Annotated in this window: 56 protein-coding genes (2 of these 56 running past the window's edge); 28 read left to right on the top strand and 28 right to left on the bottom strand. The window is 62.0% G+C overall.

The annotated features are described in order from the left end of the window. Positions 1–611 carry the start of a beta-L-arabinofuranosidase domain-containing protein gene (locus tag GSQ73_RS15105; protein WP_158885435.1) on the bottom strand. Its footprint begins 1,213 nt before the window's first position, so only the first 611 of its 1,824 coding nucleotides appear in the window; its start codon is at positions 609–611; its stop codon lies off the left edge, out of view. A gap of 15 nt (positions 612–626) precedes the next feature. Beyond that, the gene (locus tag GSQ73_RS15100; protein ID WP_158885433.1) at positions 627–1,373 is read right to left on the bottom strand and encodes an SGNH/GDSL hydrolase family protein; all 747 of its coding nucleotides are present in this window, start codon (positions 1,371–1,373) and stop codon (positions 627–629) included. 228 nt (positions 1,374–1,601) lie between these two features. Here GSQ73_RS15100 and GSQ73_RS15095 point away from each other — a divergent pair, with 228 nt between their 5' ends. Then, the gene (locus tag GSQ73_RS15095) at positions 1,602–2,240 is read left to right on the top strand and encodes a DUF5671 domain-containing protein (protein WP_158885431.1); all 639 of its coding nucleotides are present in this window, start codon (positions 1,602–1,604) and stop codon (positions 2,238–2,240) included. Further along, a complete protein-coding gene (locus GSQ73_RS15090; RefSeq protein WP_158885429.1) occupies positions 2,237–2,707 on the top strand; it encodes a hypothetical protein in 471 nt (156 codons plus the stop codon). Before GSQ73_RS15095 ends, GSQ73_RS15090 begins: the two co-directional genes overlap by 4 nt. Here GSQ73_RS15090 and GSQ73_RS15085 read toward each other — a convergent pair. The 3 genes from GSQ73_RS15085 to rlmJ form a co-directional block, all read right to left on the bottom strand. Continuing rightward, positions 2,697–3,605, bottom strand: a complete 909-nt coding sequence (locus GSQ73_RS15085; RefSeq protein WP_158885427.1) for a cation diffusion facilitator family transporter — start codon at positions 3,603–3,605, stop codon at positions 2,697–2,699. The genes GSQ73_RS15090 and GSQ73_RS15085 overlap by 11 nt on opposite strands. 121 nt (positions 3,606–3,726) lie before the next feature. Next, a complete protein-coding gene (locus GSQ73_RS15080; protein WP_158885425.1) occupies positions 3,727–4,239 on the bottom strand; it encodes a Slp family lipoprotein in 513 nt (170 codons plus the stop codon). A gap of 94 nt (positions 4,240–4,333) precedes the next feature. Next, positions 4,334–5,299, bottom strand: a complete 966-nt coding sequence (gene rlmJ, locus GSQ73_RS15075) for a 23S rRNA (adenine(2030)-N(6))-methyltransferase RlmJ (protein WP_158885423.1) — start codon at positions 5,297–5,299, stop codon at positions 4,334–4,336. 536 nt (positions 5,300–5,835) lie between these two features. Between rlmJ and GSQ73_RS15070 the strand changes: the two genes are divergently transcribed. The 4 genes from GSQ73_RS15070 to GSQ73_RS15055 all read left to right on the top strand — a co-directional run bounded on the left by GSQ73_RS15070 (position 5,836) and on the right by GSQ73_RS15055 (position 12,138). After that, on the top strand, positions 5,836–7,560 hold the full coding sequence (locus tag GSQ73_RS15070; RefSeq protein ID WP_158885421.1) for a copper resistance system multicopper oxidase: 1,725 nt from the start codon (positions 5,836–5,838) through the stop codon (positions 7,558–7,560). Continuing rightward, complete coding sequence (locus GSQ73_RS15065) at positions 7,557–8,486, top strand: copper resistance protein B (protein WP_216844788.1); 930 nt, start codon at positions 7,557–7,559, stop codon at positions 8,484–8,486. The genes GSQ73_RS15070 and GSQ73_RS15065 overlap by 4 nt, the downstream gene beginning before the upstream one ends. A gap of 38 nt (positions 8,487–8,524) precedes the next feature. Beyond that, entirely contained in the window at positions 8,525–9,100 is a 576-nt protein-coding gene (locus tag GSQ73_RS15060; RefSeq protein WP_158885417.1) for a cytochrome c, read from the top strand. Between the two features lie 134 nt (positions 9,101–9,234). Then, positions 9,235–12,138: a ligand-binding sensor domain-containing diguanylate cyclase gene (locus tag GSQ73_RS15055; RefSeq protein ID WP_158885415.1), complete on the top strand. Its 2,904-nt coding sequence runs from the start codon at positions 9,235–9,237 to the stop codon at positions 12,136–12,138. Here the strand turns inward: GSQ73_RS15055 and GSQ73_RS15050 are convergent, their stop codons facing one another. The 4 genes from GSQ73_RS15050 to GSQ73_RS15035 all read right to left on the bottom strand — a co-directional run bounded on the left by GSQ73_RS15050 (position 12,139) and on the right by GSQ73_RS15035 (position 16,450). Continuing rightward, the gene (locus GSQ73_RS15050) at positions 12,139–13,068 is read right to left on the bottom strand and encodes a DMT family transporter (protein ID WP_158885413.1); all 930 of its coding nucleotides are present in this window, start codon (positions 13,066–13,068) and stop codon (positions 12,139–12,141) included. It lies immediately after the preceding gene. Between the two features lie 98 nt (positions 13,069–13,166). Then, positions 13,167–15,341 (bottom strand): AsmA family protein, encoded by a 2,175-nt coding sequence (locus GSQ73_RS15045; protein WP_158885411.1) that lies wholly within the window; start codon positions 15,339–15,341, stop codon positions 13,167–13,169. A gap of 166 nt (positions 15,342–15,507) precedes the next feature. After that, on the bottom strand, positions 15,508–16,020 hold the full coding sequence (locus tag GSQ73_RS15040) for a transcriptional repressor (protein ID WP_216844787.1): 513 nt from the start codon (positions 16,018–16,020) through the stop codon (positions 15,508–15,510). Then, positions 15,989–16,450 (bottom strand): PadR family transcriptional regulator, encoded by a 462-nt coding sequence (locus GSQ73_RS15035; RefSeq protein ID WP_254063460.1) that lies wholly within the window; start codon positions 16,448–16,450, stop codon positions 15,989–15,991. Before GSQ73_RS15035 ends, GSQ73_RS15040 begins: the two co-directional genes overlap by 32 nt. Between GSQ73_RS15035 and GSQ73_RS18070 the strand changes: the two genes are divergently transcribed. The 3 genes from GSQ73_RS18070 (at position 16,343) to GSQ73_RS15025 (ending at position 19,560) form a co-directional block, all read left to right on the top strand. Then, positions 16,343–16,663, top strand: coding sequence for a hypothetical protein (locus tag GSQ73_RS18070; RefSeq protein ID WP_254063467.1), 321 nt, complete (start codon positions 16,343–16,345; stop codon positions 16,661–16,663). The genes GSQ73_RS15035 and GSQ73_RS18070 overlap by 108 nt on opposite strands. Positions 16,664–16,781: 118 nt before the next feature. Next, positions 16,782–17,579 carry a DUF4349 domain-containing protein gene (locus GSQ73_RS15030; protein WP_158885405.1) on the top strand — a complete coding sequence of 266 codons (798 nt, stop codon included), beginning with the start codon at positions 16,782–16,784 and terminating at the stop codon, positions 17,577–17,579. Positions 17,580–17,667: 88 nt separating this feature from the next. After that, the gene (locus tag GSQ73_RS15025) at positions 17,668–19,560 is read left to right on the top strand and encodes an ABC transporter ATP-binding protein (RefSeq protein ID WP_254063421.1); all 1,893 of its coding nucleotides are present in this window, start codon (positions 17,668–17,670) and stop codon (positions 19,558–19,560) included. A 93-nt stretch (positions 19,561–19,653) separates the two neighbouring features. Here GSQ73_RS15025 and GSQ73_RS15020 read toward each other — a convergent pair whose 3' ends face one another. The 3 genes from GSQ73_RS15020 to GSQ73_RS15010 form a co-directional block, all read right to left on the bottom strand. Beyond that, positions 19,654–20,247, bottom strand: coding sequence for a phospholipid methyltransferase (locus GSQ73_RS15020; protein WP_158885403.1), 594 nt, complete (start codon positions 20,245–20,247; stop codon positions 19,654–19,656). 76 nt (positions 20,248–20,323) lie between these two features. Beyond that, on the bottom strand, positions 20,324–21,274 hold the full coding sequence (locus tag GSQ73_RS15015; protein WP_158885401.1) for a peptidylprolyl isomerase: 951 nt from the start codon (positions 21,272–21,274) through the stop codon (positions 20,324–20,326). Between the two features lie 131 nt (positions 21,275–21,405). Beyond that, entirely contained in the window at positions 21,406–22,068 is a 663-nt protein-coding gene (locus GSQ73_RS15010; protein WP_158885399.1) for a lipocalin-like domain-containing protein, read from the bottom strand. Positions 22,069–22,098: 30 nt separating this feature from the next. Here GSQ73_RS15010 and GSQ73_RS15005 point away from each other — a divergent pair, with 30 nt between their 5' ends. The 3 genes from GSQ73_RS15005 (at position 22,099) to GSQ73_RS14995 (ending at position 24,586) form a co-directional block, all read left to right on the top strand. Further along, positions 22,099–23,022: a LysR family transcriptional regulator gene (locus tag GSQ73_RS15005; protein WP_158885397.1), complete on the top strand. Its 924-nt coding sequence runs from the start codon at positions 22,099–22,101 to the stop codon at positions 23,020–23,022. A gap of 284 nt (positions 23,023–23,306) precedes the next feature. Further along, positions 23,307–23,672, top strand: coding sequence for a PadR family transcriptional regulator (locus GSQ73_RS15000; protein ID WP_158885395.1), 366 nt, complete (start codon positions 23,307–23,309; stop codon positions 23,670–23,672). After that, on the top strand, positions 23,669–24,586 hold the full coding sequence (locus tag GSQ73_RS14995; RefSeq protein ID WP_158885393.1) for a sensor domain-containing protein: 918 nt from the start codon (positions 23,669–23,671) through the stop codon (positions 24,584–24,586). The genes GSQ73_RS15000 and GSQ73_RS14995 overlap by 4 nt, the downstream gene beginning before the upstream one ends. Before the next feature lie 27 nt (positions 24,587–24,613). Here the strand turns inward: GSQ73_RS14995 and GSQ73_RS14990 are convergent, their stop codons facing one another. The 3 genes from GSQ73_RS14990 to GSQ73_RS14980 form a co-directional block, all read right to left on the bottom strand. After that, positions 24,614–25,813 carry a DUF1501 domain-containing protein gene (locus GSQ73_RS14990; RefSeq protein ID WP_158885391.1) on the bottom strand — a complete coding sequence of 400 codons (1,200 nt, stop codon included), beginning with the start codon at positions 25,811–25,813 and terminating at the stop codon, positions 24,614–24,616. 41 nt (positions 25,814–25,854) lie between these two features. Beyond that, positions 25,855–27,411 carry a DUF1800 domain-containing protein gene (locus GSQ73_RS14985; protein WP_254063420.1) on the bottom strand — a complete coding sequence of 519 codons (1,557 nt, stop codon included), beginning with the start codon at positions 27,409–27,411 and terminating at the stop codon, positions 25,855–25,857. Between the two features lie 104 nt (positions 27,412–27,515). Then, positions 27,516–27,803 (bottom strand): hypothetical protein, encoded by a 288-nt coding sequence (locus GSQ73_RS14980; protein ID WP_158885389.1) that lies wholly within the window; start codon positions 27,801–27,803, stop codon positions 27,516–27,518. 129 nt (positions 27,804–27,932) lie between these two features. Between GSQ73_RS14980 and GSQ73_RS14975 the strand changes: the two genes are divergently transcribed. Beyond that, complete coding sequence (locus GSQ73_RS14975; protein WP_158885387.1) at positions 27,933–28,541, top strand: class I SAM-dependent methyltransferase; 609 nt, start codon at positions 27,933–27,935, stop codon at positions 28,539–28,541. Between the two features lie 6 nt (positions 28,542–28,547). Here GSQ73_RS14975 and GSQ73_RS14970 read toward each other — a convergent pair whose 3' ends face one another. The 3 genes from GSQ73_RS14970 to GSQ73_RS14960 all read right to left on the bottom strand — a co-directional run bounded on the left by GSQ73_RS14970 (position 28,548) and on the right by GSQ73_RS14960 (position 31,388). After that, complete coding sequence (locus tag GSQ73_RS14970) at positions 28,548–29,876, bottom strand: carbohydrate porin (protein ID WP_254063419.1); 1,329 nt, start codon at positions 29,874–29,876, stop codon at positions 28,548–28,550. A 235-nt stretch (positions 29,877–30,111) separates the two neighbouring features. After that, positions 30,112–30,753 (bottom strand): endonuclease III, encoded by a 642-nt coding sequence (gene nth, locus GSQ73_RS14965; protein ID WP_216844786.1) that lies wholly within the window; start codon positions 30,751–30,753, stop codon positions 30,112–30,114. After that, the gene (locus GSQ73_RS14960; protein WP_158885385.1) at positions 30,750–31,388 is read right to left on the bottom strand and encodes an RnfABCDGE type electron transport complex subunit B; all 639 of its coding nucleotides are present in this window, start codon (positions 31,386–31,388) and stop codon (positions 30,750–30,752) included. The genes nth and GSQ73_RS14960 overlap by 4 nt, the downstream gene beginning before the upstream one ends. A 145-nt stretch (positions 31,389–31,533) precedes the next feature. Here GSQ73_RS14960 and GSQ73_RS14955 point away from each other — a divergent pair, with 145 nt between their 5' ends. After that, complete coding sequence (locus GSQ73_RS14955; RefSeq protein ID WP_158885383.1) at positions 31,534–32,145, top strand: ATP-dependent Clp protease proteolytic subunit; 612 nt, start codon at positions 31,534–31,536, stop codon at positions 32,143–32,145. 539 nt (positions 32,146–32,684) lie between these two features. On the opposite strand, the gene metG is transcribed toward GSQ73_RS14955, so the two are convergent. The 3 genes from metG to GSQ73_RS14940 all read right to left on the bottom strand — a co-directional run bounded on the left by metG (position 32,685) and on the right by GSQ73_RS14940 (position 36,029). Continuing rightward, entirely contained in the window at positions 32,685–34,814 is a 2,130-nt protein-coding gene (metG, locus tag GSQ73_RS14950; RefSeq protein WP_158885381.1) for a methionine--tRNA ligase, read from the bottom strand. Positions 34,815–34,858: 44 nt separating this feature from the next. Next, positions 34,859–35,404 carry a metal-dependent hydrolase gene (locus GSQ73_RS14945; protein WP_158885379.1) on the bottom strand — a complete coding sequence of 182 codons (546 nt, stop codon included), beginning with the start codon at positions 35,402–35,404 and terminating at the stop codon, positions 34,859–34,861. 160 nt (positions 35,405–35,564) lie between these two features. Then, positions 35,565–36,029: a DUF2147 domain-containing protein gene (locus tag GSQ73_RS14940; RefSeq protein WP_158885377.1), complete on the bottom strand. Its 465-nt coding sequence runs from the start codon at positions 36,027–36,029 to the stop codon at positions 35,565–35,567. A gap of 144 nt (positions 36,030–36,173) precedes the next feature. Here GSQ73_RS14940 and apbC point away from each other — a divergent pair, with 144 nt between their 5' ends. From apbC to GSQ73_RS14925, 3 genes are all read left to right on the top strand, one after another. Beyond that, positions 36,174–37,268, top strand: a complete 1,095-nt coding sequence (gene apbC, locus GSQ73_RS14935; protein ID WP_158885375.1) for an iron-sulfur cluster carrier protein ApbC — start codon at positions 36,174–36,176, stop codon at positions 37,266–37,268. 145 nt (positions 37,269–37,413) lie between these two features. Continuing rightward, entirely contained in the window at positions 37,414–37,980 is a 567-nt protein-coding gene (dcd, locus tag GSQ73_RS14930) for a dCTP deaminase (protein ID WP_158885373.1), read from the top strand. A 123-nt stretch (positions 37,981–38,103) separates the two neighbouring features. After that, positions 38,104–38,619, top strand: coding sequence for a hypothetical protein (locus tag GSQ73_RS14925; RefSeq protein WP_158885371.1), 516 nt, complete (start codon positions 38,104–38,106; stop codon positions 38,617–38,619). A 79-nt stretch (positions 38,620–38,698) separates the two neighbouring features. Here GSQ73_RS14925 and GSQ73_RS14920 read toward each other — a convergent pair whose 3' ends face one another. Then, complete coding sequence (locus GSQ73_RS14920; RefSeq protein ID WP_158885369.1) at positions 38,699–39,115, bottom strand: HIT family protein; 417 nt, start codon at positions 39,113–39,115, stop codon at positions 38,699–38,701. After that, positions 39,112–39,780 carry a dienelactone hydrolase family protein gene (locus GSQ73_RS14915; protein WP_158885367.1) on the bottom strand — a complete coding sequence of 223 codons (669 nt, stop codon included), beginning with the start codon at positions 39,778–39,780 and terminating at the stop codon, positions 39,112–39,114. The genes GSQ73_RS14920 and GSQ73_RS14915 overlap by 4 nt, the downstream gene beginning before the upstream one ends. A 121-nt stretch (positions 39,781–39,901) precedes the next feature. Between GSQ73_RS14915 and rimO the strand changes: the two genes are divergently transcribed. The 3 genes from rimO (at position 39,902) to phnD (ending at position 43,160) form a co-directional block, all read left to right on the top strand. Beyond that, a complete protein-coding gene (gene rimO, locus GSQ73_RS14910; RefSeq protein ID WP_158885365.1) occupies positions 39,902–41,221 on the top strand; it encodes a 30S ribosomal protein S12 methylthiotransferase RimO in 1,320 nt (439 codons plus the stop codon). A 3-nt stretch (positions 41,222–41,224) separates the two neighbouring features. Then, complete coding sequence (locus GSQ73_RS14905) at positions 41,225–42,040, top strand: DUF3025 domain-containing protein (protein WP_158885363.1); 816 nt, start codon at positions 41,225–41,227, stop codon at positions 42,038–42,040. A gap of 61 nt (positions 42,041–42,101) precedes the next feature. Further along, positions 42,102–43,160, top strand: a complete 1,059-nt coding sequence (phnD, locus tag GSQ73_RS14900) for a phosphate/phosphite/phosphonate ABC transporter substrate-binding protein (RefSeq protein ID WP_254063418.1) — start codon at positions 42,102–42,104, stop codon at positions 43,158–43,160. Between the two features lie 10 nt (positions 43,161–43,170). Here phnD and greB read toward each other — a convergent pair whose 3' ends face one another. Together greB and GSQ73_RS14890 are read right to left on the bottom strand one after the other, a co-directional pair. Continuing rightward, a complete protein-coding gene (greB, locus tag GSQ73_RS14895; RefSeq protein WP_158885361.1) occupies positions 43,171–43,671 on the bottom strand; it encodes a transcription elongation factor GreB in 501 nt (166 codons plus the stop codon). A 13-nt stretch (positions 43,672–43,684) separates the two neighbouring features. After that, positions 43,685–45,202, bottom strand: coding sequence for a helicase HerA-like domain-containing protein (locus GSQ73_RS14890; RefSeq protein ID WP_158885359.1), 1,518 nt, complete (start codon positions 45,200–45,202; stop codon positions 43,685–43,687). A 126-nt stretch (positions 45,203–45,328) separates the two neighbouring features. On the opposite strand from GSQ73_RS14890, the gene GSQ73_RS14885 reads away from it, so the two are divergent. Beyond that, positions 45,329–46,813, top strand: a complete 1,485-nt coding sequence (locus GSQ73_RS14885) for a transglycosylase SLT domain-containing protein (RefSeq protein WP_158885357.1) — start codon at positions 45,329–45,331, stop codon at positions 46,811–46,813. Between the two features lie 69 nt (positions 46,814–46,882). Here GSQ73_RS14885 and GSQ73_RS14880 read toward each other — a convergent pair whose 3' ends face one another. Both GSQ73_RS14880 and asd read right to left on the bottom strand, forming a co-directional pair. Beyond that, positions 46,883–47,317: a hypothetical protein gene (locus tag GSQ73_RS14880; RefSeq protein WP_254063417.1), complete on the bottom strand. Its 435-nt coding sequence runs from the start codon at positions 47,315–47,317 to the stop codon at positions 46,883–46,885. Between the two features lie 105 nt (positions 47,318–47,422). Next, positions 47,423–48,268 carry an archaetidylserine decarboxylase gene (gene asd, locus GSQ73_RS14875; RefSeq protein WP_158885355.1) on the bottom strand — a complete coding sequence of 282 codons (846 nt, stop codon included), beginning with the start codon at positions 48,266–48,268 and terminating at the stop codon, positions 47,423–47,425. Positions 48,269–48,383: 115 nt separating this feature from the next. On the opposite strand from asd, the gene GSQ73_RS14870 reads away from it, so the two are divergent. From GSQ73_RS14870 to GSQ73_RS14845, 6 genes are read left to right on the top strand one after another with little or no spacing between them, the layout of a single operon-like run. After that, positions 48,384–49,991 (top strand): tryptophan halogenase family protein, encoded by a 1,608-nt coding sequence (locus tag GSQ73_RS14870; protein WP_158885353.1) that lies wholly within the window; start codon positions 48,384–48,386, stop codon positions 49,989–49,991. 57 nt (positions 49,992–50,048) lie between these two features. Then, positions 50,049–50,990, top strand: coding sequence for a 50S ribosomal protein L3 N(5)-glutamine methyltransferase (gene prmB, locus GSQ73_RS14865; RefSeq protein WP_174236109.1), 942 nt, complete (start codon positions 50,049–50,051; stop codon positions 50,988–50,990). After that, positions 50,980–51,570 carry a GNAT family N-acetyltransferase gene (locus GSQ73_RS14860; RefSeq protein ID WP_254063416.1) on the top strand — a complete coding sequence of 197 codons (591 nt, stop codon included), beginning with the start codon at positions 50,980–50,982 and terminating at the stop codon, positions 51,568–51,570. The genes prmB and GSQ73_RS14860 overlap by 11 nt, the downstream gene beginning before the upstream one ends. 26 nt (positions 51,571–51,596) lie before the next feature. Continuing rightward, the gene (aroC, locus tag GSQ73_RS14855; RefSeq protein WP_158885349.1) at positions 51,597–52,700 is read left to right on the top strand and encodes a chorismate synthase; all 1,104 of its coding nucleotides are present in this window, start codon (positions 51,597–51,599) and stop codon (positions 52,698–52,700) included. 16 nt (positions 52,701–52,716) lie between these two features. Beyond that, positions 52,717–53,739, top strand: a complete 1,023-nt coding sequence (locus GSQ73_RS14850; protein ID WP_158885347.1) for a D-glycerate dehydrogenase — start codon at positions 52,717–52,719, stop codon at positions 53,737–53,739. A gap of 11 nt (positions 53,740–53,750) precedes the next feature. Further along, positions 53,751–54,782, top strand: a complete 1,032-nt coding sequence (locus GSQ73_RS14845; RefSeq protein WP_158885345.1) for an aspartate-semialdehyde dehydrogenase — start codon at positions 53,751–53,753, stop codon at positions 54,780–54,782. A 53-nt stretch (positions 54,783–54,835) separates the two neighbouring features. On the opposite strand, the gene GSQ73_RS14840 is transcribed toward GSQ73_RS14845, so the two are convergent. Next, on the bottom strand, positions 54,836–55,051 hold the full coding sequence (locus GSQ73_RS14840; protein ID WP_216844785.1) for a hypothetical protein: 216 nt from the start codon (positions 55,049–55,051) through the stop codon (positions 54,836–54,838). 197 nt (positions 55,052–55,248) lie between these two features. Here GSQ73_RS14840 and GSQ73_RS14835 point away from each other — a divergent pair, with 197 nt between their 5' ends. After that, positions 55,249–55,680, top strand: partial view of a FimV/HubP family polar landmark protein gene (locus GSQ73_RS14835; RefSeq protein ID WP_158885335.1) — the beginning only. 1,983 nt of this gene lie beyond the right edge of the window; only the first 432 of its 2,415 coding nucleotides appear in the window; it begins with the start codon at positions 55,249–55,251; its stop codon lies off the right edge, out of view.

Genomic DNA, 55,680 nt, shown 5'->3' with positions numbered 1-55,680 from the left:
GCGGCTTCGTTGCGCGGCATCGCGTGAGGCGGCAGATAGGGAACTGCCGCTGCGGTGGCGCGTTGCAAGGTGTCACGGGCCACATCGTTGTCGGCAAAACGAACCGCATCGATCAAGCCGCCCGCCAGCTTGTCGTACGTGTAGGAAGGAAAGCGGTTGTTGCGGTAGAAGCTGCCCTGCGCATCGATCGTCGCGGCGTAACCGCGAACCAGTCGATCGAGCTTTTCACGCGTGGGCCGGTCGCCGGTGATGGCGTAGTGACGCGCCAGCGCACTCATCCATTGGCCGAACGTGGCGCCCGGCGCAAAACCCCAAGTGTCGTACCAGCCGCCAAGTTCCTGTCCCGGTGCCTGCATTCCGCTGCGCAGGCGGAATGGTCGCAACAGCGCGTCCTCGTCGAGGCCGAGCACCAGCCGATGGTTTTCCCGCGCCTGCCGATCGAGTGGGCCGGACGACAGCTGCACCTGCGCGTAGCCGAGTTCGTCGAGCGGCGTCGCCACCGTTTTCTGATCGGCGAAAGCGCGGTTCGCGCGAAACAAGCTCAGGCTCGCGGCCGACAACGCGCCGAGTTTCAGAACATTGCGACGTGCGGCATCGAAGGACTCTGTCATGGCGGTGCCCCCTTTCTATTCGGCCATTGCCTGCTCGATGGCTCTCTGCGCAAGCGGCGCCATCACCGCGTAACCGGCAGCGTTGGGGTGCAGGCCATCATCGGAAAATTCTTTTTTCAACGCATGGCTCTGATCGAGCAGCGCGTCATAGTAATCAAGGTAGATGAGGTGCTCGCGTTGCGCATACGCCTTGATCCACGCATCAAGCGCGATGATTTTTTCGGGCGGACGATTTCGTGTCTGATCGGGATGGTTGTAATCGCTCACCGGCGTGACCGACGCGAGCACGACCTTGATGTGATTCGCGCGCGCCAGATCCGCCATCGACGCGAGATTGTCCTCGATCATCGCGAGCGTGGATGGCCCGGTGTTGCCGGCAATGTCATTGGTGCCGGCCAGTATCACCACCACGCGCGGCTGCAGCGCGATGACGTCCGGCCGGAAACGGATCAGCATCTGCGGCGTCGTCTGCCCGCTGATGCCGCGATTGACGTAACCCTTGCCGGGGAAAAACACGCCGACGCCGCGGCCCCAGAAATCGGTGATCGAATCGCCCATGAAAACCACACGCGCGTCGCCGGATTTCGGCGCGGGCAGCGCAGCGTTGTCGTCGTGATAGCGCTTCAGCGCCGGCCAGTCGGTCAATCGATTCCGCGCGTCGGCCAGCAATCGCGCAGTAGTTTGCGTGGACGGCGCGGTGGATTGCGCCAGAGCGCAACCGGACAACAACAAAGCCGACATCATCACCACGATCATCTTCATCGGAACCATCCCGCGTTTTTGATCGTCCGAGCATAGGCGTGCTCGCGTGGCGGCGCAAAGTGCCCGTGCACCTGATATCAGAAATGGCTTCAAACCGAGGCGTCTTGAATCGGGCGATCTCGTGACGTAATCAGGGTAAAAGTGCTGCACTGTGATGGCTCACGACCCAGCAGCTGTTTGTAGTTCTGTGGACACGTTATCTTCGGCCACTCGTCAAAGGGGAACAACATGGCAAGTGGCGCGCAGGATCTGGAATATTTTGTTCGGGAAGCGCTGATGCGCGGTTGTTCGCGACAAAGCATCGACAAGGCGCTGATGGACGCGGGATGGTCGCCGGAGCAGGCACGCAGTGCGTTGTCGAGTTACGCCGATGTGGCGTTCGCGGTGCCGGTGCCGCGGCCAAGGCCTTACTTGTCGGCGCGCGAAGCTTTCATCTACCTGGTGCTGTTCACGACGCTTTACCTGAGCGCATATCACCTGGGCAATCTGCTTTTCGAGCTGATCAACCGCTCGTTTCCCGATCTGTCGATGCCTTATGAAAATGGTGTTCCTCGGAGTATTCGCTGGTCCGTGGCATCGATCATCATTGCGTTTCCGGTGTTCCTGTTTCTCACTGCGAAGATCGGTCGCGAACTCGCGCAGCAGCCGGTGAAGCGTCAATCAGGTGTACGCCGCTGGCTCACGTATCTAACCCTGTTCGTGGCAGCGGTGGTGCTGATCTGCGACCTCACCACGCTGGTCAACGCGATGCTGGGTGGAGAAATCACCGTACGTTTCATCCTGAAAGTCGTGGTGGCCGCGGCGATCGCGGGTTCCATTCTCGGCTACTACCTGCACGACTTGCGCCGTGACGAGCGCGTGCCATGAAGGTCAATGGCGGACGACTTCTGATCGGGGCTGCATCAGTGGTGATGCTGGCTGCAATCGGCGCGGGCCTTTTCGTTCTCGGCACGCCTGCTCATCAACGTGCGTTGCGAATCGATGAGCAGCGCACATCGTCGCTGCGGGCGTTGTCTTTCGCTATCGGAAACTATTGGTCGCAGCACAAGACGTTGCCACCCGATCTGCACGAGGTCAGCCAAGACGCCGCGTTGGCCAAGGACCCGATGACTGGCGTGCCTTACGCATACGTACCCGGGACGGCGAACAACTATCGACTGTGTGCAGTCTTCGATAGCGCATCCGAAACAAGTCCCGTGCAGACCGCCGCTACGACTCTCGCCAGATCAAGATGGGATCATCCTGCGGGTCGCCAATGCTTCACTTTTTCTGCGACGTCCTCAGGCATTCCGGAAGGGGACATATTGCCGATGGAATGGAACCTCAGTCGGTGACATCCGGCTCGAAGAAGCTCCAGCGAATGTCGTCGAATTCGGTTTTCATGGCGGCTTCGACGATGTTGATCGCGTCGATGAGTGCGCGATCGCTGGGGGCGGGATGCATGCGCGCTTTGACTGCGACCATCACGTCGGGGCCCATCTGCAGGGTGATTAGGTTCAGGACTTCGGCGACTTCGGGCCGGTTCTGCAGGAAAGCGAAAAGCTCAGCGCGCCGGCGCGGTTCCACGCCCTGGCCGATCAGCAAGGCCTTCACTTCGATCGCCAGCATGACGGCGACCACGAGCAGCAATACGCCGATCGCGACCGTGCCGAGTGCGTCGTACATCAGGTTGCCGCTGAGCATTGTGGCGCCGACGGCAAGAGCTGCCAGGCACAGGCCGGCAAGCGCCGCGAGGTCTTCACCGAAGATCACCAGCAGTTCGCTGGAACGCGTTTCGCGAAACCAGGTCCACAGGTTTTGTGCGCCGCGCGCTTTGTTCACTTCCTGCATGCAGCCACGCATCGAGAAGCTCTCGGCCACGATGCCGAACACCAGTACGCCGAGCGCGAGCCACGGCCACTTCAACGGCTCGGGATGGCTGAATTTGTGCACGCCTTCGTAGACGGAAAACATGCCGCCAACGCTGAACAACAGGATTGCCACGAGGAACGACCAAAAGTACAACGCGCGGCCCCAGCCGAGCGGATATTCGTCCGATGCCGGACGCTTTGCCTGACGCATGCCGAGAAGCAGCAGCCCTTGATTCCCGCAGTCGGCAAGCGAATGCACGGCTTCCGCCGCCATCGCACCGGAACCGGTCATGACGGCAGCAACTGTCTTGGCAAGAAAGATCGCGAAGTTGGCGCCGAGGGCGAGAAAGATCGCCTTCAGCGAATTGGCGTGACCGGACATGCGGCGTTCCTTCGGGGAGTCCGGCAAAGTGTAAGGCACCGAAGGAAATTTCGAACGGACATCATGTGCATCACATCACGTACGTCCATTTGAACCATCAACCGCGTTGCATCGAGTTCGTTTAGCGGATGCCAACGCCGACACCCACACCGAAGTGGAAATTGTTGCGGCCTTTCTGCATTTCGTCGGCGGTCCACACATGCGACTGCGCGACGCTTACCAGCGGGAATACGTAATCCGCGTCACCCACCTTGCCGGCATGGCTGCCGTTGAGTTTTCCGCTCACCGTCATCAAAGCGCCGCCGGGATAGTTCAGCGGCTCGGCAAAACCGGGCAGCACGGCGATGAAACGTCCGTTGGCCGCATCGCTGGCGCGTGGTCGCTGCGAGTTGTCCAGCGGGTAGGCGAGCAGTTCCACTTCGCTATGGTCGGCGAAGTTCTGCACATTGACGATGCGGCCGCCCCAGATCACGTCGTTGCCGGCATAACGCCCTGGCGATTGGGCCACCTGGCTCGGCACCGCCATCACGGCGGTGGGGCTGGCCTTGTAGATCGGCGCCGGCGCGCAGGCGACAAGCGCGAGGCCGAGCAAGGGAGCGAACAGCGGGCGCAGAGTGCGGATGACGATACGCATGGTCGGACTCCAGAGAAGTTGCGGGACGGCGACGACTTGCCGTGACATTACAACGATCGGCGTCGGCGCTGCGTGTATCTGCGATGTTTGCGGGTCAGCGCCTGCGCGTCGGCCGCGCCGGCGTGGCTGAACGCGTGGCGGCGAGTCGCGATGGCGGCAACGGACCGGTCGCGGCGGGCTCGTCGCCTTCCTGCAGCAGCCAGTCGAGTTTCCATTCGGCGGGGCGATCCTTCGATAGCAGTCGCGCCATCGCGCGCAGCGAATCGCGCAAGGCGTCGTCGAGTTTCCACGGCGCATTGAGGATCACCACGCCCGAACCGTTGAGGCGCAGCGGCGAGTCGTCCGGATGCAACAGCAGTTCGGCACGCAGCACGCGCTTTGCGCCGCCGCCGCGCGACAAGCCACGAAGGAAGGGCTGCACCTGGCTGCGCAACTTGATCGGATACCACACGGCGAAAACACCGGTGGGCCATCGTTGCAGCGCGGACTTCAACGCCTGCTCGATCGATTTGTATTCGGCTTCCTGTGCTTCGTACGGCGGATCGATCAAGACCAAACCGCGCTTTTCCACAGGAGGCAGGAGCGCTTTCAGTGATTCGTAGCCATTGCGCTGATGCGTGTGGATGCGTGCATCGCGATGGAAAAGTTCGTGCAGGCGCGTGGCTTCTTCGGGATGCAGTTCGCACAGCTGCGCGGTGTCTTGCGCGCGAATCGCGTTGGCGATCTGCAACGGTGAACCGGGATAAAGCTTCAACCCGTCTTCGTTGCCGGGCAGGGCGAGAATGCTGTCGAGCCAGCGGCGCAGCAGCGGCGGCACGTTGCCGGCGGATGTCTTGTCGGCGTGCAGGTCGGGAAACAGTAATCGCACGATACCGTCCTTGTACTCGCCGGTCTTGCCGGCCTCGCGGCTTTCCAGCGCGTAGCAGCCGCTGCCGGCGTGCGTGTCGATCACGCAGAAAGGCGTGTCCTTGGCTTTCAGCGCTTCGATCAACGCAAACAGCACGACGTGCTTGTGGACATCGGCGAAATTACCGGCGTGATAGGCGTGGCGATAATTCATGGCATTCACGACGGACGGGGAGCGCAAGTATAGAGGCCTGCCGCGCCAGCCTTGCAGGAGCCTGCTCCAGAGTTGGCAAGCGTGGACTCGGGCCGTACCCTCGGCAACATGTCGTCGCCTATCTTCCATCATTTACGCCGTTGCCGTGTTTTCTTCGCGCTGGCGTTTTGCGCGTGGCTGATGATGGGCAGCGCGGCATGGGCGAAACCCGCGTGCTGCGACTCGATGCACATGTCGCATGCGCCCACGATGAGCATGCACGCGAACGACCATGCGGCGCATCCGCATGGACACGCTGCCACGGGATGCGATTGCACATGCGCGCACTTGAGCGTCGCCTCGACGAGGCTGGCGATGGATGTCGCCAACGCGCCGATCACGGCCCGCGTTCATTGGCGTGCGCTTCCGCAAAATGCGCCACAACCGCGCTACGCGCCGCCGCTGCGGCCACCTTCCGTTTGATCCCTTCGCATTACTGATCGGTCGCCATCGCGGCCGCGTCGCGCGTTCGCGCGCCATCACGAAGGACAAGCTCCATGAACATGCAGGACCCGCGCGGCATCCAATTGCCGCGTCGACGATTCGTGCAGGGACTCGCGCTGGGCGGCGTTGCCGCGGCGCTGGGATTGCGGCACGCGTCGCTGTCCGCGAAAACGATGGCGCGCCCCGAGTTGCGCGACACGCATTTCGATCTCGCCATCGGCGAATGCGCCGTCGATTTCACCGGGCATCAGCGCGTCGCTACCGTCGTCAATGGACACCTGCCGGCACCGTTGCTGCGCTGGCGGCAAGGCGACACGATCACGTTGCGCGTGCGCAATACCCTGGCCGTGACCAGTTCGATCCACTGGCACGGCATCATTTTGCCGGCCGACATGGACGGCGTGCCGGGCTTGAGTTTCGAAGGCATCCCGCCCGGCGGAGAATTTCTCTACCGCTTCACGGTGAACCAGAGCGGCACGTACTGGTATCACAGCCATTCGCGTTTTCAGGAACAGGCCGGGCTGTACGGGCCAATCGTGATCGAGCCGCGTGGCGGCGAACGGCATGCTGTCGATCGCGACTACGTAGTGATGCTCAACGACTGGAGCGACACCGATCCCGAGCGCATCTACGCCAACCTCAAGAAGCAGAGCGACTACTACAACACCGGCCAGCCGACGGTCGGAGATTTTCTCCGCGACGCGCACAGGCAGCGCGTGCGAAGTGCGTTGGCGAAGCAGCGCATGTGGCAGCAGATGCGCATGGATCCGACCGATCTCTCCGACGTTTCCGCTGCGACCTATACGTATCTGATCAACGGCACCACGCCGTCGGGCAACTGGGAGGCGTTGTTCGCGGCGGGTGAGCGGATTCGATTGCGTTTCATCAACGGTTCGTCGATGAGCTTCTTCGACGTGCGCATTCCCGGCCTGAAGATGACCGTGGTCGCGGCCGACGGACAGGATGTGGAACCGGTGAGTGTCGAAGAATTCCGCATCGGCACGGCGGAGACACTCGACGTGATCGTGCAGCCGGCGGCGGATCGCGCGTGGACGATCTTCGCGCAGAGTGCGGATCGCAGCGGTTATGCGCGTGCGACGCTCACCCCACGCGCAGGCATGGTGGCCGAGGTTCCTCCGCTCGATCCGCGTCCACGCCTAAGCATGCGCGACATGATGGGCCAGATGCAGGGCATGGCAGGTGATTCGATGAAGATGCCGATGGCCGGGATGCCCATGGATGGCATGCACGGCATGCGCAACATGCTTGCTGCCGATGCGCTGAAGACCGGCGTGGAAACGGACATGCGCGTGCCACATCCGCGCACGAATCTCGATGATCCGGGTGTGGGATTGCGCGACAACGGCCGACGCGTGCTCAGCTATGCTGATCTGCATTCGATCGATGCGCCGATTTCGCCACACGTCGATCGCGAACTCACACTGCAACTGACCGGCAACATGCAGCGTTACCTGTGGTCGTTCGACGCGACACGTTTTTCGAAAGCGGAACCTTTGCGTCTTCGCGCCGGCGAACATCTGCGCATCTCGCTGGTCAACGACACGATGATGACGCACCCGGTGCACCTGCACGGCATGTGGAGCGAACTGGAAAATCCGCAGGGGGAATTCCAGCTGCGCAAGCACACCGTGATGGTGCAGCCGGCGCAGAAAGTGAGTTATCGCGTCAGTGCCGACGCCATCGGACGCTGGGCTTATCACTGCCATCTGCTTTATCACATGGAAGCGGGCATGTTCCGCGAAGTGGTGGTGGCATGAGCAAGCGCAAGCTTTGGAAACTTGCAACGTGCCTCGCCGCCACCCTCGCTTCGAGTCATGTTGTTGCACGCCAGTCGATGTCATCGATGGCGAACATGCCAGGCATGCCGGCAGCGGCTGCGAGCACGGCGACACCTTCGCGATCCGATGATTCGATTCAGGGCATGTCGATGCCAATGCCTGCAAAAATTGCGCAGCCATCCGCCATGCCTGCCAACGATCATGTGCCGCCCGCACTGCCTACGATGATCATGCCGGCGATGTCCTCGACACAGATGACCGAGATGATGCAGATGGACGATCAGGCGACGCGCAGCATGTTGCGCGTCGATCGACTCGAAAGCGGCGTCGGAAGCGACGGCAGCCGATCGTCGGCGTGGCAGGCCGATGCGTGGTGGGGCGACGACATCGACCAGCTGTGGCTCGAAACGGAAGGCGAACGAGAGCGACATGCGATGCGCGATGCACGTGTGGATCTCTTCTGGAGCCACGCGTTCACCACGTTCTGGGACTGGCAACTCGGCGCGCGCAATGATATTGGCCGCGGCAGTCGCTCATGGATGGCGGCGGGGTTGCGCGGGCTGGCGCCGTACTGGTTCGACATCGATGCGACGTTCTATCTCGATGCGGATGGCCGCACGGCCGCACGATTCGAAGCGAGCTACGACCTGCGCCTGACGCAGCGCTGGATTCTCATGCCCGATGCGGAGCTGAATTTCTACAGCCGCGGCGATGCGGCTCGCGATGTCCACGCCGGGCTTTCCGATGGTCGCCTCGGCCTGCGGTTGCGTTACGACATCAGCCGTCGTTTCGCTCCCTATCTTGGCGTGGACTGGAGCTACCGCCCAAACGACGCGCTGTCGCCACTGCGCACCGAACCCGGTCACGAACTGACGTGGCGGGTCGGTGTGCGTTTCTGGCTTTGAAGCACTGGCACCCTGTCATTCAACCTGGTGGACCTTCCATGAAATTCATTGCGGCATTCATCATTCTCTTCGTGATCATCGGTCTGGGTGTTGTCGGTCTGGTCTGGTCTGGCGAGTACGACATCGGCGCGGACAGCCCGCACTCGACCGCCGTATTCGCCATGCTGCAAATGCTTCGCCAGCGCTCGGTCGAGCACCACGCGCGCGATATCGCGATACCCGCCAACCTCGGGGACGAGCAGGTGATCCTCAAGGGCGCCGGCCAGTACGCGGCCATGTGCACGGGTTGCCATCTCGCGCCGGGCACGGCCGGCACGGAGCTGCGCCCTGGTCTGTACCCGCAGCCTCCGGACTTTTCGCGCTCGCGTCCCATCGATCCGCGGGCGGCGTTCTGGACCATCAAGCACGGCATCAAGATGAGCGCGATGCCGGCGTGGGGCGGCAGCCATGACGACGCCACGATCTGGAGCATGGTGGCGTTTCTGCAAAGGCTGCCGACGCTGACGCCTGCCGGATATCGGGCCATCGTCGCCAGAGCGCCGCCGGACGACGACATGGACATGGACCATGCGCCGCAATCCGCACCGGCCAGTGCCGGTTCGACCCATCTGTAAACATCGGTAGCCTGCGGCATGGTCATCGCCGCCACGATGTTTCCGGTGCGCGTCCGGAATCTTGCCTGGCACAATGCGTGCTTCATCGAAGCACACCGCAAGGGTGTTGGCTGGCATGAAGGGAGATGGCGTCGATGTGGTGCAAGGAGCGTGGTCTGCTCGCGTTGTTCGCGGCGCTGCTGTTGTGGATGAGCCTGCCGGCGAAAGCGCAGCAGTATTCCCTGCAGACGTACGACCGCCGCGCCGGCCTCGAAAGCCTCACTGTCACCGCGTTGCTGCAGGATCGGCGCGGCTTTGTGTGGGCAGGCACCGAGATCGGTTTGTATCGCTTCGACGGCGGTCGCTTCGAGCGCATGGAACATACGCAGGGCTTCGACAAGGGCGAATACGTCACGGCACTCGCGCAGAACCCGCGCATCGGTCGCCTTTGGGTGGCAACCCAGTCGGGTTTGCGCGTGGGCGACGGACTGCATTTCGACAGCGTGCTGCCCGACGGCAAGCCGCTGGTTGTCGATGTCGGCCGGCAGATGGCGGCGCTCGACGACGGCACGTTGCTGCTGGTCCGCGATGATCAACTGATGGTGCTGTCGGCCGGTGTAAATGGCTCGCCGCATCTGCAACCGCGATTCAGTGCGCAACAACTGGCACGTTACCCGGCCTTGCGCAGCATCACCTCAGTGTATGCATCGCACGATCGCGTGTGGCTTGGTTGCGGCACGTCGTTATGCGAGATCGATGCAAGCGGCAACATTGCGTTGCTCGGGCCGGCGCGAGGTGTGCCGGCGGACAACTGGTCCGGCATGCTGGTGGATCATCGCGGCACGTTGTGGCTGCGCGGCGTGCATCACGTGCGCGCACTGCCGGCCGGCGCTACGCAGTTCGTCGAGCGCGACGTGCCGCAGACCAGCATGGACGTGGTCAACGACAACGGAACCCTGATCGAGGACGCGCAAGGGCGCGTGCTCACTTCCACCAACGACGGTCTTGCGCGTTGGGATGGTGCAAGTTGGACCACCATGGATCGGCACAACGGATTGCCGGACATCGGCATCACCGCATTGCTTTTCGACACGCAGGGCACGTTGTGGCTGGGTACGTACGGACGCGGCATTTCGCGCTGGAACGGCTACGGTCTGGTCGAAGGCTGGGCACGTGAGCAGGGTTTCGACAGTGTGCCGAACTGGTCGATCCTGCGGGTCGATGCCAGCCACATGTGGTTCGGCAATGAACTCGGCGGAAGCACGCTGGCCGACGGGCAGACACGTTTGCAAACGTGGCCTTTGCAAACCACGCCGCCGCCGCGGCAGGTACTCGCACTTGCCAAGGCATCCGATGGCGCGATCTGGGCTGGGCTCTACGACCATCGCGTGCTGCGTTACGACCCGCGCACCGGGCGCACCGCGCTGGCTGCGCAGCTGCCGGCCTTCGTGAAAGTGCTGCACTTCGACAAGCGTGGACGTTTGTGGATCGGCACGGTGGACGGCATCTACCGCATCGACAGTACTGGCGCAGCCGCAGTGCGAATGCCTCCTGCGCAGACCACCGACCAGCAATGCTCGGACATCGCCGAGGGCGACGACGGCACGCTGTGGTTTGCCTGCAACGAAGGCGTGCTGCGTTACGCAGGCGAACACTGGACACACATGGAGACGGGGCACGTCATCGTCGCATCGGGCTTCAGCGCCGTGGCAGTCGGCAGCGACGCAGGCCTGTGGCTCGGCGCCAATGAGCCGGGCATTTTTCGCGCCCGCGTGCACGACGACGAACTCGTCATCGCGCACGTCGCCGATACCTGGCTGGACAAATCACTCGCCTATTTCATTCGCCGCGACCATCGCGGCCTGATCTGGATCGGCGGTGGTGGGGGCGTGGATATCTTCGATGGCAACGCCTGGACACATATGTCGCGCGACGAAGGCCTGTTGTGGGACGAGACCGACCAGAACTCGTTTTACGAAGACGCCGACGGTTCGGTCTGGATCGGTTCGGCCATTGGCGTCAGTCACGTGCTGCGGCCGGAAGCGATGATCGCGCCGAATCCGCGCAAGGTCGTGGTGACCTCGGTGACCCACGGCGACGTGCCGGTTCGCGAAGGCGATGACGTGCGCATTGAAGGCCATCGGGCACCACTCACGGTACATTTCGCGCTGCTCGGCAGTTCGTCTGGCGGCACGCCGACTTATCGATACCGCTTGCAGGGATCGGACTGGGTGGAGACCTCGTCCAGCGTCATCAACCTCACGGGCCTGTCGCCCGACGAGTATCGCCTCGAGATCCAGGCTATCGACGACGACCGCCGCGTGCGCTCGCCACCGAGCTATTTCGACTTTCGCATTCCATCGCCATGGTGGCGCAGTGCATGGGCCACGCTGCTCGAAGTACTGCTGCTGATACTTGCGGTCGCGGCGATCTGGCGTGGTTATTCGCGTCGACTGCTGCGTCAGAATCGCCGGCTGGAAACCATGGTGAATGGCCGCACCGCGGAGCTCACCGAAGAAAAACAGGCGCTCGAAATCGCGCGGACACGCCTCTACTACCAGGCAACGCACGACGGCCTTACCGGCCTGTACAACCGTAGCGCGATTCTCGATGAGCTGGCCGCGCAGCTGGAACCCGCGCCCGCACAGCCGGGGTTGGCGGTCGCGTTGATCGATGCGGATCACTTCAAGCGCATCAACGACACCTACGGTCATCAGGCGGGCGATGCGGCCCTGTTGTCCATCGCGCGACACCTGCAGTCGCATGTACGCAACGATGACCGACTCGGCCGCTACGGCGGCGAGGAAATCCTGATGCTGCTGCCGGGCATCAACAAGGTCGACGCCGAACAACGCATGCGCGGCATCCAGGCGCAGGTGAGCGCGGTGCCGCATGTGTGGGAAGGAAAAAAATTCACCGTGACGTTGAGCATCGGCCTGGTCTGGATCGGCAACGAAGCGGCAACGGTGGAAGAACTCATACGGCGTGCCGACGCTGCGTTGTACCTGGCCAAGCACAGCGGCCGCGATCGGGTCGTGGCCGAACGACTGGCAAGTTGATCACTCGACAACGCTGTGGCTTTCGGCGGTGCCGAGCAGTTCCGGTTGTTCCGTGTTGCCCTGCGCACGGCTGAGCAGCGGATGCACGAACACCGCAGCGAGGATCACCGCCACACCGAGATAGAAGCGAACGCCGAGTTCGTGCTGTTCGCCGAGCAGCACGATCGCAAGCACGATCGCGTACACCGGTTCGAGGTTGGTCACCATCTGCGTGCCGAACGCACTGAGGTGACGCAACGCCACCAGAGCGAGCGCAAACGGCAGCAACGTGCAGCCGAACGACAGCGCCAGCAGCATCCACGCATCGTGCGCATCGGGCAGCGGAAAAATGGCGCCCGCATGCGGCAGCAGCGGCGCCAATGCGGTGAGAAACAACGTACCGGTGCCGAGTTCGATGCACGTCACGGTCAATGGATCGCCGTGATCCACGAGCCGCTTGTTGAGCGAACTGAACAACGCGACCAGCAAGGCCGAACACGCACCGACCGCAATGCCGATGCGCATGCCGGCAGGCACACCACCGACGACCAGCGCCACGCCCGGCACGACCGCGATGCCGATCATCAATTCGCGCGGGTCGAATTTCCTGCGCGCGATCCACGGCTCGATCAGCGAGAGGAATACGGGCCCGAGCGCAATGCAGGTCGCGCCGACCGACGCATTGGATAATTTGATCGCGGCGTAGAAAGTCAGCCAGTGCAGCGACACCAGCACGCCAATACCCGCATAAGCCCAGCGCAAGCGCGACGGCATCGCGATCAATCCCCGCCACACCTTCGGCATCAGCAGCAACGCGAGCGCGACGGGCAGCATGCGCCACCACACCAGCGGCAGCGCCGGCAGCGTGATCAGCTTGCCAAGAATCGCGGTGAAACCCCATAGCAACACGCACGCGTGAATCTGCAGTCGGGCTTTGCTGGCAGGCTGCATGAGAAATTCGCGAAAAGACGATGCATCATTCTAGCGTCGCAATGATCCGCGACGGCGAACGGTCGAACGATGCACGCCGACATCGCGCATGCATCGCGCTATTTGTGTGGCGTCACCTGTGGCTTGATCGGCGCCTGGCCCGCATTCGCACGCGAGGGTTTGTTCATCTGCTCCAGCACCATGCGACAGGTGTTTTCTCCTTCCGCATTGCGATTGGGAGAAACCAGCGCAAGCAAGGCGGCCACCGGCGCCGCCACCACGGCGAGTGCCACCGCACCGCCACCGCGCAGGATCAGCGGGCCCGGCTGCACGCCGACGTTGGGATTTTTCAATGTGCCTTTGACGTACAGCGGCGAGCGCAGCGAAAAGATGCGAAAACCCTTGGTGTGCGGAACCACGTCGAGCTTCAGCGCTTCGGTCGCCATGTTCACCGTGCCATCCACGTTGATGGTGGCGTCGGCCGTGTCGAACACGAACAGGCGCGCATCGAACACGCCGTTGGTCGCAACCAGATCCGACGCGGCGCAGTTGATCTTCACCGTCTTGTCGCCGAACAATTTGCCGATGACGATATTGCCGACATTGAGGCCCGCGGTTTCCAGCAACGTCTTGCTGATCGCGCCATCGTTCACCAGCAGCTTGAGTTCGCCGTTGGCCTGGCCAAGCAGCGCCGCTACTGAATTGCCGGCGAGGGTAAGGTCGGCATCGCCATTGATCTCACCGAAGCTGGTTTGCATCGGTGCGAATTCGGGGAACAGCTGCTTGAGTTTCAGATGCCGCGCGCCCAATCGCAGCGTTCCCTGCATCGGCGTGCGTCCGCCATCCAGGTGAATACGGCTGGTGACGTTGCCGCCTGCGAGCCCGAAGTTGAGCGGATCGAGTTGCAGCAAGCCGTTCGTCATCACCAGATGCGTGTTCAACGATTCGATCGGCAGGCTCGGGCCGTGCGAAATGTGTGCCGCGCTGAATCGCACATCCGCATCCATCGCCTTCCAGCGATCCGTGCGGAACGGCTCGACCGGCAACGCCTTGTCGGTGGGCTGCATGGTGCCGTCCCCACGCTGCTGCTTTTCGGCATTCGAATCTGCGCCGATCAGCGGCGCCAGGTCGGCGAACTGCAATAGCTGCGAACGGATCGTTCCGCTGAGTGTTGGTCGCGCACCGCCGCTCGCGTAATCGAGACTGCCGGCGAGATCGCTGCCGCCGACGCGACCCCGGAAATTCTGGTAGCTGAAATGGCTACTTGCCTTGCCGAGTTGCGCCTTGAGATGGCCTTCGGTCGAATACGGCGGCGTGTCGGGCAGGGTGACGCCGGTGATCGCGTAGAGCTTGGCCATGCTCGAGCCGGAAAACCACAGGCGCACGTCGAGCGCGCCGAGATTCGCCGGGTCAGTGAGCGTGCCGACCAGCGCGATGTGGCTATCGCCGATGTGCACGTCGGCCTGCACCGGAAACGGGTCGGTGGCGTTCTGCAACGCGAGCACGCCGCCGGTCTTGCCGCTGCCACGGATTGACGCGGTCTTGTAACTGCCGGTCGCCTGCCAGCCGAACAGATAGGCGGTGGAACTATTCGCCTGACCCACCGTTTCGTTTTTCTCGCCCTTGTCGGCGGCGCGACTCATCGCTGTCTTGGCCGACGCGTCAGCAGAACTGCCAGCTTGCGCACGTGCATCGCTCGACTGCTGCGCGACGATCTGATCGTAGGGAATCGGACCCTGCAACGGCTCGATCGCGACCTGCAGCTTGATCGTGCTGGCTGCGTCGTCAAGCGACACGCTGCCGCGATCGAAGCCGATCTCGCGCAGGTCGAGTTTCCATGTGGAAGGCGCATTGCTTTGTGGGAAATCAAATGCCCATGTCGCTCGCGCCTGCTTGTCGCGTTCGAGATCGATGGTGGGGTGAACCAGCTGCATGGTCGGCACGGTGATGCGGTGCGCGAGCAGCGGCAGCGGCGACAGGCGGAAGCGCAGCGCATCGAGTTGCGCAAATCGCGGCTGGCTCGCCCACGTGGGATTGGCCACCGTGATGTTGCGTGCCGTGAACTCCGGTGTCGGCACCAGCGAACGCCAGAATCCATCGGAACGATCGCGTTTCCATGCCACAGTGAGATCGCCGTTGATGGCGAATGGACGGCCAATCGCCTGGCTGACCTTGTCATCGATGAACGGCTTGAGCCGGTTCCAGTCGAACAGCGCGATCACCACAACGAGCACGATGACAAGCGTGAGCAACACGCCCACGATCCAGCTGACGATCTTGCGGCTGCGTTTCATCCCTCGGCTCCGGCTGGTGGTCGTACGCGCTGCGTTCGTACAGCACCTCAACCACAGACATAACCGCAACGATGGGAAAATTATGTGTGCAAACGCGGTTTCAGCTCAGCACCGATTCACCGCGGGCCTAGCGATCAGGTCGATTCCATCACAAAACCGCTTTGTATCAGTACGCAGAATGCATCCGACGCAATATCAGCCCATAGCCGAGACGTTCGGCGATGCGTTGAAGAAGATGCCAGGCGGGCGGAGCATCTGGCGAACTGATCGCTACCGAAAGTGTTTCGGCTGGGGCCATCGGCGTTGCGAATCCGGGAACTTCCCTGCCATGAAGAAAGGCCTGCAATTGCCGCAGCATGTCGTCGGCCTCGATCGTCGGCGATAGATTGCGCAGACGCCAGCGACATCGCGCGCGCGGCGTGGCTTGTACGTCGACCAGTCCGCGCTGCTCCATGTCGCGCAGGAAGCGATAGACGGTATTGAGGCTTGTGGCTGCGTGGTGTTCCTGCGCGGCGAGCAACCATGCCACCGCATCGCCGGTCCCCGCACCTTGCAACATCGCGGCGAGGATTGCGCGACGCGAGGGCGTGATCGTCAGGCCGTGCGCCTTGCATCGCGCCTCCCAGACGCCGAGTGCGTCGGGTGTTTCATTCACCGCGATCACCGGCGGCGATGTCACTCGCGGCACGTTCGATGATGGCCGCCACGCGCAGGCCTTCGGCCTTGTCCCAGCTTGCACCGCGCATCAGCAATGCATGCTTGAGCGCGTGCATCGCCTTGCGAATCGCCATCGGCGCAGCCATGCGCGCGGCCATCTTTGCGCTGTGCTCGGTGCGCGCGGTCACCGCTTCCACTTCGGGTCGGTTTTCCTCGAGATAGGCGCGGCCGGCATCGGTGATCGAGTAGAGCTTGCGATTGCCCTGTTCGTTTTCGATCTGCGCGTAGCCCAGTTCCTCCAGCATCGTGAGGGTGGGATAGATCGCGCCCGGGCTCGGCGTGTAATGGCCCTGGAACATGTCTTCGATGATCTTGATCAACTCATAGCCGTGACGCGGCTGTTGCTCGATCAGCGTAAGCAGCAGCAGCTTGAGATCGCCGTGGCCGAACATGCGGCCACCGCCACGCCGGCCGCCGCCGCGCATCTCGTCCCAGCCGCCGAAGAAATCGGCGCCGCCGCGATGTCCACCGAATGGGCCGCGGCCGGCGTGGCGATCGTGATGATGGTCGCGGTCATGACCGCGGTCTTCGAAGCCGAAACCGAAGTGACGCTCGTGGTGACGCTGGTGCATGGAATGGAAGAAGTCGTGGAGACGCATGGATGAATCCTGTATCATTAGAGTGTGTCTAAGATATATCGCAAGAATGTTTTAAAGCAAGTGGCAAATTCAATCCCGGGATTTCGCGTAGCATGCGGCAGCGCCCAATGCAGGAGAAAAAAGCATGAGGAAGGGAATCGCGTGGTCCGTCGGATGCGCGTTGGTCGTATTGCTGGCGTCCGGTTGCGCCAAGAAGGTGACGGGTGCTCCGCAGGCGGCGGTCACCGGTGAAAAACAGCACGCCGGCTCCATGCTCGCTTACGAACACAACGTGCAACTCGTGTTGCCGGCGGCATCGATCACGGCACAAGTGGAACTCACTCGGCAGGCCTGCGAAACGGCCCGCTTCGGCGCCTGCAATCTGTTGCGGCTGCAATGGGGCGGCAGCAGTTCCGTCATCAGTTTGCGCATTGTTCCCGATGGCGTGGCGCCTCTGATCAAGTTGGCCGCGCAGGGCGGCCAAGTGGGCCAGCACACCATCAGCGCGGACGATCTTGCCGATGCCGTTGGCGACAACCATCGACAACAGGCGTTGTTGCTGGCTCAGCAACAGCGCTTGAGCGACATCGCGGCGCGTCGCGACCTCGGTGTCGCAGATCTGATTACGGTCGGCAAGGAACAGGCGGATCTGGAAAACCAGCTCAAGGCTCTTGAAGGTCAGGCTGCCGGCCAGCAGCATCGGCTGGATACGAACCTGGTTACGCTGGAATTCGTGCCGCCAGACGAAAATTCCAGTGGCTCGCGTCTGCGCCTCTCGCTGTCGGGCATGGGCGATCGTCTGGCCGAAGGCACGTCCGATGCCATGGACATGCTCGGCTATGGATTGCCGTTCCTGATCCTCGCGTTTCCCCTGTTGCTGCTGTGGCGCTGGTTGTGGCGCAAGGTCGTGCGCTGGCGCCGACGCAACGGAACAGATGTCTGATTCCCGGTGACGCCGTCGATGTGCACGGCAGTGATTGGCGTATCGGATAAAAACGATTGAAGGAGTAGTGATGCCGCGGCAGTACAGCATGGGAGGAAGAGTTCCGGGCAAGGCGTCACCGCAGCCTGGCGGACGCAACGAGCCGCCACATCAGAATCTGCGCGAGCGCTTCGCCGCGTTGCGCAACCTGCCGCCGTTCCTCAAGAGCATCTGGCAGACCAGCAAGCTGTTGAGCGTATCAAGCATCGCGTTGCGGCTTTTGCGCGCGCTGTTGCCTGTGGCGACGCTGTATGTGGGCAAGTTGATCATCGACGAAGTGGTGCGTTTGCTGGCGATGCACGCGGCGCATTCAGGCATTGCCGAGTGGTTGGCCAGCGGCGCGCTCACCCATCTTTGGATGCTGCTGGCGCTGGAGTTTTCACTCGCGGTAGGCGCGGACATTCTCGGCCGCATCGTGTCGATGATCGATTCGCTGCTCGGCGAGCTTTACGCCAACACCACCAGCATCAAGCTGATGGAACATGCGGCGTCGCTCGATCTCGAAGATTTCGAGGACGCCGACCTGCAGGACAAGCTCGATCGCGCACGTCGTCAGGTCGCCGGCCGCAGCTCGCTGCTGTCGCAGTTGCTCGGGCAGGCGCAGGACATGGTCACCATCGTGAGCTTTGCGATCGGGCTGATGGTGTACGCGCCGTGGCTGATCGTGTTGCTGCTGATCGCGCTGGTGCCGGCGTTCCTGGGCGAATTCCACTTCAATGCGCAGAGCTACGCAGTGAATTATCAGTGGACACCCGAACGGCGCGAGCTGGATTACCTGCGACAAGTGGGCGCAAGCGCGCAGAACGCGAAGGAAGTGAAGAGCTTCGGCCTCAACGGGTTTCTGATCGATCGCTATCGCGTTCTCTCGCAATCCATTTATCTCGCCAACCGGCGCATCGCGCTGCGTCGCGCGAGCTGGGGCGGGTTGTTCACCACCATCGGTACCATCGGCTATTACGCGGCGTACGCAATCATTGCGTACCGCACCGTTCGCGGCGATTTCAGCGTGGGCGACCTGACGTTTCTTTCGTCTTCGTTCCGGCGCCTGCGCACCTTGCTGGAAAACCTGCTGATCGGGTTTTCGCAGGTGGCAGGGCAGGCGCTTTATCTCGACGATCTGTTTTCGTTTTTCCACATCGAGCCAGAGATTCTTTCACCCGAACATCCGCGACCATTTCCGAATCCGGTGCGCGAGGGTTTCGTGTTCGAGAACGTGGGTTTTCGCTATCCCGATGCGGAACGCTGGGCGGTGCGGAATCTCGATTTCACCCTGCGTGCGGGCGAAGTGCTGGCGCTGGTCGGCGAGAACGGCGCGGGCAAAACCACGCTGGTGAAGCTGCTGTCGCGACTCTACGACCCGGATGAGGGACGCATTCTTCTGGATGGCTATCCGCTTTCCGATTACGACCTCGAAGAGTTGCGTCTGAACATCGGCGTGATCTTCCAGGACTTCGTGCGTTACTACTTCAGCGCTTCGGACAATATCGCAGTGGGTCGCATCGATGCGCGCGACGACCATGCGCGCATCGCCGGCGCGGCGCAACGAAGCATGGCCGACGAAGTGATCGACAGGTTGCCGCATCACTACGAGCAAATGCTCGGCAAGCTCTTCAAAAGCGGCGTGGATCTATCCGGCGGCGAATGGCAGAAGATCGCGATTGCGCGTGCCTACATGCGTGACGCGCCACTGCTTATTCTCGATGAGCCAACGGCGGCGCTCGATGCGCGCTCGGAGTTCGAAGTGTTTCAGCGCTTCAAGGAGCTGTCGCACGGAAAGACGGCAGTGATCATCTCGCACCGATTCTCCACCGTGCGCATGGCGGATCGCATTGTCGTTCTCGATGGCGGAAGGATCGAGGAAATGGGCAGCCACGAAGAATTGCTTGCGGCGGGCGGACACTATGCCGAACTGTTCGAGTTGCAGGCGTCGGGGTATCGCTGATGGTATGTCAGCCGGGCCTTGCCGAGATCACTGCACTCTCGTCATTCCGGCAAAGGCCGGGATGACGATCAACATAGCGAAGCAAACTGAAGCTCACGCGGCGACGCGCAGATCCTGCAGCCGACTGATGCAATACACCGCTGCTGGAGGCAGATTGAGTAGCGCACTACCGACGCGGCGCGCCTGCAAATTCAGTCGCTTCAGCAACGCGGCCGGCAGCGGGCAACGCGGACCGTAAGTGAACTGGTAGAACATGCCGCCGGCGCGGAGCTGCTGATCGAAAACGCCTTGCACGATGTCCGCTACCTGGCTCGCAGGCATCGACAGCAACGGCAGGCCGCTGATCACGGCGCAGGCGCGTTCTTCGCCGAACAGCGATTCGGTTTGACCGAGTTGCGCGGCATCCATGCGCAGAATCGTCGCCAGCGGATAGCGTTTGGACAACGCATCAGCGAAATGCGGATCGGCTTCGATCAAGGCCAGGCGATGTACGGGCACGCCGCGGGCAATCAATGCGCGAGTGAGCGCACCGGTGCCCGGCCCGAGTTCGATCACCGGTCCATCAAGCTGGCTCACGTGCGCGGTCATCAGCCGCGCCAGCGCGGCACCGGAAGGCGTCACCGCACCGATACCCCGTGGATCGCGCAGCCACGCGCGCATGAAAGCCAATGTGTCAGTCAACGGCATGAAACGCATTCCCTGCTCGAAACAACCTTCCACCAAGATAACCAGCATGACTGAACAGGATGTTCAGTGCCGCGCTTTACGGCTTGCTCGTCGCAGTCGCTTTCGCATCGCGCACCGGAATGCTGATGCTGCAAAGGTCGACCTTGCCCGCAGGCAGCGTATAGAAAGTGTCGCGCCGATTGCGCTTGCCTTCGACCAGTGCCGCGAACGTCGGGCTATCGGTGCGCAGCACTTCGATGTCCTGGCGATCTTTTTCTGCGACATCCGATGCGAGCTGCACGGAGCCCAGCGTGATGCGTTGCGGCGCTTTCGTATAGAAGCCCATCGGCTCGGCGCCGCGCGACAATCCAGACAACAACGGCATGCCCTGCAACACGCGGCCGGCGATGGCGAGGTTGCGATCGAGCCCGCGTGGTGCCTGGCCAATCACCGCGTAGAGCGAGCTGCCGCTGCCGCTGTTCGGATCGATGTCGCGCGCCACACCCACCGCGCCATAGCAATGCGTCAGCCATTCGCGTCTGGTGGCGGGATCGCGTGCGGCGGGAAAGCCCTCGGAAAAACCGACTTGGGGTGCATAGACATCGCCATCGGGCAGCGGTGTCCACTGAAGTGTCGGATCGATCGATCGCGTGTATTCCGGCGGCAGCGTCTTGCTGGCCTTGCCGAGTGGACGAATCTTGCTCTTGTCGCCGCTGTCGTCGTCATTCGGATCGCCCCATTGGGTGACGAAGTTGTCCTGCACGCGGATGATCGCGAGCCCGTCGAAGTAATGCTCGCGCACCAGCGTGCGGATGTTGGCGGCGTGCAGCGGCGTGAAATCCGGCGCCAGTTCGATCACCACGCGGCCGGTCGGCAACTGCATGTAGATCAGGTTCTGCGGATCGGGGCGGCGCCATTCGGAGGGCTTCGATGCCGCCAGCAGTTCCTTAGCGGTCGGCGTTGGCTTGGCCTTGTCGGCAGCGAGCGCGGAAAACGCCAGCACGCTGCAGGCGCATGCAAGGGCAGTGACGAGATGGCGACGAAGCATGGTGTTCCCCTTGGGCTATCAATCGGCGAGAGGGAAACTTAGCAGAGAGAGGCGCGGGTATGGCAGGCGACTTCCCGATGACGCAACAACGCCCACAATTCATGTGAGCGCGGTGCTAGCCATCGGCACGCCTACGAATGAACGTGTCGCCACACGACTTCGCCATGAACGCCTTCGGCCGCGCCACTTGAAGGTTTCCCGACGGTGTAGGTCAACAAGTCGCCGTTGATCGTGTAGCTCGAGGTGCCACTCTTGCCATCCCAGTTGGGAAACGATGCTTGCAGGATGTGGCTGCGCATGACCATCGCGTCGCCACCGACGTGGCCGTAGTGTGCGTTGTAATCCATCGATGCAGCGCGGTATTCGTCCGGGGTGCCTTTGGATTTGTCGTTGGCCGCAAACGGCATCCGTTTCGCGCGAACAATCTGCATCATGTAGTCGCCTTGAGCGTCGATCAGCCACATACCTTCGGGGTCGGGTCCGTAAAGCGCCACGCGACGGCCGTCGGGATAGACGTTGTCGCAGCGTACGAGTGTCCACATGCCGATCAATGGCTTCGGTGCCGGCGCATGGTCGCTGGCCGTGTCGCTGCCTTTCATCGTCGGATTTTGAGTGGCGGCTGCGATCGGCAAAGCGACCATCAACGCAAGCAGACTCATGAGTAACGGCAGCTTTGCATGTGACATGGCGCACCTGAGTTGAGTGGAGGAGGCCTGCATCGTCTCTCCCACAGCTCTTTTTGATAATTGGCTTCCATCTTGATTGACCTTCAAAAAAAGTTTGAAGAAGATCATCTTGCGCCTCCGCTTTCAGGACCTCATTCCATGAACCGACTCAGCGACATGCAGCTACTGGTCGACGCGGCCGATCTCAACAGCCTCTCGGCTGCCGGTCGACGGGCGGGACTTTCGCCGGCAGCGGCAAGCGCCTGTGTCCAGCGAGTGGAAAGCATGCTTGGTGCGCGACTGTTCGAACGCACGACCCGTCAATTGCGCCTGACTGACGAGGGACGCATCTATATCGCATCCTGCCGGATCGCGATCGAAACCATGCGCGATGCCGAGCGTGAAATTCGCAGCGGCACCGACGGCGTAAGCGGCACGCTGCGCGTTTCTGCGCCGTCCGATCTGGGCCGCAATCTGCTGGTGCACATTCTGGACAGCTTCATGCAGTTACATCCGGACGTACGCATCGTGCTCACGCTGTCGGATTCGCTTTCGCGTTTCGTGCCGGATGACATCGACGTTGCCATCCGTGTGGGTCCGCTGGAAAACAGCGATCTCATCGCACGACACATGGCGGACAGCTGGCGCGTCGTGTGCGCGTCGCCAGCTTGTATCGCGGCGTGCGGCATGCCGGAGCATCCTGCCGATCTCGCTGAACTGCCGACGCTGGTGCTCACCACCAACATCGGGCCGCGAAACGAATGGCGGCTTGGCGACACCGTTGTGCGCGTGCGCCGATATCACGAGTGCACCGACAGTGAAGTCATACGTACCTGGGCCGTGCTTGGCCGAGGATTTGCCTATCGCCAGCTTTGGGCGGTGGCGGCGGACGTGCACGAAGGCCGCTTGAAACTGGTCCATCCGTCTGAGTGGTTCGCGCCAGCGCCCATTCACGCGATGTACCATCCAAACGCTTTTCAGCCGCCACGTGTGCGTCGCTTCGTCGATTTCCTGCATGAGCAAATGCAGCGGTGCCTTCCCGCAAATTCCAGGGAAGCGCTGGATTTCGCATCGACTCGCTGACGCGAAGACTGCATGCCGTGCGAGCTTTCAGACGGCGCGCGGATAAAGCGCAGAAAACACCCATCACCGAACCATCAAGGTCGGCAGCCATGCCGATGTGAGGCGTTTGCGACATCGGAAGGCCCGACACCGTGATGATTCGATGGCGCGATGAACATGCTGAGGCGAGCGTGGTCATGTCCAAGCATCTTGCGGTCGGCAGAACCATGACTTCAGGCCCATGTACTAGTGTGAACTTCATACTATGGTTCACCTAAGTCTAAGCGGTAGTGCAGGTGAGCGAGATGGACGAAACCACCGATCAGTTGAAGAAGTTCCAGAAGGAGCTGTCCAGCGGCACCGTGTCGCTGGTGCTGCTGGCGGTGCTCGCGCAATCGCGACAGCCGATGTATGGCTACCAGATCGCCAAGCGTCTGGAGGAAGTGGGCGAGGGCGTGCTGGCCGGCAAGCAGAGCGCGTTGTATCCGGTGCTTCGGAATCTTGAAGCGGCGGGCTTGCTCGGTAGTGAAGTCGAGCCTTCGGTCAGCGGTCCGCCGCGCCGCTATTACCGAATTACCAAACCCGGCCGCGAGGTCCTGCGCGCGTGGGTTGCCGCGTGGAACGCCACCCGCGATTCCGTTGATCACGTCCTGCAAGGAGGGGTGTCATGAGCACGCCACGCACCATCGTCGACTACCTCGAACAACTGCGCGCCGCGTTGCGCAACGCCGACCCCGCACTCGTGCAGGACGCGCTGTACGACGCCGAGGAACACCTCCGCGCCGAACTGGCCGACCAGCCGAATCGCGACGAAGCGAGCATGCTCGAACACGTTGTCGGCACGTATGGCGCGCCGGAGGAAGTGGCCGAGATCTATCGCGATCAGGAGATAAAAATCCAGCGTGCGATTCGTCCGCCGCCGCCGGTACAACGTCGATCACTACTTGGCCGATTCTTCGGCGTGGCTGCCGATGCACGCACCTATGGCGCGCTGTTCTACATGCTGCTGTCGCTGGCCACCGGCATCTTCTATTTCACCTGGGCAGTCACCGGTTTGTCGCTCTCCGTGAGCCTGCTGATACTGATCATCGGCATTCCGTTCGCGGTGCTGTTCTTCGGTAGCGTGCGCGGGCTGTCATTGCTGGAGGGCCGGATCGTGGAGGTCATGCTCGGCGTGCGCATGCCGCGTCGTCCACCGTATCCCGCGGTGCAGGGCCAGACGCTGATGCAGCGCATCGGTGCGATGTTCACCGACGGGCGCACGTGGGGCACTCTGTTCTACATGCTGCTGATGCTGCCGCTGGGCATCATCTATTTCACGCTTACCGTGACGCTGATCAGCGTGTCGCTGGGCCTCATGGGTGCACCTGTCGCGATGATGGTGGATCACTTCGAAGGCACCAACCTTTTCATCGATCATCGGGTCCCTATCGATTGGGGTTTCGGCTCGCATGTGCCCGGCTGGGGCGAAGCGACCCTGGTCTGTGTGATCGGTATCGTGCTGCTGTTCGCCACGTTGCATCTGGTGCGCGGCCTCGGCCACATGCACGGACAGATCGCCAAGGGCCTGCTGGTGCGTAGCTGAGCCGCGCCCGCTTTTGGATCATGAACTTCAAACCAGCTGCAGATCGGCCGGCTTCGATCCGGGAAACACGGTCTGCAGCTTGCTCGCGGAGAGTCCCCACGAACGGCGGAACAGGCCGCCAAGCAGGTCGCGATAATTGGTTAGTACAGGATAGTCCCGGTCTTGCAGCAAGTTGCGCTGGTTCACCGCAACCTGCGCTCCGGCAACGCGGCCGCCGCTGATCTTGCCGCCGAGCACCCAATGCACCGTCCCGTGTCCGTGGTCGGTACCCTTGTCGCCGTTTTCGCGGAAGGTGCGACCGAACTCCGACACCACCACGACGACCGTGTTGTTCCACTCGTCGCCCAGGGCGGCCGCATACGCGGCCAATCCATCACCGAGGTTACGCAGATTGTTGGCGAGGCCGCCGGTCACGCTGCCCTGGTTGACGTGCGTATCCCAACCGCCAATGTCGACGAAACCCAATCGATAACGATCGCGCATCAGTGTCGCGATGCGCTGTGTCTGACTGGCAAAACCTTTCGCGCTGGGCGCACCGCGACTCGCGTGCAGCATCTCGTCGCGCAGATCCTGCGAGAGCGTGGTCGGCAGTGTCAGACCGTCAGCTGTCGCTGCAGCCAGCGGTGTGTCCGCATACATGCTGCTGAGGATGCTGGCCTGACGCGCGTCGAAGTGCGACTTGGGATCGGCCTTCATCGAGATGTTGGGAATGTCGTGCCCCGCGCCCTGAAAACTCAATGGCAACGATTGAGTGAACGCGATGGGTGAAGCACTTGGCATCGTGCTAGACAGCCGCGCGAGAAAGCCGGAGCGAAAATTGCTGCGGCTGGCGGTAGGTTCGCCTGACTCGATGTTGTCCTGCGTTTCGAAATGGCTGCGCGACAGATCGTCGGTGCCCGCGAACGGCACGAACGCCAGCTGCTTGCGCTGCCAAAGGGGATACATCGAATCGCGCAGCACCGGATTCAAACCCCAATCGGCGTCGAGCGCGATCGCGCTGTCCGGATTACCCGCATCGGGTTCGGCGATTGCCAGCGTGGGCCGCGACGCGTGATAGAAATCATTGCCGCGTGGCACCAGCAGATTGTTGCAGTCATAACCGCCACGCAGGAACACCAGCAGAAAACGCGGCGTATTCGCCGATGCGGCGAACAGCCTGCCGGAGAAAGACATCGCCGGCAGCGTGGCGGCGGCAGCAGCGGCGAGCAGGAATTCACGACGGTTCATGGCATGCCTCTTTTGACCTGGCGTGCATCGGCAACACGCGCTCAGCGATAGTTGAAATCCGGCGACGACAGCAGAAACGTATTCCACTCCTGCACCGACTTGGCCTGGCCGAGTGCCGAGCGCGTGGCGGCTGAAAGGTAGGGTTTCTTCGTGCTGCGATAGACCTGCGCATCGAGGACCGGCGGATCGCGTGGAGGCATGCCGTTGTCACTGTCACTCATGTAAAGGCGGTTGCGGCCGGTGCCGATCACGCGCGCCACGTCGAAACGTTTGGCCATCTGTCCGGAGCCGGTCCAGCTCGCGCCATCGAGTGGCCATCCATCCGGTGTGATGCGTCCGTACATCGGCTCGCCCATCTGGTTGAGCCAGTTGACCAGCGGCGTGGCATTCGTGATCGGTTTGCCGTCATAGGCCAGACGCATCGCGGACACCATGAACTGCGTCGGATCCTTGAATTTTTTTTCGTGGCCGCTCGTCAGCAGCGGCGACTTGAACATCGTGCGAAGTACCGCGGCGATATCGCCATCGGTGCGCTGGAACGTGCGCGTCATCGCAGCGACCAGCTTCGGTGGGGGCTGGTCTGCCACGAAATATTGCGCAATCTGTTTCGACACGAACGTCGCGCACGCGGGCTGGCGCGTGATCAGCGTGACTGCCTGCTCGATCTCGTCGTAGCCAGAACCGTTGATGGTGTGCCCGAGAAAAACCTTGTCGCTGAAATCGTGTTGCCTGGGGCGAAACACGAACAGGCCGTCGCGAATCATCTGTGGCTGCATGCGACGGTTGGCGAAGGGGCGATTGGCCAACGTGTTGTCGCGCAGTCCGATGCCTGCGCCGGTGAGAATCAGCGTCAGTTGTTGCACATCCTTCTGCGTGTAGCCCGAGCCCACGCCCAGCGTGTGCAGCTCCATCAATTCGCGTGCGTAGTTCTCGTTGGTCTGGTCCTTGACGTTCCTGGCGTTGTCGAGAAACTCCAGCATGGCGGGGCTTTTCAATGTCGCCATCACCAGGTCGCGGAATTTGCCCAGGGCATGCGGACGTATCGCGTTTTCCTCGTAGTCGAACGTCACCAGACGCACGCGACCCTTGGCGCCATAGACGCTGAAGTGATTGAGCCAGAACCAGACCATCTGCTCTTTCAGCTGATTGCCGCCATAGATCGCATGCAGCAATTCGATCTGCGCGCTTTGCTCGTACAGGTTCTTGCGAAATTCCTGCAGCGATTTTTTTGCCGCCTCCTTGGCTGGACCATCCGCAGCATTCTTGTACGCCAATTGCTGTTGCCGGAATTGATCCAGCAATTGATAAGCCGGTGTACGAACGACGTCGTAACCATCGACAAGCGACTGGATCGCTGGTGGCAACCTGTCGTTGCGCGAGTCGAGGTCGTCGTCGAGATACCGTTCGCGGCCCGACGATTGGTAGCGCGCCAGCGTCGCCGAATCAAGGCCGAACGTCGCGCGGCCGAGCCACGCGATATCGTCGTGTTTCAACGTGGCCGCCCGGACCGGTTGCATCCACGCGACCAGAAACGTGCACGCCGTGGTCAGACACGCCGAAGCGATGAGCGTGTGAGTTTGTCGAAACGTCGCGGGCATCCGTCACTCCGATGGAACAGCGCGTGGCGGATTCCCGCCGTCCAACCATTCAACGCGGCGCGCAACCGTTCGGATGACAAGGTTGCTGAATGCCTTCGGCGAAATCAGAACTCGTCGACAAACTCGATGCCTGCGTCGCGATCGTTGGCGACGACTTCCGCGCTGCCGCGAACGGTGTCGGCGATCTGGTCGTTCGGCGCGTCCACTTCGATGTAATAGACCTGTCCTTCGCTGTCGCTTACCGATTCGCTGGAACTGGAGTCGTCGCGCATGCCTTGCATGAGATCGTCGATTTCCTCGACGTGTTCGATGTTGTTGATACCGTGCAAGGCGGCGATGACGGTGTCGGCGTCGTCGCGGCTGCCGATCAGGCGAAAGCGGACCATGGGCATGACGTACTCCTGGATGTGTTGTGCGGAAACTCATGGTGGCAAGCGCAGCGCATGCGAAAAGTGACGTCGCGGTCGTTGCCTGCGTGATCGCGGTTAACATGCGGCCTGCCGACTTCCAGACGACAGCCGATGATCAAGACCTACGACCGCGCCTATTTCGACAAGTGGTATCGCCACCCACGCCATTCGGTCGCATCCGCCGCCGAACTGCGCCGCAAGGTCGCGATGGTGGTGGCGCAGGCGGAGTACTACCTGGGCCGACCGATTCGCAACGTGCTCGATGTGGGTTGTGGCGAAGGAACATGGCGCGCACCACTGCGCGCATTGCGTCCGCAGATTGCCTACCGTGGACTCGATGCCAGCGAATATGCCGTCGCGCGATATGGCCGCCGCCGCAATATCGGCCTTGCACGCTTCGGCCAGCTCGAGCATTTGCGCTTTGATACGCGCTTCGATCTGATCGTGTGCACCGACGTACTGCATTACTTGAAACCCGCAGAGATTCGCGCCGGCCTGCAAGGCATTGGCGAGATGCTCGAAGGCATCGCCTTCCTCGAAGTGTTTACCAGCCGCGACGATGTTGGCGGTGACATGGATGGTTTCGTGTCGCGCGCGCCCGCTTGGTATTTGCGCGAATTCAGTCACGCGGGTTTATTGCCGTGCGGTTCGCACTGCTATCTCGGGCCGCGACTGGAGCGTCGCATTGCTGCGCTGGAGCGCGCCCAGATACCTGCCTAGGACGCGTCAGAATTCCACGTGCATGCGCATGCCAACGAATCGTGCAGGCCCTCGATCACGGTTGTAGCCGGGGTTATGCACGAGTTGAATATCGGGGCCTAGCGTGAGGTGAGCCACGAGCGCCAGGTTGTAGTACGCCTCGACGATGCGTTCGCGCGCATAGTTCAAAGCGCCATCGCCAAGCGTGAACCCGTCGCCGCCGAGAGCGAGGTAATCGCGGTGCGCCGGAGACAACGCGTCCATCGCCATGGCGACGCCGACGATGTCCGAAGGTCGTCCCCAATGCTTGCCGGAAATCTGCGCGCCGGCACTCAACGTGCGATCGACTTCGGTATAGGCAAACGATTCGGTGCGGCCGTCGTTCCAGCCGGCACGAGCGAACAGCCCGGTGTTGCCGTCATCGGCCAACGGCAGTTCGCCGTTGGCGGCAAAGCCGTATTTCCGCCGGCCGGGTTGATCGTCCGCCTTGATATCAGGTGTCGCATGGTGGGCCAGCGCGATCGCGATGGCATCGTCGTAGATGCCCATGCTCGCGATATTGCGGAAGGCGAGCAGGCGCAACACGCCGCCGTCGGGGATCGGCTGCAACGTCAGTTCGAGCTGCTCGCCGCGCGCGCGGCGCAATGACGTCACCGTCTGCGTTCCGTTCGCCTGCGTGGGCATGCGGTAGATGCCATAGCGCAAGCTCCAGGCGGGGTTGATCCAGCCGAGCATCAACCCTTCGGTATAGCCACGTGTATCGGCGGCGAAATCCCAGGCTGTGTTGTTGAGCAGTGACCAGTTGAGAAATTGCGTACGCGCCGCATCGGCGTAGCGGTTCTTGTCGAAGTCGTCGCTGACCGCCATCTTGCCCAGCTTGATCTCGATGCGATGCGAACCTTCCTGATCGGGAAGCTGGCCCTGGCCACGCTGCTGAGTCTGCATATCGCCACCCAGCGGCAACGTCCAGCGCAGATAACGACGCGCCACGTACGCGGTCTTGCTGAGCGCGCCGCCGCCGGAATGGACGACATCACCATTGGCAAAACCGCCGAGCCCGGTCGCGCCACTTACCGCCTCGCCCTTGAACATTTCGACATCGAAGTAGAACTGCAGACGCGCCGGCAGCGCCACGCCGAAGTAGGCGCCGAAACTGTGCGAGCGTTCGGTATCGCCCTGGGGGCGCAGGCTCAACGGGCCGCTGTAGGGCGAATGCAACGGCGACTGATGCTGGTCGACGAAGGTGTACTGCGCGCCCAGCCATTGCGGGATGAACAGCGGCGCATCGTCACCGCGGGCGAGGGTCGCGCCCAACAAAAACCACATCGTCGCAGCGATGAAATGGATTTTCTTCATGCTCGTCTCCCTTCGCGACACGGAGCGTGTCCGTCCATCCCTGACGCCCGCCCACGGTGATGTCGCGTGAATCGTAATGGAGGAATATTTCAATAGCCGGCGTGAAGATCGTCGAACGATCGGCAGGATGGCTATTCGCGCGGACTCTTCGGAATGCTGTCTCCGTGGCTCGCGCAAGTGATCGCGCGGCATGAGTCGATATCGCTATATAAACAGGCCCGCATTCTCGCGGTGTTTAATCCGCGGCGACGGTCTTGTCCTTGTATGGGCACAGATCGCGGATGACGCATTGCGGGCAATCCGGCTTGCGCGCCTTGCACACGTAGCGACCGTGCAGAATCAGCCAGTGATGCGCGTCCTGTTTGAACTCGGCGGGCACGACTTTTTCCAGCTTGTCCTCGACGACGCGCACATCCTTGCCGGGAGCAAGGCCGGTGCGATTGGAGACGCGAAAGATGTGCGTGTCGACGGCAATCGTCGCTTCGCCGAACGCGGTGTTGAGCACCACGTTGGCGGTCTTGCGGCCCACGCCGGGCAAAGCTTCGAGTTCTTCGCGACTGTTCGGCACTTCGCCGCCGTGTTCGTCGATCAACAGCCTGCAAAGCGCAATCACGTTTTTCGCCTTGGCGTTGTAAAGGCCGATGCTGCTGATGTAGCGCTTCAGCTTTTCCTCGCCGAGTTTCAGGATCGCCTTCGGCGTATTCGCCACCGGATAAAGTTTTCGCGTGGCCTTGTTCACGCCGACATCGGTGGCCTGCGCGGAAAGCACCACGGCCACCAGTAATTCGAACGGCGTGGTGTATTCCAGTTCGGTGGTTGGATGCGGATTCAGTTCGCGCAGGCGAGTGAACATCTCGACGACATCGGCACGCTTCACGATTTCGGCTCCTGCTGTTTCGCCCTGGCGCGTGCCAGCGCTTCGAGCACCGGATTGCTCTTCGATATTTCGCGATCGACTGAAGCCTTGCGTGCAGCGAGTTCGTTGGCGTGAGTCATGCGATCGCGTGCCATGCGCTTTTCGCGGCGCTGAAAATGGTTGCGTGCCGCGTCGGCGTGCACCCCGTCGATCTGCTCGGCAGGCATCGGCCGCAACACGATGCAGTCCACCGGACACGCGGGTACGCACAATTCGCAGCCGGTGCAGTCATCGGCGATCACGGTGTGCATCATTTTCGATGCGCCGACGATGGCATCGACCGGGCAAACCTGGATGCACTTGGTGCAACCGATGCAATCGGCTTCGACGATGAAGGCCAGCGTCCGCGGTTTCTCCACGCCATTGACAGAATTCAACGGCAACACCGGTCGCTGTAGCAGCGCGGCAAGCTGGCGAATGCCTTCGGCACCACCCGGCGGGCATTGGTTGATTGGCGCTTCGTCGCGCGCGATCGCCTCGGCATATGGCCGGCAGCCGTGAAAGCCGCACTGCTCGCATTGGGTCTGCGGCAGAATCGCGTCGATGCGATCGGCCAGATCGGCAGCAGGCTCGTGCGGGGCAGGGTGTGATGTCATCCCAGCCATTGTCGCGCAAACCGCTAGGCATCATCCGCTTGAACTGACTTCATTCGGCGCCATGTCTGCTGCAAGGACGCCCGGCACGAAACAAAGTGCTGGCGTAGTGCCATCATCGGTCTGCACGATCAACAAGGAATCACCCATGCAAGTCATCGAACGCACGCCTGCTTCCCTCGCCAAGGAAGCCGAAGCCGTCCCGCCGGAGAAACGGCCGCCGCAGATCGAGGATCGCCTGTTCAAGGCGCGCACCATCCTGATCTATGGTGGCATCGACCAGAAGCTCGCCGAGCGCGTTACGGCGCGCATGCTCGCACTGCAATACGAGAGCGACGACCCGATCACCATCTTCATCAACAGCCAGGGTGGCCACGTCGAATCCGGCGACACCATCTACGACATGATCAAGTTCGTGAAACCCGAAGTGCGCATCGTCGGCACCGGCTGGGTCGCCAGCGCGGGCGCACTGATCTTCGCCGCTGCAAAAAAGGAAAATCGCTTCAGCCTGCCCAACACGCGCTTCCTGCTGCATCAGCCCTCCGGCGGCGCGGGTGGTTCGGCCAGCGAAATTGAAATCCACGCCCGCGAAATCATCCGCATGCGCAAACGGCTCAATGAAATCTTCGCGCGCGAAACCGGCCAGACCTACGAGCGCATCGCCAAGGACACCGAACGCGATTACTGGATGTCCGCAGAGGCCGCTGCGGAATATGGCTTGGTCGGAAAGATCATCGCCAATGCGGCTGAGCTGGGCTGAGTCAGGCGCACTGAGAAAAGAGCTCCGTCGCATGGCGGGGCTCTTCGGTCATCGGCCGAATCGGAAAGGCCACCAAGGCGGCATTCTTTTCCGTTCTTCGGCAATCGTCACTTTCAACTCGGCATACGTGTCAGGCGGTATAGCTTTCCAGTGGTGGCTGCATGAATTGCAGCGCTCATGCCACTTGCGCATGGGCCATATAGGCAAGCCGAGAAAACATCCGAAGAAGAAAGCCCAGCCGCGATAATTGGGGTTTTCCTCGATGCTGGTGCTATTGCATCGAGGGCAGAGATCGCCTTCGCCAAGTTGGTACTCGCCCAGCTGCCAGCGCGCGAGCACGTCAATGGCTGCAGGCAAGTCTTCATCGACGACCATGACCCTTGCGCCACCATATGCGATTGCTTGGTGCCACCTCAATCGCGACAAGCCGTTCTCGAAAAGGTGCGCATGGCAGCCTTCGGACACTAGCAAGCCGGTGACTATCTGCGCGTCAGTGTGATCGTACGAACGATAGACACATTGCATGCGCTCAGGCCTCGTCAGCGAACAGTGTCGCCGGGTTTCGCGCCGTTGTCCGCATCCAGCAGGAACAGATCCGCGCCGCCTTCGCCGGCGGAAAGGATCATGCCTTCGGAGATGCCGAAGCGCATCTTGCGTGGGGCGAGGTTGGCGATGAAAACCACGTTGCGGCCGACCAGTTTGTCCGGCTCGGCGTAGGCGGCGCGGATGCCGGAAAAGATTTGACGCTTGCCGAGCGGGCCGGCGTCGAGCTCGAAGCGCAGCAGCTTGTCGGAACCTTCCACGAATTCGCAGCCGACGACCTTGGCGATGCGCAGGTCGAGCTTGGCGAAGTCGTCGATGGCGATGATGTCGGGAGTCGGAGCAGGGGATGACCCGATGTTCGTCGGTTGAGAGTCTGCGTTTGTCATGGCGACCTTCGGGGTGTTGTTGATTGCTTTTTTCGTTTTTTCGACAACGAGCGCTTCGGCGGAAACACCCAGCGATTCTTTCGACGCCTCGACCATGGCTTCGACGTGTCGTGGGTCGATGCGGCCGAGCAGCGGCTCGAAGTTGCCGACGGTGTGATGATGCAGTTCGCGACGTGCATCGATGAAGCTTGCGATCGGCGCGGCGAGGAATTGTTCGGCTGCTGCGACTGTTGCTGGCAATACCGGTTTGAGTAGCCCGGCGATCAGGCGAAACGCATTCAACGACAGCGTGCAAACCTGCTGCAATTCGTGACGGCGGCTTTCGTCCTTGGCGATCAGCCACGGCGCTTTCGCGGCGATGTAACCGTTGATCAGATCGGCCATGGTGACGAAGCGGCGCGTGACTTCGGCGAACTCGCCGGTGTCGTAAAGCTGCTCGATGCCGTCGTAGTGCGAGAGGAGCGTCTGCCAGAGCGCGGCCTCTTCGACATCGAAGCGATCGGCCAGTTTGCCGCCAAAAAACTTCTGCACGAAACCTGCGGTGCGGCTGGCGATGTTCACCCACTTGCCGATCAGGTGTGAGTTGACGCGCTCCTCGAACGCCTTCAGATCGAGGTCCACATCGACCGGCGCATCGCTGAGCATGGTGGCGAAGTAGTAGCGCAGGAATTCCGGGTGGATGCCTGCATCGAGATACGTGCGCGCCTGGATGAAGGTGCCGCGCGACTTGGACATCTTCGCGCCGTTCACCGTCAGGTAGCCGTTGGTGTGCAGCGCCGTCGGCGTGCGCATCTGCGCGCCATGCAGCATCGCCGGCCAGAACAGACCGTGGAAATTGATGATGTCCTTGCCGATGAAGTGATGCATTTCAGCGGCGCTGTTTTCGGCAAGAAATTCGTCGAATTTCACGCCAGTCTTGTCGCAGTACGCTTTGAAGCTGGCGAGGTAACCGATCGGCGCGTCCAGCCATACATAGAAAAATTTCCCCGGTGCATCGGGTATCGGAAAACCGAAGTAGGGTGCGTCGCGCGAGATGTCCCAGTCTTTCAGGCCGCCATCGAGCCATTCGCTCAGCTTCGCCACCACGCCGCGATTCGCGACCGGCTTGCCGTTGCTGTATTTGCCGGCGAACCAGTCACGCAGCAAAACCTCGAATTTGCTCAGCTCGAAAAAGTAGTGCTCCGAATCGCGCAGCACCGGCGTAGCGCCGGACATCACCGAATACGGGTTGATCAGGTCGGTCGGCGCGTAGGTCGCGCCGCAGTTTTCGCAGTTGTCGCCGTACTGGTCCGGCGTGCCGCAGTTCGGACAGATGCCTTTGATGTAGCGGTCCGGCAGAAACATCTGTTTTTCGGGATCGAACAACTGCTGGATGCTGCGCTTGGCGATGCTGCCGCCATCACGCAGGCGCGTATAGATCAGCGTCGCCAGCTCGCGATTTTCTTCCGAATGGGTCGTGTGGTAGTGGTCGAAGTCGACGCCGAACGCGGCGAAATCCGCTTCGTGTCCTTCGCGAATACCCGCGATGAAAGCTTCCGGTGTCATGCCGGCTTTTTCAGCAGCGAGCATGATCGGCGTTCCGTGCGCATCGTCCGCGCAGACATAGACCGCTTCGTTGCCGCTCATGCGTTGCGCGCGCACCCAGATATCGGCCTGGATGTAACCCAGCAGATGACCCATATGCAGCGGGCCATTGGCGTAGGGCAGGGCATTGGTGACGAGCAGACGACGATGACTCATGGTGGCTACGCTGGTGGAATAGCCGTGGATTATGGCATGCGTCGTTACGCTGGCTGGCTTGCGCCTTGCTCAGCACGCACGCGCCATCGCCATAGCAGCAGGGCCATTGCGGCGGAAGGCAACCAGACCCACAGGAGTTCCGATCGGATCGCCCACCAGCCACGCACACTGAAGAAGCGCGCGCCGATCGGCGAGACTTCGATGGGTCGCCATGGAAAGAAGAAACGGTGATCACTGAGCGGCCATGACAACGACACGCCGAGGCCGCCGTTCGTGAGGGCGTCAAGCAACGGATGCGAAATCGCCGCGAGGCCGACGAAGAAGAAAGCGTTTCGCGCCGAAGTTCGAAGTGGTTTGTGCAGGGCCGCTGCCAACAACGCGACCAGCAGGGCGAACGTGATCGAATGTCCGGCGCCGCGATGGCCGAATGCATCGGCGTAAGCGATGCCGAATCTGAAACCCAGCACATCGGCATCCGGCAGCACGGCGGCGATCGCGCCTGCTGACAGCAGCCGATGGCTGATCCGTCTGCGACCCAGGGCAGCACCGAGCAAGAGCGGAACGGCGGCGTGGGTGAAGATGGTGGGCATCAGCGACTCCGTGCTGGCGATGGAAACGGCAGCATGCCCGATCGGAGACGATGCTTCATGGCTGGATGCGGCTGACGATGTGGCGATGTGAGGAACGCAAGTCGTCCGCGAAAAAAAGCGCGCCATCGGCGCGCCTTCAATCTCGAGAGAAGACGGCAATCTATTCCTCGCGCTGCCAAGTCTGGCTGCGGCCCAGCAGCGAGAACCCGATGTATCCATGTACGTCGAGCTTCGTGCCGCCGTCGGTTAGGGTCAGCTTCACCTTGTAGATTTTTCCGTTCTTCGGGTCGAGGATCTTGCCGCCGTCCCATACGTCGTCGTCCTTGCTGACGCCCCACATGATGGTCATACCTTCGATCGGTTTGTCCTTGCGCTCGTCATCGCATTTGACGCAGACCGGATGCGCGCCTTCGCGAGCGATGTCTTCCGGCGACACATTCAGCAGCTGCACGATCTTGCCTTGGAGTTGGCCGTTGGTGTCGGTGATCTCGATGATCGATTTGACCTTGCCGCTGACGTCGTCGACCTGTTTCCATTTGCCTACCGGCGTGTCGTGTGCGGCAAAAGCGGTGCTTGCGCCCAGCAACAGGCTGGCCGCGATGGTGAGGCGGAACAGTGGCTTCATGCTGTACTCCCGTACGAAAGCGTATGGACTGAGCCTGCCGACGGCCGCGCGAGGCGTCAAGCTGCATCGCGCCATGTCGTGCGAACGCTCGATGCGGCGACGTGCGCTGGCATAATGCAAAGTCCCCATCGAACCCGAGCCCTCATGTCACAGGCGAACGAAGCCCTGGTGCGCCAGATTCTTGGCGGACTGATCGATCCGCACACTGGTGCGCCGCTGGCCGAATCCATCCGCGCGATCGGCGTGGATGGCGCGCGCGTTTCGGTGGACATGCAACTGGGTTATCCCGCAGCGGGTGCGATCGACGATCTGGCGCGACGCGCGACGCAGGCTCTCGAGGCAGACGCGGCCATCGAATCGGCGGTGATGTCGATTACCAGCCGCATCCATGTGCACAAGGTGCAGGGCGCGCTTGGGCCGCTGCCGAACGTGAAGAACATCATCGTCGTCGCGTCGGGCAAGGGCGGCGTCGGCAAGTCAACGGTGTCGGCGAATCTTGCGCTTGCGCTGCTCGCCGAAGGTGCGAAGGTCGGCGTGCTGGATGCGGACATTTACGGGCCGAGCCAGCCGCGTATGCTCGGCATCAGCGGCCGACCGGAATCACCTGACGGCAAGACCATCATCCCGATGCAGGCGCACGGGCTTTCGGTGATGTCCATCGGGTTTCTCGTGGAAGAAGACACGCCGATGATCTGGCGCGGCCCGATGGTGACGCAGGCGATGATGCAGTTGCTCACTGACACGCGCTGGGAACAGCTGGATTACCTGATCGTGGATCTGCCGCCGGGCACCGGCGACATCCAGCTCACGCTGTCGCAGAAAGTGCCGGTAGCCGGCGCGATCATCGTCACCACGCCGCAGGACATCGCGCTGCTGGACGCGCGCAAGGCGCTCAAGATGTTCGAGAAGGTCGAGGTGCCGGTGTTGGGCATCGTGGAAAACATGGCCACGCATATGTGTTCGAACTGCGGCCACGAGGAACACATCTTCGGTGAAGGCGGCGGCGAGCGCATGGCCACGCAGTACGACGTGCCTTATCTCGGCTCGCTGCCGCTGGATATCCGCATCCGCGAACAGGTCGATGCCGGCACCCCGACGGTGGTTGCGATACCCGATTCCGAACTCACCGCGCGATATCGCGAGATTGCGCGCAATGCCACCGGCCGGTTATCTCGCCAGCCACGAAACAAATCACTGGGGCTCGGCAAGATTCTCGTGCAGGGCGCGCCGACCGCGTGACGGTGCGTCCGGTTGCACGCGCTGGCGACCGAGTTGACGAACGACTGATCCGTAGCGCTCGCCAGCGCAGCGGGCCGACATGGTATTTTCAGCACCTTCGGCCGGACCTCGTCCGAGCCGCACCCGATAGAAAACTGGAGCGCGCGTGAGCATCAAACCCGACAAGTGGATTCGCCGGATGGCCGAACAGCACGGCATGATCGAGCCGTTCGAGCCGGGTCAGGTCAAGCTGCGCGACGGCCAGAAGCTGGTTTCCTATGGAACCTCCAGCTACGGCTACGACGTGCGTTGCGCCAACGAGTTCAAGATTTTCACCAACATCAATTCCACCATCGTCGACCCCAAGCATTTCGACGAAGGCAGCTTCGTCGACATCAAGTCCGACGTGTGCATCATTCCGCCGAACTCGTTCGCGCTCGCACGTACGGTCGAATACTTCCGCATACCGCGCAGCGTGCTCACCATCTGCCTGGGCAAAAGCACGTATGCGCGTTGCGGCATCATCGTCAACGTGACCCCGCTCGAGCCGGAATGGGAGGGGCACGTGACGCTGGAATTTTCGAACACCACGCCGCTGCCCGCACGTATTTACGCCAATGAGGGTGTGGCGCAGATGCTTTTCCTCGAGTCCGACGAGGAATGCGAAACCAGCTACAAGGATCGCGGCGGCAAATACCAGGGCCAGCAGGGCGTGACGCTTCCGCGCACCTGATCCGATAGATGAAGTTGCCTGAAATGGACCTGTCGAAGACTGCGTCATCAGGCAAGGTCCGGCGCTACACTTCGACGTGATCCAACGAACCAGATGAACCGACAGCTAGTCCAGGAGACTTCGATGATCCGCTTTTCAACCCTGCTGACGCGCGCCGCCACCGCGATCATGCTTTGCAGTCTTCTGGTACTCGCCGGCTGCCATACCGGCGGCACGAAGGACGATATCGTCGCCACGGCGCAGAGCAAGTACGACACCACCATCCAGGCGTACAAGAGCAACCAGTTCCTGGTCGACGGCGCCGTGCTGTCGGCGCTCGATGTGGGCAGCCATTTCTCGTATCTGAAAGACCAGGGCCAGTTGCCCAAGACTGTGCTGCTGGTTCGCAGCGACGATTCGAAGATCCGCAAGCAGCACCTCCAGTACATGGCACGTTTGCAGCTCGACTACGGGTTCACCGTGTATTACGACGACAAAGGTACGCTGAAGCGGATCAATCCTTTGGAGACGAAGGCGCGCAAACTCGAGGATTACCATGCGCCCACTGCGATGCCGGATGAGCTGAAGGGCAAGGATGCTGCGGGCTCCAGCCCAATGGACCAAGGCGGTGGCCAGCCACAGGGGCAGCCGCAGTACTGATATGACCTCGTTGTCCAGACAACGACGCCCGCGTAGCGATACGCGGGCGTTTTCGTTCATGCGGCTCTTCGGGCTTCGGCTAGCTCTTCAGCGCCTTGCGCAATCGCTCGATCAGCGTGTCGCATGGCGGTGCTTCGTACGGCTTCGCCATGCCGTGGCCCCACACCGGGCCGGGCCACGCCGCATCGCCCTGATTGCGTGCGACCACGTGCACATGCAGCTGCCGCACGATATTGCCGAGCGCGCCTATGTTTATTTTCTCGCAGGGCGTCGTTGACCGAAGCGCGGCAGCGGCACGATTGACCTCCTGCCACAGCGTTGCCTGATCGGACTCGGGCAGCTCTGCGATTTCAATCATGCTGCTGCGACGTGGCACCAGGATCAGCCAGGGATAGCGCGCATCGTTCATCAGCCGCACGTCGCACAACGGCAGCGTGGCGACGGGATGAGAATCAGCGGTCAGCCGCGCATCCAGAACGAATTCACTGTCGCTCACGCGCTGGCCAGGTGGCGTTCGAAAAAACCGAGCGTGCGCTGCAGGGCAAGCTTCGCGCTGGCTTCGTCGTATTGCGGCCCGACATCACGATTGAAGCCATGATCGGCCGGGTAGGTGAAGGTTTCCATCTGCGGCAGCAGTTCGCGATGTTTGGCGACCATGTCCGGCGTGATGTGCTTGTCCTTTTCGCCAAAGTGGAACATCACCGGCGCCTTCGGTATTTCGTGCAGAAACGGCACGTTGCGCGCGCCGTAATAGCTCACCGAAGGTAGCCCCAAGCGCAGCGCCGCCAACAATGCCACGGTGCCGCCCCAGCAATAACCGACCGTGCCGATCTTTCCGGCGGATGCAATCGCTTCGGCCGCGCTGGCGACGTCTTTCACGGCTTGTTCCAGTCCGACTTCGCCCACCAGTTGCTGGCCTTTCTTGAAACCGGCTTCGTCGTAGCCGAGTTCGACGTTGGCTTCGACGTGGTCGAAGAACGCGGGCGCGATCGCCGTGTAGCCCTGTGCGGCGAAGCCGTCGACGACGCGCCGCATGTGCGCGTTGATGCCGAAGATTTCCTGGATCACCACGATGCCACCCTTGGGTTTCCCCTGCGGTTTTGCCAGATAAGCGCCGATGCATTGGGTGCGCGTGGTCGGGATATTGATGTGCTCGCCCATGGAAAAAGCTCCGCGGATGGAAAGCGGTGAATATTAGCCGCGCCGGCGTCAACGCCGCGCTCACGTATAATCCGCTGTTTCGCGCGTTCTTTCGCGCCGTTTCTTACGGTAGTCCACAGTCATGTCGCAGGCAGCACACAAGATCGGTTTCGTCAGTCTCGGCTGCCCCAAGGCGCTGGTCGATTCCGAGCGCATCCTCACTCAGCTCAAGGTCGAAGGCTACGAGATCGTGCCCAGCTACGGTGAGGCCGACGCGGTAGTGGTGAACACCTGCGGCTTCATCGATGCGGCGGTGCAGGAGTCGCTCGACTCCATCGGCACCGCATTGCACGAGAATGGCAAAGTGATCGTTACCGGTTGCCTCGGCAAGCGCGAGAGCCTGATCCGCGAAGCGTATCCGGAGGTGCTGTCGATCAGCGGCCCGCAGGATTACGCCAGCGTGATGAGTGCCGTGCACACAGCCTTGCCGCCACAGCGCAATCGCTTCCTGGACATCGTGCCGGACATCGGCGTGAAGCTGACGCCGAAGCACTACGCCTATCTCAAGATTTCCGAAGGCTGCAACCATCGCTGCAGTTTCTGCATCATTCCGTCAATGCGCGGCAATCTGGTATCGCGCCCCGTGGACGAAGTGCTGCTGGAAGCGGAGCGCCTGGTGAAGGGCGGAGTGAAGGAGTTGCTGGTGATCTCGCAGGACACCAGCGCTTACGGCGTGGACCTGAAGTACGCCGAGCGCCAGTGGCGCGACAAGACGTATCGCACGCGCATGACGGATCTGTGCGAAGGCCTGTCAGAACTCGGCGTGTGGGCGCGCCTGCATTACGTCTATCCGTATCCGCACGTGGACGAAGTAATGCCATTGATGGCTGCGGGAAAACTGCTGCCATATCTCGACATTCCTTTCCAGCATGCCAGCCCGCGCATCCTCAAGCTGATGAAGCGCCCGGGCAATATCGACAAGACGCTGGAGCGCATCCAGAACTGGCGCAAGGCCGTGCCCGATCTCACGATTCGCAGCACTTTCATCGTGGGTTTTCCCGGCGAGACCGATGCGGAGTTCGAGGAACTGCTCGACTTCCTGCGCGAGGCCGAACTCGATCGCGTCGGCGCGTTTGCCTATTCGCCGGTGGACGGCGCCAAGGCCAACGAGCTGCCCGATCCGGTATCGGAAGAATTGAAGGAAGACCGCCTGGAACAATTCATGGCGGTGCAGGCCGAGATTTCCGCCGCCAAGCTGCAGCGCAAGATTGGCCGCACGATCAAGGTGCTCGTGGATGAAGTGGGAGCGGACGGCGCCGTCGCGCGTTCCGCTGCCGACGCACCGGAAATCGACGGCACGGTGTTGATCGCCGATGGCCAGAAGCTGAAAGCCGGCCAGTTCGTCGACGTCGTGGTCGAAGAGGCAAGCGATCACGATCTGCACGCGCGCCTCGTCGGCTGAGTTGTGCGTTACCACGCGCCGTCGCGCGGGGCCGTGGACGCGGATGTATTCATCCGTCAGCCGCTGGTCGCATGGAGCGACTACGCGTCGCTGCTTCAAGGTGATGCGTGGCCTTCCGTAGGGCAGCTTAACGATCTGCTTCCAGCCAATGCCGATTATCGCTTCATCGCGCAAACGCCCGCGCTGCTGGCCGACGGCCTGCACTACGAACAGCGCATTGCCGAAAGCGGCCAGATCGCCACACGCGAGGGCAACTGGCACGACTTGCTCAACGCACTGGTCTGGCTGCGCCATCCGTCGATCAAGCAGGCGTTGAACCGTCGCCAGATGGACGAGATCGTCCGCATGGGCCCCAAGCATCGCTCGCGTTCGCAGTATGCGATGACGCATTTCGACGAAGCCGGCGTCGTCGTACTTCTGCGTGACCCGTCGCTGCTCGCGCTATGGGACGCGCACGACTGGCATGCACTGTTCTGGCAGCGGCGAGAGGCGTGGCTCGATGGCTCCATCGACGTTGCGTTATTTGGTCATGCTTTGCTGGAACACGCGTTGAGCCCGGAGAAATTGCTGGTCGCGAAAGCGCTGGTATTCCACGCGGCAGGAACGACCGGCATGCCGGATGCGCTGGCATGCTGCGCGTCACTGATCGCCGATGGTTCGTTGCTGCGCGACCCGCTCGAACTGCGACCGTTGCCGCTTTCCGGCTTGCCGGGATGGCATCCGGACAGCGCCAGGGAAGTTTTTCATCGCACCACCGTCTGCTACCAACCACGCCGTGCCGGGCGCGATTACCCTCCAGCGCACAGATTGCCGGAATGACGGTTGCCCCGATGAGTCAACTTGTCTATATACGGTTGTTGATAAACCGGGGAGCGGAATATTGAACAACGCATGGCGCGAGCCGCTGCAGCAGCGTCGACGAAGAATCCTCGGCCGTGTCGTCGCGATGGGGTTGATGGCGATCATGCTGCCGCTCGCGGTGCTGGCTGGCGGTACACAGAATGAAAAAAGTGCACCGGCATCGCTGCGATTCGGCATTCTCCCGATCGGCAGCGCCGCCGAGTCGCTTCAGCAATGGCGACCGCTGCTGGACGAATTGCAGAAGCAAATCGACATGCCGGTCACCACCGTTTCGGTGAGCAGCTACACGGGCCTGTCAAGCATGATCGGCGCGCAAGGCGTCGATGTGGCGTTCCTCTCCGGCAGGCTCGCGGTGGAGGCCGTGGCGCACCAGCACATGCGCGTGTTCGCGCAGTTCGTGCGCAGCGACGGCGCCAAGGGCAACGTCGCGATGCTCGTGGTGCGTGGCGATGGTCCGATCCATTCGCTCGACGACATGCTGTCCAGATCCGGGCAATGGCGCTACGCGCGTAGTGAACCGCTTTCGGTGAGCGGCTACATGATGCCGGAGGCATACGTTTTCGCGCCGCGCGGCATCAACTCCGACACGTTTTTCGCGAGCGTGCACGTAGGCGGGCATCAGGCCAATCTTCTTTCCGTGGTCAATCGCGATGCGGACGTCGCCAGCAGCAATAATCCCGATCTTGATTTGTTTCGCCACAAATTTCCGACCGAGGCATCGCAGCTCAAGGTGATCTGGCGCTCGTCGCTGATACCCTCGGGCGTGTTTGTCGTCCGCGAAGGTCTTGCCGTGTCGGTGCGTCAACGGCTCACCGATTTCATCCTGGCGTACGGACATGCATCCGGCGACAACGGCAATCGAGAGCGCGCAACGTTGGCGCGTATTCCCGACCTCGGCGGATTCGCTCCGCAGGACAATCACGTACTGCAGCCATTTGTCGACATGCAATACGTCTTGCTGCGCCAGCAGGCAGAACACGGACAGTGGGTGAGCCCGCAAGCGCGCGAAGCGCGTTTGGCGCAGATCGAAAGTGACTATCGACGAGACTCGCGCGCGTTTTCGCCCGCTGGAAAATAGCGCCGCCGGGTCAGTCGTATGCGACGGAAATGATCGCAAAGCGCGCCGTTCCACCCGGGAGTTCCGCAGCGAATTCGTCGTCGACGCGTTTCTTGAGCACGCCGCGCGCCAGCGGTGAGTCGATGCTGATCCAGCCCAGCCGCGCATCGGTTTCGTCGGGGCCGACGATGCGGTAGTGCAGGGCTTCGCCGGTATGGGCGTTTTCAAGTTCGATGCGTGCACCGAAAAACACCAGACTGCGATCGCTTGGTGCGCCCTCGGCCACGCGCAACGCCGGAATGCGCTTGCTGAGATAGCGCGCGCGCCGATCGATTTCGCCCAGCTGCTTTTTGCGATAGATGTATTCCGCGTTTTCGGAGCGATCACCTTCGGCGGCGGCTGCTGCGAGTGCCTTAACGACTTGCGGCCGCAGCACGTGCCACAAATGATCGAGCTCGGCCTTCAGCCTTTCAAAACCATCGCGCGTGATGATGGCGGTCGAACCGGGAGCAGGCGGGCGCCAGCGGCTCATGCGAAACCTCGGTTCAACGCTTGCCGCCGAAGATGCCACCCAGCACGCCGCGCAGAATCTGCCGGCCGAGTTGACTACCCATCGTTCGCACGACCTGCTTGCCCATCGTTTCGACCATGCCCTGGCGACGCTTGGTGCCGAATAGTGCGTCGTGCACGGCGCCGCCCCATCCGGGCGAATCTGCGGGCGCTGCCGGGTCGATGACCTTGCCGCCGGCGGTGGTCGCACCGCTGCCGGCGTCAGCGGCCTTTTCGCTGGCGCGCCTTGCCAGCATTTCCTCGGCGGAGTCGCGATTCACGGTGGTGTCGTACTTGCCGCCGACCGGCGAGCGCTGGCGAATCGTGCTGCGCTCGGCGTCGGTAATCGCGCCGATGCGGCAACACGGGGAAGTCACCAGCACCTGTTCGACCGGCGTCGGCACACCGCCGTTGGCGAGTGTGGAGGCGAGCGCTTCGCCAACCGCGAGCTGGGTGATGGCCGTGACCACGTCGAGTTTCGGATTGGCGACGAAAGTTTCGGCCGCAGCCTTCACCGCTTTCTGATCGCGTGGAGTGAAAGCGCGCAGCGCATGCTGGATGCGATTGCCGAGCTGGCCGAGGATCACGCCGGGCACATCGTCGGGATTCTGCGAACAGAAATACACGCCCACGCCCTTGGAGCGAATCAGCCGCACGACTTGCTCCACGCGCTGCTGCAATGCCGGCGACGCATCGTCGAACAGCAGGTGCGCTTCGTCGAAGAAGAACACCATTTTCGGCTGGTCGAGATCGCCGACTTCCGGCAACTGCTCGAACAGTTCCGACAGAAGCCACAACAGAAAGGTGGAGTAGAGCCTGGGCTTGAGGATCAGCTGATCGGCGGCCAGCACGTTGATGATGCCGCGGCCGCTCATATCCTGGCGCATGAGGTCGGCGAGTTCGAGCGCGGGCTCGCCGAAGAACTGATCGGCGCCGTCCTGTTCCAGTTTCAGCAGCGCGCGCTGGATCGCCGCGATGCTGGTCGGGCTGATCAGTCCGTAATGGCTGGAAATATCCTTGGCATTCTCTGACGCGAACGTGAGCAGCGAACGCAGGTCGGCGAGATCGAGCAACAGCAGACCCTGGTCATCGGCCACTTTGAAAATGACCTCGAGCACGCCTTCCTGCGTGTCGTTCAACTCCAGCACGCGACCGAGCAGGGTCGGGCCCATTTCGCTGATCGTGGCGCGCACCGGATGGCCAAGCTTGCCGTAGATATCCCAGAAGATGACGGGGTTGGCCTGCGCCTTCCAGTCGGTGAGTTTCAACTTGGCCAGGCGTGCCTTGAGCTTGTCGCCCGGTTCGCCCGCAGCCATGGCGAGGCCAGCCAGATCGCCCTTGGCATCAGCCAGGAAGCAGGGCACACCAAGGCGCGAAAAGCCTTCGGCCAGCACCATCAGCGACACCGATTTTCCGGTGCCGGTGGCGCCGGCAATCATGCCGTGACGATTACCGTACTGCGGGTCGAGACTGACGCTGGTGCTGTCGTTGCGGCCGATCAATATGTCCGTCATGGCGGTGCATCCTTCGTTGATGCCCGATTGTAGCCAACCCCGTGGGGTTACCGCCGGCCGCGTTGAGTCGAAGCGCTGCGCCGGCTATGGTGGGCGCTTTACTCGCTCGCATGGATCAAACAAGCAATGTCGTTGTCCGCGAAAAAATCTTCTTGCCGCACCGCGCTGCTCGGCAGCGCGATGGCCATGCTCACCGCGTGCGCCGGCACGGCCGCCGTGAAACCCGCCGCGCCCGTGAACGCGCTTTACGCGCAGCTCGATCTTGCCAGCAAGGGTTACGAAACGGCCTTGCAGCAATCGCGCGAGGGCAATCTGCAAGCGTCGCAGCTCACGCTCACGCAATCGCTGGACCGCCTGAAGGAAGCGGCTGCGCGCTGCGGCAATACGCCGGGCTGCGATCCGCAACGATTCTTCTCGGTGTTCGATCGCCTGCTGCGCCTGAAGGACGGCGACTTCAGTGGGGATCAGGATCTGGATAGCGATGTCGATCCGTCGCAGGCCGCACTCGCTGCCGGCAAAGCTGGAGCGACAACCCTGCCGGAGGCAGAGCGAAGCGTGACGCTGCTGCATGGGCAGAAACTTTCCGAACTGATCGCGATGAACGGTCCGGTGAAAGCCGCGCTGGAAATGTGGCTGACGCAGTGGCGCCCGCAGTTGATGGACGCGTACGTCAACTATCAATACATGCGTTTCGAGATGTGGCCGCAGTACCAGAAAGCCGATCTGCCCGAAGCGTTGCTGTTCGGCATCATGGCGAAGGAATCCGGCGGCAAGGTGCATGCGGTTTCGCGCTCGGGCGCGGCCGGCCCCTTGCAGTTCATGTACGCCACCGGCGCACGTTTCGGCCTGACCAGCGACAGCGGCTTCGACACGCGCTACGACCCGGGTGCGTCGGCGCGTGCGAATGCCGAATATCTCAACGAACAGTTGCGCATTTTCAACAACAACCTCGAGCTGTCGATCGGCGCCTACAACGGCGGTGAAGGACGCATGCGCCGCGCGGTCGGAGATAACACCTCGGTGAGCTTCTACGATCCGCGCATCTACAACCAGCTGGCGCCGGAGACACGCGACTACGTGCCCTCGGTGCTCGCCGCCGCGTGGTTGTTCCTGCATCCGGAAAGCTACAACCTCAAGTTCCCCAAGATCGAAGGTGATGCGGGCGCAGTGCAGCTGAAGCGGCCTGCATCGCTGACCGAATTGACCGTGTGCCTGGGCACGACCAAGGGCATGGGCGATGGATGGTTTCGCACCTTGCGCAATCTGAATCCACGGCTCGATCCGCAAGTGGTGCAACCGATGGGCGCGTCGATCCAGGTGCCGAAGCCGCTGGAGAAAATCTACGCGCTGCGTTGCGTCGATGGACCGTGGCCGATCCTTGCGCATGATCTGCACGCTGCAGTGGTGCCCGTCGTGGTGCCGGCGCCGGAAGTGCATGCAGCGCCAGCGCCCCGTCAAGAGCGTCGCTACAAGGTTCGTCGCGGCGACACGCTGGTGAGCATCGTGCGCAAGCTGCATTGTTCGAGCGTGGATGAAGTGGCCGGCATGAACGGCCTCAAGCACCATCGCATCAGCGTGGGCAAGACGATCCGGCTGCCTGTTTGCGATTGAAGATGATCAGCTGAGCGATCGATTGACCCCGCGCAACTGATCGCCGTGATCTGCGTGTACTGATGCAGATCAGGCGACAGCGCTGTCCTGTATCCAGCTTTCTTCGGGACTGGCCGCCTGCATTTCCTTGAGCTCGCGCAGAATCTGCATCAGTTGCCGATATTGCGGTTGAAGGCTGGTGTGCGGGGAATTCTTGGTCTCGTGATAGGCCACGGCCAGCCACAGTGCCATGCCGCGCAGCGCGACTTCGGTGTTGCCGGAACACGCGCGTTCGTAGCCGACTTCCGTTCCCTGCCCCCAAGGCTGGAAGCGAGCTTCCGGCGGCGTGCCGTAGAGATGCGGAAAATCGCTGCGTGATGCCTGGCCGATCTCGCGCAGGGTCAGCGTGCTCAATCGCTCGCGGCTGCGCTTGGGCAGCGCACGGATGCTGCGCTCGATGTCGCGGAACTGTCGACCCAATTGACGCGCACGCATCATCACGAAGAAAGGAGTGAGTATCTGCATGGTGTCCCCTTGGCTGGAATTGCCGCCACGATACGCGGCAAGCCCAGAGCGTAGCGGGGAGATTGGACGGTTTGCGCCTAGATCGTCACAAAACGACGCATTGCATCAGCCCGGCGAGCGGTGACCGATACGCTGGCCGACCAGGACGTGCTGCAGCGGCTGCAGCGCATCGAGTGCAGCCATTCCGGCGGGCAGCAGCATGATCACCGTCGAGCCCATGTTGAAGCGGGCCATCTCGGCGAAACGGTCCAGCGTGATGTTCTGGCCCTCGAACGACTTGCGCCGGATCGACGACGCATACGGCGGAATCACCAGCCCGTCCCACACCGTCGCCACCGACGACACCAGGATCGCGCCGACCATCACCACCACGAACGGGCCGTGCTCGCCGTCGAAGTGACACACCAGCCGCTCGTTGCGCGCGAACAGGCGCGGTATCGCTTCCACCGCGAACGGCGCCACGCTGAAGATGCGGCCCGGCACATGCACGGTTTCCCGCAACGTGCCTTTCATCGGCATGTGCACGCGGTGGTAATCGCGCGGCGAGAGATAGACGGTGACGAAGCTGCCATCGCGATACGGCTGCGCGGAAGCCTCGTCGCCCAGCAGTTCTGCTGCGGAATAATCCTGGCCCTTGGCCTGGAAGATGCGGCCATCGACGATCGCGCCCGACTGGCTGATGCGCCCATCCGCGGGGCAGAGCAAGGCCAGCGGATCGGCGTCGGCCGCACGTGCATCGGGGCGCAGCTTCCGCGTGAAGAACGCATTGAAATGCTGGTAGGACAGCGCGTCGGGCTGCGCCGCCTCGCTCATGTTGACGTCGTAGTTGCGCACGATGGTGCCGATCAGCCAGTTCTTCCACGGCGTAAAGGTCCAGCGCGTGGCCCAGTAGACGATGCGGGAGAGAAACCGGTGCGGCAGGATGTACTGCAGGAATACGTTGAAGGTCATCCGCGCAGTATATCGGGCGCTCAGGCGCTGATGAGTGCGAATGACTGCGTTGCTATCGAGCACGGCACGCTGTGGCATGCTCTGGCGCTCGATCCCGCCAGCGACCGCGCCCGCCATGTCCGTCTCTGCCACCGTCTTCAACCAGACCAGCAACGAACATCACGCCACACGCGTCGGCGCCGAACCGCCTGTGCGCAGGATCGTGGTCGTCGGCGGCGGTACGGCAGGCTGGATGACCGCGCTGATGCTGGCCAATTCCGCCTACGGCTCCGCGATTCAGGTGACGGTGATCGAATCACCGCAGGTGGGCACGATCGGCGTGGGCGAGGGTTCGACGCCTTATCTGCGCAAGTTTTTCGAAGGCCTGCGCATCGAGGAGTCGGAGTGGATGCCCGCGTGCAACGCGACTTACAAGAACGGCATCACCTTCGACAAGTGGTCGACGCGTCCCGGATTTGAAAGCTACTTCCATCCGTTTGCGTCGATGCTCGACAACCTGACCATGACGCAGTTCATCAACAACGTGCACTCGCGTTTGAACTACGCCGACGTGGATGCGCATCCCGATCGCTTCTTCATTGCCAGTCGGCTGGCGCGCGAAGGTCGCGCCCCGCGTCCGGAACGCCATTTTCCATTCGAGATATGGCATGGCTACCACTTCGATGCGGGGCTGCTTGGCGCTTTTCTGTTGAGGAAATCGCTGGAGCTTGGCGTGCGTCATGTGCCGCGGCACGTGAACGAGGTGGTCCTGAAAGACAACGGCGATATCGGCTCGCTGCGCCTCGAAGGTGACGAGATGCTGGACGCCGATTTCTTCGTCGACTGCACCGGCTTCGCTTCGATGCTGGTCGGCAAGGCGCTGAAAACGCCGTTCGTTTCCTACGCGGAAAACCTGTTCAACAACGCGGCGATCGCGCTGCCCACGCCCATCGACGGGCCGATCATGTCGCAGACCATTTCGACCGCGCTCAAGAACGGCTGGGCCTGGAAAATTCCGTTGACCAATCGCTTCGGCAACGGTTACGTCTACAGCACCGATTACTGTTCGCCAGATGAAGCGGAGACCGAACTTCGCGCGCACCTCGGGTTGCTCGATGCCGATGTCGAAGCGCGCCACCTGAAGATGCGGGTTGGGCGTGTCGCCGAAAGCTGGAATCGCAATTGCCTCGCGATCGGGTTGTCGCAGGGTTTCATCGAACCGCTGGAGGCCACCACGCTGTTGTTCGTGCAGCGCACCGCCACCGCCTTCGTGGCAGCGCTGGAGATGGGCGATCTGGGTGACGAGGCACGGCAGGCATTCAATCAGACGGTCAACGCCCAGTTCGAAGGCACTCGCGATTACATCGTCACCCACTACAAGACCAACACGCGCACCGACACCGCCTATTGGCTCGACAACGCGGCCAATACGCACCTGTCGAATCCGCTGAAGCAACTGCTGAGCACGTGGCTGGCCAGCAAACCGATCGTTGCGGGATTGAAGAAGGGCATCTTTGGCCAGGGCTATCCAACGCTGTCCTGGTACAGCCTGCTTGCCGGCATGGGCCTGTTTCCCGATCCGGAACAGATGCGGCCGCCGACGCCTGAAGAAGCGCAGCATGACCTGGCGCAGATCGACAACATGCTCGAACGCAGCGCGATGAATTACCCCGACCAGCGGGACTTGCTGCAGCGGATTCCGCCGATGTCCACCGAGCCGTCTCTGCAGGTCTATCTCTGGTAAGCCATCCATGGCGCAAGTGATGCGCGCAGGCCAGCCGCTATACTTCGCGGCCCCGCCATGGAAGCCATCGCCGTGACCGCCGAACTTGCCTCGATCATCGACTTCATCCGTTACGGCGCCAGTCGTTTCTCCGCCGCCGGGCTCACCTTCGGGCACAGCCACGACAACCCGATCGACGAGGCCACGCATCTCGTACTGGCGAGCCTGCACCTGCCGCCGGATATACCGCCCGCCTATGGTGTCGGGCGGCTTACGGCAGACGAACGCGCGAATGTGCTGGCGCTGATCGAGCGCCGCGTCACCGAGCGTTTGCCGGTTGCCTATCTGGTCGGCGAAACCTGGTTCGCCGGATTGAAGTTCAAGAGCGATCGCCGTGCGCTGGTGCCGCGTTCGCCGATCGCCGAGCTGATCGAGTCGGGCTTCGCGCCGTGGCTCGACGAACGCCATATCGAGCGCGCGCTGGACATGTGCACGGGTTCGGGCTGCATCGGCATCGCGATGGCCGAGTACAACCCGGAGTGGAAAGTCGACATCGCCGACGTGAGCGAAGAGGCGCTCACGCTGGCACGCGAAAACATCGTGTTCCAGCACGTCGAAAAGCGCGTGCGCGCGATTCGCTCCGATCTTTTCGCGGGCGTCGAAGGCCAGCGCTACGACCTCATCGTCTCCAACCCGCCCTACGTCACCGACGACGAATACGCAGCGCTGCCGGGTGAATACGCGCATGAGCCGAAGCTTGGGCTGACCTCGGGCGCCGATGGCCTGGACTTGTGCCTGCGCATGCTCGACGAGGCGGCCGAATACCTTACCGATGACGGCCTCCTGATCATTGAAGTCGGCGAGAGCGAGCACGCACTGGCCGAGCTGCTGCCCGAAGTGCCCTTCATCTGGATCGAATTCAAAGTCGGTCAGATGGGCGTATTCGCGCTCGAGCGGCGCGATCTGGTCGACCATGCGGATGCGATCGGTGCAGCAGCATCCGCCCGTCGTGTCGGCTGAGCGAATGGAGACGGCCATCCGCACGCCGCGGTTGCTGCTCGATGCGTTGAAGCCTGCGGATGCCGAAACGCTATTCGCCTATCGCGCCGATCCCGAGGTGGCAAGGTTCCAGGGATGGTGTCCGGCCGATGTGGAAGAGGCGCGCGCGTTCATTGATGCGCAGTCGCGACTGTCATTCGATCACGCGAACGGCTGGGTGCAGTGCGCGATTCGTCTACACAAATACGGTGAGTTGATCGGCGACCTCGGCCTGAATCTGCCTGCCGACCGCGAGGCAACGGTCGAGTTCGGTATCAGCATCGCACCGGCGCATCAGGGCCACGGCTACGCATGCGAAGCAGTAAAAGCATGCTTCGAACGCGTATTCGGTACGCTGGGGCGACACAGGATCCACGCCTCGGTCGATCCGCGCAATCTCGCCAGCGTCGCCATGCTGAAAAGCCTCGGCATGCGTCAGGAAGCACATCATCGCGAAAGCTTGTGGCTGCGTGGCGAATGGCTGGACGACATGATTTTCGCCTTGCTGAAGCGCGAATGGATGCTGCATCAGACATCGGACAGCATCGCGGTTAAGCTGTAACGCTATCCAACGGACGTCCACTTCCCGTGTCCAGCAACTCCTTCGGCAAACTCTTTTGCGTTACCACGTTCGGCGAAAGTCACGGGCCGGCGATCGGCTGCGTCGTCGACGGTTGCCCGCCCGGCCTGACCATCGATGCAGCGGAGTTCCGCACCGATCTCGATCGACGCGCCACCGGCAAAAGCCGCTACACCTCGCAGCGGCATGAGGCGGATGAGGTGGAGATTCTTTCGGGTGTCTACGAAGGCAAGACCACCGGCACGCCGATCGCGCTGTTGATTCGCAACACGGACCAACGCAGCAAAGACTACGGCGAGATCGCGCAGACCTTTCGTCCCGGACACGCCGATTACACCTACTGGCAGAAATACGGCATCCGCGATCCGCGTGGTGGCGGGCGATCGTCGGCGCGCGAAACCACCATGCGCGTGGCTGCCGCGGTGATCGCCAAAAAGTGGCTTACCGAACGCTACGGCGTGCGCGTGCGCGGTTATCTCGCGCAGATCGGCGAGATCACACCGGAAGGCTTCGACTGGGACGCGGTGGAAGAGAATCCGTTTTTCTGGCCGGCGGCTGCGCAGGTGCCGGTACTGGAAAGTTATATCAATGCGTTGCGAAAAACCGGTGACTCGGTTGGTGCGCGCGTGAATGTGGTGGCGGAAGGTGTGCCGCCGGGTTGGGGCGAGCCGATCTACGGCAAGCTCGACGGTGACCTGGCCAGTGCATTGATGTCGATCAACGCGGTCAAGGGTGTCGAGATCGGCGACGGGTTCGCGGCGGTGACACAGCGTGGCAGCGAGCATCGCGACGAAATGCGTTTGGACGGCTTTACGTCCAATCACGCCGGTGGCATCCTCGGCGGCATCAGCAGCGGCCAGCCCGTGACGGCATCCATCGTGCTCAAACCCACGTCCAGCATTCTCATTCCGGGTCACAGCGTGAACCTTGCCGGTGAGCCGGCCGAAGTCGTGACCAAGGGTCGCCACGACCCCTGCGTCGGCATCCGTGCCACGCCGATCGCCGAGGCGATGATGGCGCTCGTGCTGATGGACCACGCATTGCGCCATCGTGCACAGTGCGGCGACGTCGGCGTGGTCGAGCCGCGCATTCCGGGACAGTCTCCCTCGTGAACGATGGGAGTTGCGGATGAGCGGCAAGCCACGGGTGTGGATTTCGCGCCCGACGTTCCCCGATGTCGTCGCTCGGCTGGACGAACATTTCGAGGTGGTCGAAGAGCCGCACGAGGTGAAGTTTTCTTCCGCTGAACTGGCGGCGAAACTGGCCGATTGCGACGCCGCGATCGTCGGACTCAAGGAGCACATCGGTGCTGCGGAAATCGCGGACGCGAAACGTCTGCGCATCGTCGCCAACCTGGGCGTGGGCTACGACAATCTCGATCTCGACGCGTTGACGGCGGCAGGCATCGCCGCGTCGAATACGGCCGACGTGCTCAACGAAAGCGTGGCCGACTATGCGTGGGCTTTGATGCTCGGTGCAGCGCGACGCGTCGGCCCCGCCGAACGCTGGCTGCGGGCAGGGCAGTGGAAGGCCACCGAATTCACCCAGTGGCTTGGCATGGACATGCGCGGCCGCACGCTCGGCATCCTTGGCATGGGACGAATCGGTCAGGCGATCGCGCGGCGCGCGATCGGTTTCGGCATGCCCGTCATCTACCACAACCGCTCGCGCCTGCCGGAGTCGATCGAGCGCGAATGCGCGGCGCGTCTTGTCGACAAGACGACGCTGCTGCGCGAGAGCGATTTCCTGATGCTGGTATTGCCGCTGACGGCAGAAAGTCGCCATGCGATTGGCGCAGCGGAACTCGCGTCGATGAAACCGACTGCGATGCTGGTGAATATCGCGCGCGGGGGCATCGTCGACGACGATGCGCTGGCGGCAGCGCTTGCCGGTGGAAAGCTGGCCGCCGCAGCGCTCGACGTTTTCGAAGGCGAGCCAGCGGTGCATCCATCGCTGCTCGCGCTCGACAACGTGTTGCTCAGCCCGCATATCGCCAGCGCCAGCCACGGCACGCGCCGCGCGATGACCTCGCTGGCGATCGACAATGTCATCGCCATGTTCGGCTTCGGCCCGCAGGCTGGCCGACCGCCCACACTTCTCAACCCCGCGGCGCTGGTTTCATCCCGCTTCGATCTCCATTCCAAGAACTGAAGAATCCATCCATGAGCAAGAAGAGGAGCTACAAAGTCGCAATGGTCGGCGCTACCGGAGCGGTGGGCGAGACGTTGCTGGCGATACTCGCTGAACGCGATTTTCCGGTGAGCGAACTGGTGCCTTTGGCCAGCGAGCGCTCTGCCGGCGGAAAGGTGAGCTTCAACGGTGAGGAAGTCACCGTGCAATTGCTGGATACCTACGATTTCACCGGCGTCGATATTGCCTTCTTCTCTGCCGGCGGTTCGGTCAGCCGCGAACACGCGCCGCGCGCCGCGGCAGCTGGCGCGGTGGTGATCGACAACACTTCGGAGTTCCGTTACGACGACGACATCCCGCTGGTGATCAGCGAGGTGAACCCTCACGCCATTGCTGATTACACGCGCCGCGGCATCATCGCCAACCCGAACTGTTCGACCATGCAGATGCTGGTGGCGCTCGCGCCGATCCATCGCGCGGTGCAGATTGAGCGCATCAATGTGGCTACGTATCAGTCGGTATCCGGCGCCGGCCGCACCGGCATGGAAGAACTCGGCAAGCAGACCGCCGCGCTGCTGAACTTCCAAAGCGTGGAGCCGGGCAAGAAATTTCCCGCGCAGATCGCGTTCAATGTGATTCCGCAGATCGACGATTTCCAGCCGAACGGCTACACCAAGGAAGAAATGAAATTGGTGTGGGAAACCCGCAAGATCCTGGAGGACGAGTCGATCCAGGTGAATCCGACCGCGGTGCGCGTGCCGGTGTTCTATGGTCATTCCGAGGCAGTGCACATCGAAACCAGCGAAAAAATCACCGCCGAGCAAGCGCGCGAACTGCTCCTGCAGGCGCCAGGCGTGGTGGTGGTGGACGAGCGCAAGCCGGGTGGTTATCCGACGCCAGTGGGTGAGGCCGCTGGAAACGATGCGGTGTACGTGGGCAGGATCCGTGAGGACATCTCGCACGAACGCGGGCTCGACCTGTGGATCGTGTCGGACAACATCCGCAAGGGCGCGGCATTGAACGCCGTGCAGATCGCCGAGCGACTGATCGAGGATTATCTGTAATGCGTGCTGGCTTGTTGCTCGCTGGTTTCATGCTCGCGGCGTCATGCGTGGCGTCAGCGGCTGAAACGAATGGCAAGCCAGTCGCGTTGCATCGTCATCACGCGCATGCCCATTCGCTCAGCACGCGTCAACGCGTAGCCAGGCATGAGGTCGAAGTCCAGCACCTGCAACAGGATGTCTCGAAACAGGAAGCACGCAGCCAGCAGGCAACCGAACGCCTGCAGCAGCAGGATCAGGCCATTGCCGATTTGCAGAAGCAATTGCAGCAAGCGCGACCGAGCCAGCCCGCGGAGCATCATTGACGCCGATCACGGCAGTGAGAACGGACTGCAGCAATGCGCTGCAAGTATTCGCCGCAGCTATTGTTGATTCGCCTGCATGTAACTAAAGTGGCACCTCGTTGGGGCAACGGCCGCTGCAGCGGGGAACCATGCATGGCAACGGAAATCGTTCGGGGGAGCAGGCAATGAATCGTTCGTTGAAGTTATCGATGCTGGTGGCGCTGGCACTGGGCAGCAGTCATGTCCTGGCGCTCGACCTTGGGCAGATCCAGGTCAAATCGGCATTGGGGCAACCGTTGCTGGCGGAAATCCCCTTGCATGCCGCCAACGCATCGGAGTTGAAGAATCTCACCGTCCAGTTGGCCTCCAGCGAGGATTTCGCCCGCGCCGGCATCAGCGGCGGACGCACGGCGATTCCCCTTCACTTCAGCGTGGCCAGTAACGGAAACGGTCAGCAGGTGATTCGCATCACCAGCAGCACCGCCGTCGATGATCCCTATCTTGACCTGCTGCTCGAAGTCCATGGCAGCGCAGGCAAGAGCGTGCGTGAGTTCTCCATCCTGCTCGATCCGCCCGGCACGTCGAGCCAAGTCGCGGCCACTGCGGCGCAGACCCGC

It is taken from the genome of Rhodanobacter sp. L36, assembly GCF_009765755.1.
GTDB lineage: Bacteria > Pseudomonadota > Gammaproteobacteria > Xanthomonadales > Rhodanobacteraceae > Rhodanobacter.
The sequence above is the reverse complement of the archived record's forward strand: the minus strand, read 5'-3'. Positions and strand labels throughout refer to the sequence as shown.

Coding starts and splice junctions, on each gene's coding strand:
- GSQ73_RS15015 (WP_158885401.1), bottom strand. CDS start 21,274: ATGCTTCGTCGCCATCTCGTCACTGCCCTTGCATGCGCCTGCAGCGTG.
- GSQ73_RS15005 (WP_158885397.1), top strand. CDS start 22,099: ATGAACCGACTCAGCGACATGCAGCTACTGGTCGACGCGGCCGATCTC.
- GSQ73_RS15070 (WP_158885421.1), top strand. CDS start 5,836: ATGAACATGCAGGACCCGCGCGGCATCCAATTGCCGCGTCGACGATTC.
- GSQ73_RS15080 (WP_158885425.1), bottom strand. CDS start 4,239: ATGCGTATCGTCATCCGCACTCTGCGCCCGCTGTTCGCTCCCTTGCTC.
- GSQ73_RS14915 (WP_158885367.1), bottom strand. CDS start 39,780: ATGGGCGAGCACATCAATATCCCGACCACGCGCACCCAATGCATCGGC.
- GSQ73_RS15010 (WP_158885399.1), bottom strand. CDS start 22,068: ATGATCTTCTTCAAACTTTTTTTGAAGGTCAATCAAGATGGAAGCCAA.
- GSQ73_RS14980 (WP_158885389.1), bottom strand. CDS start 27,803: ATGCCCATGGTCCGCTTTCGCCTGATCGGCAGCCGCGACGACGCCGAC.
- GSQ73_RS18070 (WP_254063467.1), top strand. CDS start 16,343: ATGGCCCTGGAACATGTCTTCGATGATCTTGATCAACTCATAGCCGTG.
- GSQ73_RS14955 (WP_158885383.1), top strand. CDS start 31,534: ATGCAAGTCATCGAACGCACGCCTGCTTCCCTCGCCAAGGAAGCCGAA.
- apbC (WP_158885375.1), top strand. CDS start 36,174: ATGTCACAGGCGAACGAAGCCCTGGTGCGCCAGATTCTTGGCGGACTG.
- GSQ73_RS14945 (WP_158885379.1), bottom strand. CDS start 35,404: ATGCCCACCATCTTCACCCACGCCGCCGTTCCGCTCTTGCTCGGTGCT.
- rimO (WP_158885365.1), top strand. CDS start 39,902: ATGTCGCAGGCAGCACACAAGATCGGTTTCGTCAGTCTCGGCTGCCCC.
- GSQ73_RS15095 (WP_158885431.1), top strand. CDS start 1,602: ATGGCAAGTGGCGCGCAGGATCTGGAATATTTTGTTCGGGAAGCGCTG.
- GSQ73_RS15090 (WP_158885429.1), top strand. CDS start 2,237: ATGAAGGTCAATGGCGGACGACTTCTGATCGGGGCTGCATCAGTGGTG.
- GSQ73_RS14995 (WP_158885393.1), top strand. CDS start 23,669: ATGAGCACGCCACGCACCATCGTCGACTACCTCGAACAACTGCGCGCC.
- GSQ73_RS14990 (WP_158885391.1), bottom strand. CDS start 25,813: ATGAACCGTCGTGAATTCCTGCTCGCCGCTGCTGCCGCCGCCACGCTG.
- GSQ73_RS15050 (WP_158885413.1), bottom strand. CDS start 13,068: ATGCAGCCTGCCAGCAAAGCCCGACTGCAGATTCACGCGTGCGTGTTG.
- GSQ73_RS14925 (WP_158885371.1), top strand. CDS start 38,104: ATGATCCGCTTTTCAACCCTGCTGACGCGCGCCGCCACCGCGATCATG.
- GSQ73_RS15065 (WP_216844788.1), top strand. CDS start 7,557: ATGAGCAAGCGCAAGCTTTGGAAACTTGCAACGTGCCTCGCCGCCACC.
- greB (WP_158885361.1), bottom strand. CDS start 43,671: ATGAGCCGCTGGCGCCCGCCTGCTCCCGGTTCGACCGCCATCATCACG.
- prmB (WP_174236109.1), top strand. CDS start 50,049: ATGGAAGCCATCGCCGTGACCGCCGAACTTGCCTCGATCATCGACTTC.
- GSQ73_RS15055 (WP_158885415.1), top strand. CDS start 9,235: ATGTGGTGCAAGGAGCGTGGTCTGCTCGCGTTGTTCGCGGCGCTGCTG.
- GSQ73_RS15100 (WP_158885433.1), bottom strand. CDS start 1,373: ATGAAGATGATCGTGGTGATGATGTCGGCTTTGTTGTTGTCCGGTTGC.
- GSQ73_RS15035 (WP_254063460.1), bottom strand. CDS start 16,450: ATGTTCGGCCACGGCGATCTCAAGCTGCTGCTGCTTACGCTGATCGAG.
- GSQ73_RS15085 (WP_158885427.1), bottom strand. CDS start 3,605: ATGTCCGGTCACGCCAATTCGCTGAAGGCGATCTTTCTCGCCCTCGGC.
- GSQ73_RS14985 (WP_254063420.1), bottom strand. CDS start 27,411: ATGCCCGCGACGTTTCGACAAACTCACACGCTCATCGCTTCGGCGTGT.
- GSQ73_RS14845 (WP_158885345.1), top strand. CDS start 53,751: ATGAGCAAGAAGAGGAGCTACAAAGTCGCAATGGTCGGCGCTACCGGA.
- GSQ73_RS15025 (WP_254063421.1), top strand. CDS start 17,668: ATGGGAGGAAGAGTTCCGGGCAAGGCGTCACCGCAGCCTGGCGGACGC.
- GSQ73_RS15045 (WP_158885411.1), bottom strand. CDS start 15,341: ATGAAACGCAGCCGCAAGATCGTCAGCTGGATCGTGGGCGTGTTGCTC.
- GSQ73_RS15060 (WP_158885417.1), top strand. CDS start 8,525: ATGAAATTCATTGCGGCATTCATCATTCTCTTCGTGATCATCGGTCTG.
- GSQ73_RS14890 (WP_158885359.1), bottom strand. CDS start 45,202: ATGACGGACATATTGATCGGCCGCAACGACAGCACCAGCGTCAGTCTC.
- GSQ73_RS14870 (WP_158885353.1), top strand. CDS start 48,384: ATGTCCGTCTCTGCCACCGTCTTCAACCAGACCAGCAACGAACATCAC.
- GSQ73_RS15000 (WP_158885395.1), top strand. CDS start 23,307: ATGGACGAAACCACCGATCAGTTGAAGAAGTTCCAGAAGGAGCTGTCC.
- metG (WP_158885381.1), bottom strand. CDS start 34,814: ATGAGTCATCGTCGTCTGCTCGTCACCAATGCCCTGCCCTACGCCAAT.
- asd (WP_158885355.1), bottom strand. CDS start 48,268: ATGACCTTCAACGTATTCCTGCAGTACATCCTGCCGCACCGGTTTCTC.
- GSQ73_RS14880 (WP_254063417.1), bottom strand. CDS start 47,317: ATGCAGATACTCACTCCTTTCTTCGTGATGATGCGTGCGCGTCAATTG.
- GSQ73_RS15020 (WP_158885403.1), bottom strand. CDS start 20,247: ATGCCGTTGACTGACACATTGGCTTTCATGCGCGCGTGGCTGCGCGAT.
- GSQ73_RS15030 (WP_158885405.1), top strand. CDS start 16,782: ATGAGGAAGGGAATCGCGTGGTCCGTCGGATGCGCGTTGGTCGTATTG.
- GSQ73_RS14960 (WP_158885385.1), bottom strand. CDS start 31,388: ATGACATCACACCCTGCCCCGCACGAGCCTGCTGCCGATCTGGCCGAT.
- GSQ73_RS14970 (WP_254063419.1), bottom strand. CDS start 29,876: ATGAAGAAAATCCATTTCATCGCTGCGACGATGTGGTTTTTGTTGGGC.
- GSQ73_RS14940 (WP_158885377.1), bottom strand. CDS start 36,029: ATGAAGCCACTGTTCCGCCTCACCATCGCGGCCAGCCTGTTGCTGGGC.
- GSQ73_RS14885 (WP_158885357.1), top strand. CDS start 45,329: ATGTCGTTGTCCGCGAAAAAATCTTCTTGCCGCACCGCGCTGCTCGGC.
- GSQ73_RS14850 (WP_158885347.1), top strand. CDS start 52,717: ATGAGCGGCAAGCCACGGGTGTGGATTTCGCGCCCGACGTTCCCCGAT.
- rlmJ (WP_158885423.1), bottom strand. CDS start 5,299: ATGAATTATCGCCACGCCTATCACGCCGGTAATTTCGCCGATGTCCAC.
- GSQ73_RS14975 (WP_158885387.1), top strand. CDS start 27,933: ATGATCAAGACCTACGACCGCGCCTATTTCGACAAGTGGTATCGCCAC.